Origin of the sequence: Rhodococcus sp. H-CA8f, from assembly GCF_002501585.1 — a bacterium.
Lineage (GTDB): Bacteria > Actinomycetota > Actinomycetes > Mycobacteriales > Mycobacteriaceae > Rhodococcus_F > Rhodococcus_F erythropolis.
On sequence record NZ_CP023720.1, the window covers coordinates 5,895,686 to 5,953,356 of the forward strand.

Genomic DNA, 57,671 nt, shown 5'->3' on the forward strand with positions numbered 1-57,671 from the left:
CCCCCTGAGCATCGCACGACTATCGCTAACCCTCGATTGGACAGGACGAACGTCCCGAGGTCAACCCACTGGTTGGGATTTATTACTCGCGGGTATCCGATGGAGTTGGACAGTTTTCCACCGATGCACACACAGGTGTGGATAACTTCATTCACATTCACTTCCCAGTTGTGCATAACCTGTGGACTAAAGAATGAATTACACCGAAGTCATTCCTTCTACCTGCATCTTTTCGTTTCCCCACAGTGTGCATAACTTTCACGAACATGCCGGGCACGACAGCGGTTTCCGGGCGTGTCCATGCAGTTCACTCCACCGCGCCACTCTTTGTTCACAGGGACGACACCACCGACCGAGAACGCTCCCCACCCCAGCTTCATACTTGGTGCATGCTGACCGCTCTCCTCGCCGCCACAGCTGTGCTCGCCCTACTGACCCTGGTCCCGGGGCCCGACATGGCCGTCGTGACACAGGCTGCTCTCGGCGCCGGCAGATCCGCCGGATTCCGGGTAGCGGCCGGCATCGTCTCGGGCCTTCTGGTGTGGGGCCTGCTGACCGTCCTCGGGCTGTCGGCGATCCTGGCCGCGTCGGCGGAGGCGTACACCGTCGTCAAGCTCGCCGGTGCTGCTTACCTGATCTATCTCGGTGTGCGAGCACTGTGGGAGAGCCGGACGTCGCGGATGCAACACAATGCCGACGCTCCACGGTCGCAGAAGGCCGGAACGTGGAAGACGGGCTTCACCACCAACCTGCTCAACCCCAAGATCGCCGTCTTCTACACCGGACTGCTGCCGCAGCTGGTTCCGGCCGGGTGGCCGACGGGACCATCGCTTGCGCTGCTGGTGCTCATCCACGCAGCGATCACCATCGTGTGGCTCAGTGGCTACGTGGTCCTTCTCTCGCGAGCGCGTAGCACCTTCGAGAAGCCCCGAGTGCGACAGGCACTCGAGCGCATAACCGGAACAGTTCTTCTAGGATTCGGAGCGAAGATCGCGCTCGAAGCGCGCTGACACGGCAATCGGAAAAGAGTAGACAGTGGGCGCGTGGGGATCGGGACCGTTCGATAACGACGGTGCAGGGGATTTGATCGCGTCCATCGGACACGGTGACTTCACCTTCGAATCGGTGGAGTGGGCATTCGAGGACGACTACCTCGAGGTGGACGGCGGCCAAATCGCCGTCGCCTTGCTCGAATTGGTGTTGATCGTGCGCGCCGATCGCAAACGCGACCCCGCCGCCCAGGACCTCGATCTCGATTCCTTCACCTCGGCCCTGACCAGCGAACGGCTCACCTGGCTGATCGAGATGGTGGAGCGCACCATCTCCTCGACCGATTCGGAACTGTTCGAACTGTGGGACGAGCAGGGACCGGAAGAGCTTGCGTCGTGGCGAGTTCCCGTCGTGGACGGTCTCGAGGATTTGCGCGTTCTGTCGGTTCAGTAGCCCGCCGACGGATCGATTACCGCAGCAAGGTCCTCACCCGCAGCGAATCGAGCGACGTTGGCGGCCACGTGATCTGCCAGCACACGCGTGAGCGTCGTAGCCGGGTTGGCGACGTGCGGCGTGATGATCGCGTTGGGCAGCTTCCACAACCGGTGCCCGTCCGGCAGCGGCTCGGGGTCGGTGACGTCCAGTGCCGCCCCGCCGATCGAACCAGCTTCGAGAGCATCGACCAGCGCGTCCGTGTCGACCAGGTTGCCGCGTGCGATGTTCACGATCCAGCTCGACTCCGACATCTGGTCCAATTCAGCCTTGCCGACCAGATGCCGCGTCGCGGACGTCGACGGTGCTGCGATCACGAAGTGATCCGCCTGGGACCAGATTTCACCGGTTCGATCGGCCGAGAGCGTTTCGGAGGCACCTTCGACGGGGGTTCCCGAGCGGGTGACGGCGATGATTCTGACCTTGGACGCGGCGAGGTACGGGATCAGCGCACGGCCGATTCCGCCGCAACCGATGATCGCCACTGTCGAGCCCTGCAAGGTGCCCACCCGTGGATCGAACTCTTCTTTTCGCCACGACTGCGCCGCCAATTGTTCGGGGAGAGAACGCACTCCGGCGAGGAGGAGCATCATCGTATGTTCGGCCACATTGCCCGCGTAAGCCCCGGCAGCGGACGTCCAGACCCGCTTGTCGTCGATCACGTCGGCATCGAACCATGGCTCGATCCCGGCGAAGGGCAACTGCACCCAACGAACCGAGTCAGGTAGCGACGACGGGAACGTGTCCGGACCATGTACCCAGACCACGCCCTCTGCCTCGGCGAGTGGAACGAGAACCCCACCGACTCCGCGAATTCCGTCGGCAATGTGCGGATCCTCGACGGGGCCGAGATGGATGCGAGGGGCGCTGGAGTCTGTCATTTAGGTGCGTTCCTTCGAGAGTGGCGGGGCGATCGGATCAACTCATCGGTGTGCCCCAGCGTACGGGCGCCTCGCCAATTCGGCCCGTCTAGCCGTTCGCCTTTGCGATCGAATCCTTGCCTTCGGCCGCTCCGCCCTCGATGGTGTCGTGCTGGATGGGAACGAACTTCTTCTTCGGCAGCAGGAACAGCCACGTCGCGAAGACGAACGGGCCCGTTCCGGCCGGCAGGCTGATCGGAGCGAACGCAGACACCAGCGTGCCGTGGATGACAACAGTGACCAACACTCCGAAGACGGTGTAGACGAACACACGCCACGACGGGTTGTAGAACACCGATCCGAGAGCAATTGCCGTCAGCACCGAACTGAGCCCGTAGAGACCATTCCCGATGTCGACGGTGTTGGCGCCCAGCGCCAGTACCGAACCCATCGCTATCGCGGAACCGATGAGCGCGAACAACGCCGCCCAACGCGACGCGACCAGCAGCGCGATCACGAAGATAATGCCGGTGACAGTGTTGTTGATCAGAAAGATCTGGGAGACGTTGCGAAACAGCGTGTCCCACAGGAAGTTGAAAGTGATGTCGGCATGAACCGACGCGTCCCCGATGTGCTGGGGAAACTGGCCGGCGCTGAGGTCCGACGTTTCGATCCGCAGGAACTGGAACGCCGCGAGGAGGAAAAACCAGTTGACGAGGTTGAACGGAAAGGTGAGCGCCGGTACGCCCCACGTCTTGAAGACATTGGCGACAGCCAGGAACGCGATGGTCGACGCGGCAGCTCCCACCACGAGGTAGATCCACAGCATCACGCCACCGGCAAGGAACGTCGGAAATGCAGCTCCCACAAGAATTCCGTTGTATCCGTACAGGCCGATACGCATCGAATCGTCGTCGGAGTGCAGCATCATGCCGGTGACGGTGGATACCACCAGACCCACCAGGGCACCGATCGCGACGGTGAGCGTGTCCGCGGCTATCGCTCCCCAGAAGATACCGACCAGAAACAGCAGGCCCGTCAGCGCATTGCCCTGGAACATCACCTGCCCGGAGCCTTTGAGATTGGTGTCGATGAATCTGAGCACGACGTTCTTGTCCGCGACGTCGTCCCAGGGTTTGGTGATGGTGGTCATCGCACGTCCCTCGATCCTTCTCCGACGATCCGCGTCATCCCCAGAGCGGGACGGGCGGAATGGTGGTGTCCAGAACTGCCTTTCGCACCAGAGCCCAGAAATCACGAACCTTCGCCTTGACGGGTTCGCTCTCGGGACCGAGGACTTTGAAGATGAGACCGGCGTCGTTCGGTAGCCGGCTCGCTCCGGAAACGACCTTGCCGTCACGGCCCGGAACTACCTCTTCGAGAATCGCGTCGGCATGCTCTTTCGGTGTCAACAAGATGACATTGCCGAACACGTCGTGATCACCCATGATTCCGCCGTATCGCACGGGAAAACGTGCCGGTTCGATCACCAGCTTCTCGGTGAAGAGGTTCTCCCCGTCCGGACGCTCCGCCTTGATCATTGTGGAGTACAGGTCGTAGACGAACATCTCTCCGCCGTCGTGGTACTTACGACCTGGCATGACGATCTCCGAGAACAACAGCGTTGCAGTCGGATCCACCGTGATGTCGGTGCGCGCGTAGTACCTCGCGTTGCGGTGCGGAATCGTCACCCCCGGCATCAGTTCGAGATACGAATTCTCCGCGAGCACCACTTTCTGGAGTTGCGACGCGTGATTGGCATCCATCCGGTGGACCTTCGTGGCCGACTGAGTGGTCACGTGCGCGAGGGAACCCGGCTCCATCTCGATGGTGAGGAACAGTCGATCGCCTTGCAACACACTGCCGGACGTGGAAATCATGTAGACGCACGGCATGGTCGGCAACGCTTCGTCCCAGTACAGCGCCTGCTGAACCAGCAGCGGTGTCTTGCGGTACATGTCCCGCAGAATCGTCTTGTCGCCACGGTCGACAAATCGCATCTCGAGAACGCCGGTCTTCCCGACCTTGCCGGCCGGGGCCTGCTTCGGTTGGTCCTGGTACTGGTCGAGTTCCGGGATGGTCGGGATCGGCCCCGGGAGCGCTCGCGATGCTCCCGGGACGGGCGGTGCGCTCACGGTGCGCTCGCTCCCACTTCCTCTTCGTCGAAGAGGACTCCGTGCACGATGAGGTCCACCACGTCCTTGATGCCTTCCCCTGTCATGCAATTGGTGAAGACGAACGGCTTGTCTCCCCGCATTCCCTTGGAGTCGCGATCCATGACTCCGAGATCTGCGTTGACGTACGGTGCGAGATCGGTCTTGTTGATGACCAGGATGTCGGACTGCGAGATTCCCGGACCGTTCTTGCGCGGAATCTTGTCGCCTGCGGCTACGTCGATGACGTAGATGAAGAAGTCGACCAAAGCAGGGCTGAACGTCAGTGTGAGGTTGTCGCCACCACTTTCGATGAAGACCACGTCGGTGTCCGGGAACGTCTTCTCCATGTCCTCGACGGCCGCGAGATTCATACTCGGGTCTTCGCGAACGGCGGTGTGTGGGCAGGCACCCGTCTCGACGCCGACAATGCGTTCCTCCACGAGAACACCTTTGAGAGCCTTACGCACGTGCTTGGCATCTTCGGTGGTGACCACGTCGTTGGTGATGATCAGAACGCTGGTGCCCCGCTTGATGAACTCCGGCGTGATCGCCTCGATGAGTGCGGTCTTACCCGAACCCACGGGTCCGCCGATTCCGATGCGCGTTGTCTTCTTCATCTTTCTCCTTCTAGTTCATGAACATTCGGACGTGCGCCTTGACGTGAACCGCAGCCAGAATGTCGATCATCGGGGCGAAATTGGACATGTCGTCGAGTCCGTAGTCACGCACTGCCGCGTACTCACGGCCGGCGCTCTGATTGACCTCGAACAGAATCTCCTGTGTCGCAAGGTGATCTACTCGGACGATGCGAAGGGCAGCGCCGAGCAACGTCATCGCGACACCGTACTGATTGACCGTGAAAGCGTCCTCCTCCGGAGAACCCATCTCCGCGAAAGCAATTCCGAGGCCGACGGGGTAGGTACCCGGCGTCTCCCCCGATGCGATCGCGGCCAACCACTTGTTGAACAGGGTCTCACCGGCCAAGCGCCCGCCGAGTTCGGCCAACTTCTTACCCATCCGGGTACTCATCGTGCGTGCTTCTTCGTTGAGCTTGCGTTCGATCACTGCATGATCGGCGGCGAGGATCGCCGAGAAGTCACCGGCTGTCGCGCCCCGGTGCGCTGCGAGTACGGCGATACCGTCGCACGTCGCCCCCTGATGCGCCGCCGAGAGTACGAACTCCCGCAGCGACGGACCGTCGGTGACAATTCCCTGCGCCACGGCCGATTCCAAACCGTTGGAGAACGAGAAGGAACCGACCGGGAACATGGAATCGGAAAACTGCATCATCCGCATCGCGCGGTTGATGCTGAGCCCGGATCCCTCAGACGAGAGGGTCATGGGTATGCCCCTCGCCCTCACGAGCGGCCGCACCGAACAAACGGCGTGCCTCGTGTGGAGCGATGTAGGGAATGACCTCGGCACCCGGGATGAAGGTGTACTCGATGCCCTCGAAAGCATGTGTCCGCATCACCGAGCCCATGACCGCCTTGTCGACCGTCAACGGAACGTAGACCTTCATTCCCTTCACCACGGCAGGCCAGTGCTGGTTGCCCACGGCATGTCCCAACTCCAGGCACGTCTGAATCATCTTCTCGGGCGTGACGTCGACCAGTGCGCTCAGGTCGATCTCCAACACGTCCTTGAGGTTGATCCTGGCCACGACGACGGTGTTCGCCGGCTCGTCCCACAGCAGAATGTCGCCGTCCTGCAACTGAATACCCCGATCGAGCGAGACGGCCAATTCACGGCCACCGATCGTGGTGCGTCGTAGCCGACTCTTCTGCGCTTCCCACTGATCGAGCGACAAGACGTCGACTACCGCATTGTCGAGTCGACCGACCCACTCCTCGTCGGTCTCCTTCCCGAGCAGCGCGTCGATTCGCGTCGGCTTTCCGCTCGGCGCGGTCATCTCGCCGTGCGTGTGTGGCGTCGCATCGGCGCCGTGCGTGTGTGTGATTGTTCCCGACACAGGAGACCCCTAACTGAAGAAGTAAAGTTGGTTCAAGCGAATGGATTCGGCAGGTTCGACGTATGCGTGGACGCCGTCCGCAGTCACCGCGAAGGTCTCCGGGTCCACCTTGATTTCCGGAGTGGCCGAGTTGCGAACCAGATCACGCTTGGTGACTGTTCTGGTTCCCTCGACAGCAACAACCTGACGTTCGAGTCCGAGTCGATCCTTGATGCCGTCGTCGAGCGCCGCTCGCGAGACGAACGAGACCGAACTCTGCGGCAACGCCTTGCCGAATCCACCGAACATCGGCCGGTAGATCACCGGTTGTGGTGTCGGGAGCGACGCATTCGGATCTCCCATGGCGTGCCAGCTGATCAGACCGTTCTTGATGATCGTCTTCGGCTTCGCACCGAAGAATGCGGGCTCCCAGAGAACAAGATCCGCCATCTTCCCGACACCGATCGACCCGACCACATGCGAAAGACCGAACGTCAACGCGGGATTGATCGTGACCTTCGCGACGTAACGCAACACGCGGAAGTTGTCGTGCGTCGGCGAATCCTCGGGCAGCTTCCCGCGGGACCGCTTCATGCAGTCCGCTGTTTGGATCGCGCGTAGCCAGTTTTCTCCGACGCGGCCCATCGCCTGTGAGTCACTCGAGAACATCGAGATGACGCCCATGTCCTGCAGTACGTTCTCGGCACCGATCGTCTCGGCGCGAACGCGGGACTCGGCAAAAGAAACATCCGAGGGCACTTTGGGATTGAGGTTGTGACAGACCATGATCATGTCGAAGAGTTCGGCCTGAGTGTTGATGCCGTACGGCAACGTCGGGTTGGTCGACGCCGGAAGTACGTTGTCCTCTCCCGTCACCCGCAGAATGTCGGGTGCGTGTCCGCCACCCGCGCCCTCGCTGTGATAGGTGTGAATCGTGCGTCCTTCGAAGGCCGCGATGGTGTCCTCGACGTAGCCGGCCTCGTTGAGCGTATCCGTGTGAATGGCGACCTGAACATCCATTTCGTCTGCCACCCGCAGAGACTCACGAATCGTGGCCGGGGTTGCGCCCCAGTCCTCGTGGACCTTCAGACCGGCCGCACCGGCCTTGATCTGTTCGACCAGGGACTGATGCCCGGACGAGTTGCCCTTGCCCAGCATGCAGACGTTGACCGGCAAACCCTCGTTGGCCTTGAGCATCATCTCCATGTTCCAGATGCCGGAAGTGATGGTGGTGCCGTTGGTTCCGTCGGTCGGGCCGATGCCGCCACCGATCAGCGTGGTCACTCCCCCACTGAGCGCGTGATACGCCTGCTGCGGTGACACGAGGTGCACGTGTGGATCGATGCCGGCAGCAGTGAGAATCATCTGCTCACCGGAGATCGCGTCGGTCGCCGGACCGGTCGTCAGCCCCGGAGTGACGCCTTCCATCGTGCTGGAGTTTCCCGCCTTGCCCCAGCCGACGATCTTCCCGTCCTTGATTCCCACGTCTGCCTTGACGACGCCGATGGTTGCATCGACGATGACCACGTTGGTGATCACGAGGTCGAGGGCACCGTCGATGCTGCACGACTCCGGATCCTGGCCCATGCCGTCGCGCAGCGTCTTGCCGCCGCCGTAGATCGACTCGTCTCCGATGGTTCGAAGATCTTCCTCGACCTCGATGTACAGGTCGGTATTGCCCAGTCTGATCTGGTCACCCGTGGTGACCCCGAACAGACCTGAATACTCTTGTCTCGAAATGCTTGTCATGGGTGTTGCTCTCCTTCGTCCGCCGTGAACGAGAATCAGTCGGTTTGAGGTTCGGACAGGAAGCCGAGTTCTTCGGCACGCTGGACGGCTCCGGGGAGCCTCGGCCGGTAGGCAGCGTGGGTCGGCGCCCAACCGTCGACAAGTCCGTTGAAGCCTTGAACCCGTTGCTTGCCGCCGAACGGCACCAACGTCACTTCCTTCTCGTCGCCCGGCTCGAATCTGACCGCAGTGCCCGCGGGAATATCGAGGCGCCAGCCGAAGGACTGTTCACGATCGAACGACAACGCGCGATTGACTTCCATGAAGTGATAGTGCGAACCCACCTGGATGGGACGGTCACCGGTATTTCGGACCCGCAGCTTCAAACGCGGACGACCCTCGTTCAGTTCGATCGGCTCGTCCCGCAACACATATCCGCCGACCGGCACTTTCTTCTCGCCGCCGGAATCCTTCTTCGTCGATTTGCTTGCCATCTTGGAGTGCTCCTGACATCTCGGTCGGGCTACTGGATCGGAGAGTGCACGGTGACGAGCCGGCTACCGTCGAGGAACACCGCCTCGACCTGCACACGCGGAATCATCTCCGCGACACCTTCCATCACGTCGTCGACCGTCAAGGCGTGCGATGCGTCGGCCATGACCTCCTCGAGTGTCTTGCCCTCCCGAGCTCCCTCCAGAGCGGCTGCAGTGATGACTGCGACGGACTCCGGATGATTGAGTTTGAGCCCCTTTGCCTTTCGCCTCAGTGCGACATCCGCCAACATGAGAATTGTCAGCTTGTCGAGTTCTCGCGGTGTCAGATGCATTCCGAACGCTCCTTGTCGATCATGCGGTAACTCCCTGTCGTCGAATACATGTCAGCTCCCCTGTTCCGTCGCTTCGGTGAGAGGTTCGGCCGCCTGCTGGACGAAACCGCTCCTCCTGCCGCCCGAGTACTCGTTGATCGCGTCCAGAACCGCCTGGGCATGTTCCGAGGCGACCAGCACCTCGACACGCAACCGCTCCGTGAACACGACGTCGTTGCGTTGCCCGCGAAACTTGAGAGAGGCCGAGTCGCTCGCGGAGACATGCGCTTCCGATACGACTATCGATTCCGCTCCGGCAGCCAGCAGCGCCTCCCGAAGCTTCTCGGACTCGATGGTCTGCAATACCGCCGTGATGAGTTCGTGCTTCGGGGCGCCGAGGTTCGGAACAAGTTTTGCCCCCTCGACCAGGACCCCCGAGTCGAACCCGCTGGTCTGCGGCGCACCACCGGCGTCGACGAATGCGGCGTTGTAGCGGTACGCGTCCATGCCTTGCTGACGACGGTCGATGTCCACCTGGTCTTTCGGAGCCAGCTTGAGACCGATGGTCTTCTCGATGCCCGTGGCGATCAGCCAGGTCACCACGAACGAGAAAGCGATGACGACGATCAACGCCAACGCCTGCTCGCCGAGTAGTCCTGCGCCGCCGCCGAAGAAGAGTCCGTCGCGGCCGATCGAATTGATCGCCTTTTCGCCGAACAAACCGAGAAGGAGTGAACCGAGGATGCCGCCGATGAAGTGGACCGCGATGACGTCGAGCGCGTCGTCGAACTTGAAGATCGACTTGAGCGCGAGCGCGAAGTGGCAGACCAGTCCGGCAAGCGCGCCGATCGCCAACGCGGAGAAGGTGCTGACGAAGCCGGCGCAGGGGGTGACGGTCGCGAGACCGGCTACCGCGCCGGTGATTCCACCGATCGCCGTGGCCTTGCCCTCGGTATACCTTTCGATGACGAGCCAGACGACCATGCCGCCCGCTGCGGCGATGTGAGTGTTCATCAAGGCTTGTGCCGCAACACCATCGGCGGCCAATCCGTCGCCTGCGTTGAATCCGAACCAGCCGAACCACAGGATGCCTGCGCCGATCAACGCCAGAGGCACCGAGTGCGGGACTGCCTCGGCGTTGGGCCATCCCGGACGTTTGCCGACCACCAGCAAGATTGCCAGGGCGGCGGCGCCGGCGGATGCGTGGACGACAATTCCGCCGGCCCAGTCCTGAGCTCCGCGGAGCGCCAACCAGCCTTCGGGATTGAAGAGCCAGTGCGCAATCGGGGGGTAGACGATGATCGACCACAGCACGAGCAGAACGGCCCAGCCCAAGGGCTTGAGCCGGTTTGCGGTCGCACCGGTGATCAGCGCGGGCGTGATGATCGCGAACATCATCTGATAGACCACGAACGCCAGAGTCGGTACCGCGACTGCACCTTCGATCAGGTGGAAGCCCGGGGCGGCGGCAGTGTGTATGTCCTGCAAGCCGAACAATTTGAGGTCACCGAGGAAGCCGGAACCCCAGTCTCCACTGAACGCGAAGCTGTATCCGAACACGACCCAGGTAATCGAGACGAGTCCGAGTGGGACGAGGTTCTGCTGCAACATGACGAGCGCACTGCTACCACGCACCAGACCGGCGTAGAAGAAGGCGAGTCCGGGAACCATGAAGAGAACCAGGCCAGCGGAGATCAGCACCCACGCCGTGTCCCCACTGTCTATCACTGCTTCGGCTAACACCATTTCCATCGACATCGACGACCTCCGAGCATTATTCGGACCTGAACAAAGTCATTGGTTAGAGCAGCAATTCGCGATGTTCCAATTCACTGCGACAGTTACGCTACGCCCCATAGTTGCACCTTCTCAGCAAAATCGGGGGAACATCCGGTTTTCACGTTTAGTAGAGCATTGTTCTGGGAAAAGATGGGACTTTGCCTAAACATTGCGGACGCTCCACAACCTACAATTGCGGGACCAATTCTCACCGAAAGTGGTTTAAGTCTTGCAAAATGGGGAACGTAGCCGCAGGTGAGCGACACTTTCGAAGCAGAAATGCCGTTTCCAGCTCGGGACTTAGCTCCCTAACCAAGACAGCCGCGAGCGCCCTGTTTGATTACCAACGTCGGTGACCCGCCTATCCAATCGGGTAGGTAATTTCACCGAACATCTTCTCACCTGTTCAGATGACTAACCTTCACTGCACTGAGGGCAATCCTGTCGTTAATATGTTCTTCATCCGTACTGGATATTTCGACCGGAAAGTCGAAGATCACCTTTCGATAACCTTTGAAGGTGAAAAAACTCTCGCTGTAACTCTTTTGTTATGCAGAACCTAGAAGGGAGGATTGATCCCACCAGGCGAGCACTCGGATGCCGGACACAGTCAGCCACTTCGACGGCTCTCCCGCCTTTGTGTCGACCTCGAACCACACCCGCCCCGGTTGGCGACCGGCCTGGAGCCACGTCCCATCCGAGGCTCGAGCGACCCGGATCATCTCGATCGCGTCCGCCATTCGCGGATCAGGCTCATTTCCATACGACAACGACGCTTCGCGGAAGTAGTCGGCTGCGTTGAGCACGTTGTAACGCCACCGGAACGGGTACGCAAACCGGCCGACCCAGGGCCCCACCGGTTCGCAGGTCGAGAGTCGCCGGAACAGACCGCGCTGCAACAAGTACTCCTCACCGGATCGCCGAGCCGCGCGCGTCTCATCCGTTCCCCCGGTCGCGATCTCGTACGCGAGAAGCCCTTTGAGTGAATTGAGCGTCGAATGAAACGACGATCGCGTCGAACCTTCGGTCCACTCGCAGTTCCACCCACCATCCGGAAGTTGATGCCGCACAAACCAATTAGCGAGTTCATCAACGCAAACATCGAGCCACACACCGTTTGCCACCGTCCAGGCGTTGATGCAGCAATCGACCTCACCGTCCCAGTACGGCCGGCCCTCGTACTCCCAGCGACAGTTTTCCGCGAGCAGTTCTGCGGTTCGACGCTCCCGCAGAACACCGGCGTCGAGGCCCCACTCACGCAAGGAGTTGAGCGTCCAGGTTGTTGCCGTCCAGGGTTGCGAACTTTGTTCTGCTGCTTCGGGTCCCGCGAAGTCGAATTCTGCCGGGAAGAACGCCCCACCCGCCCATTGGCCGTCTCGGTCCTGCAATGAAAGCAGGCGTGCACCAAATCCTTTGGTAGCGATCGACGCGCGCGTCGCCGCCCACACAGTGGGCGCTTCGTTCAACAGATCGCGCTCCACCTGCCACCGAATCGCTGGATCCGAGTCGAGGAGCCACGCGAGCAAGTCGGTTCGGGGTGCCATCTGGCAATACTATCGAAAGGCGAAGCAGGCCATCCGGTTAACGCATTTCTCGACGTCTGATGCAATGGTGAACTCCGGACCCATTGCGTGGCCTACACCGGGTAATCCAACGCCGCCCGCACCGCCACGATGTCGGCGGCAGCGACCTCCATTGGCTTGTCCCCCAACCGAATCAACGTGCCAGTGGACAACTCCTCTACCACCGCAGATTGGGGCAGCGCGCTGCGATCGAACCTAACTCCGGAATGGAAGTATGTTTCCCATCCCACCTCGACCTCACCTTTCGACCGATTCTGAAGATCTATGTAGTCGCCGATGCTCCACCGAGCTCGATCCGGTTTCCAATGCTTGACGATAACTTTCATGATCGCGTCTCCGATGTCAGGGCCGAGCAGCTGCCGGGTGCTGTCGGTGAGCTGCGTCTCCGTCGGCAACGACACCCGGACACTGTTGGGGGCGCTGGTTTCTAAGCCGCCGACCCTGGAGATGATCCGCCGCGCGGTCCCGTCCTCGGGCGACAAACCGATGCTGTACCCCGGTCCGGGGGTGTCCGAGTATCCCACCTCCTTCGAGCGGGAATGCTCGAAGATTTTCACCAACCCGTCCACACTGAGATCCGCGGGGCCTTTGTCCAGTTTTTTTGGTGTACACCCACGGCAACGCCAACTCCGGGTCGATCGTTTCCAGGTCGTCGAGGAAAGCGCGCATCGTCTGCGCCACCTCCTGACTCGACTGCACCCGCGTGCCCCAATATCCGGCTACCGTCGGCCATCGCCCGAAAAAGCTCATCGCCCCGTCCTTTCCAACCACTGCGTAATAGTCTCCGTCCGACTACGTGTCGCGACATGAGCAAGGGTCGGCGGTCACGCGGCGTCTTAGACCGGGTAACCCAGTGCTTCCCGCACCGCCAGGATGTCGTCGAAGTTGACGTCTAACGGTTTCTCGCCCAACCGAATCAGCGTTCCGTTGGGGAGTTCCTCCAGTACGGCGACGACGGGCAGTTTGCTGTGATCGAGATCGATCCCGGACTGGATGTATGTCTCCCACCCGACTTCGATTTCGCTGACCTCATTTCCCTGCGCATTGCGGTACTCCCGCGTCCCCCACCGCGCAGACTCCGGCGACCAATGCTCGATGATCGCTTTCATGATCGCGTCCCCGACGCGTGCAGTCAGCAACTGCGACGCCTCCCCGATTGCTTGTTTCTCCGGGGGGAGGGTGACGTTGACGAGATTCGGAACCCTCGGAACATTCCGGCCGAGAGAGAATTGGATTCTCAAGAACTGATATCTGTCCGGGTGCAACAAACTCACGATGTAGCCAAGGTCGAAGGCAACAACGGATTGCCCTTCGATATCCTTCGCTGCCCGGAAGATTTTCGCTAGGACTTCCACGCTTAGATCGGTCGACTCGAAGGCAGTCTCGGGCGAAAACACCCAAGCTTCTCCAAGTGCTCGATCAATGTTCCTCAGACTATGAAGAAACGAGAACACCTCCGCTGCAATGCCTTCTACCGGTTGCGTCCGAGGGCCCCAATACCCGATCACTGTCGCGCCACGATCCGAATTCATCGACCTTTCCTTTCCAGCCACTCTGCGATCGTCATAGTCGTTCTCGGCAAATCATTGTCATTGAACAGTTGTGGTCCGGGTTGCTGCGGAGCGCCGGGGGCATCCGGATTCACCGGCACCTGACCGACATCAGGCAGAGTCGGCACACTTGGTTCCTCGGTGCGACCTGGCGAGGGAGCCTCCAGGGTGGAGTTCTCGGGTCTCGGGTTCGACCCCGGATCGCCAATCCCACCGGGCGAGAGTGATTCCCACTCGCCACGATCGGGATCGCCGGGAAAGTGGGTTGCGAGGGTTCCGGAATCGCGGGATCCGGGCGTGCAGGTTCATTCACGGACGGAACAGAGGGTTGATCATGCTCGGCAGGTGGAACTGTGCCGTCGATGGCGGGTATGCCGCGCGGTGGCACTCCACCCGGAGCGTCGATCAGCTGGTGCGTAGCCGGATCGGGACCGCGGCGCGGTAATTGCGGGCAGGCTGGTCGGTCCGCGCCATCCCTACCTGCAGGCAGCCCCGAGTGCGCCCAACGTAGGGCTCACAGCCGTCTGAAACCTTTGGGTAGAGGAATCTCCGGTCGTTCGGTCGGCAGTCCTGCTGCTGCGCGGATGCTTCGGATGTCCTCGACTGTTAACGGCGTGGACAGATTCTTCTGGATGACGATTGTGCCGTCCTGGTAGGGAAATGCCTCCACGCTGGGCGGGAGCTGCGTTTCCTCGATCGGCAACTCAGGACCGAAGTAGGTGCAACTGCCCACGATCGCGTCACCCGGTACGTTGAACTGAGGCGATGATTCGGTTCGGCGGTAGAGCACGGTGACACGCGAGTCCCAGATATCGGCTAGCCCCTGAACGAGCTTCAATGCCAGCGAAATCAGTGATTCGTCGGCAAAGGCACATGCGAATGCGCCGGACCCTGAGGTGCCCCCGAAACTAACAACGACTTTGACGTCTCCAGCGGGTGAATACAGGGTCATATGTCGTCCCAATGAGAGGGGATACATACCGCCGGTGGCATCAGGGGATCGTCTGCGCTCGATCAATGCGGCTTCGATCGATTTTTCCGTCGGAGGTACAAGGATCTGACGGATATTCGACGCCAAGGCTTGCTCGAGTCCGGCACCGTCGGGGAGGGCATCGCCTACTGTTTGGTACAAGTCGACGTCGAAGACAGGATCGATGTCGCGAAGCAATCGTAGCGAACGTGCAACGAGCGCGGCCGTGACGGCCTCGCTTTCAGGCGCACCCTTTCGTGGAATGACCTTCACTGTCAAGCCCACCGTAGGATTGCGGCGCAGTGATGACGTAGGCACTTTCACTCCCCTCCAAATACGATGATGTTGATGTTCTCCATCCCGATGACCTCGTCGAACGCATCCTCCATTATCTGAGCAGCTTGTTCTTAAGAACACCATCACCTGCGGACGTGAGCTTGGCCGTAACTTCTGGTGTCACAGCCGGCGCGAGCCTTTCGGTAGGCGAACCTCCGGTCGTTCGGTCAGCAGGCCGACTGCTGCACGGATGCTTCGGATATCGTCGGCAACCAACGGGGCGCGTGGATCACGCTGGATGACGATCGCTCCTTCTCTTGTACGGAAAAGCTTCGACAGTGGGTGGGATCTGCGTTTCGTTGACCGGCATCTCAGGGCCGAAGTAGGTGCAACTGCCCACCGTTGCGTCGCCGGGCACGTTGTACTGAGGTGTGAGCTCCGCATCCCGGTAGAGCACGGCCGTGGGAGCGTCCCAGATATCGGCCATACCCTGGACGAGTTTCAATGACAGTGAGATCAGAGATTCATCGGCGAAGCCCCCTGGGTACGGCCAGATGAAGGTGCAAAGTAAGGAACCTGCTCCTGCCGTACTCCCGAATCCGATGAGAATTTCGATGTTTCCGTTGTCGGTGAACAACCTGAGTTGATGCCCGAATGAGAGTGGGTAAATCCCGCCTGCGGCATCAGGAGACTTTCTGCTCTCGATCATTGCGGCCTCGAGGAGGCCTTCTGCCTGAGGCGTGAGGATCCGCCCACCATTCAATGCCAGAGCCTGCTCGACCGTAACGCCGTCGGGAAGGTCATTCCTCACGGAGCGATACATGTCGACGTCAAAGACTGGGTCAAGCTTTCGAAGGAACTGCAGTGACCGCGCTGCCAGCACTGCGGTGACCGATTCGGCTTCCGGCGGCCCCTTCCGCGCCATGACTTTCACGGTCAACCCGGACGCCGGATCGCGACGTAAAGATGAAGCAGACAACGTCACTCCTGCTCGAAGACGATCGACCAATCGGAACAGTCTCTGGCGCTACACCGGGTAACCCAACGCCGCCCGCACCGCCACGATGTCGGCGGCATCGACCTCCATTGGCTTGTCCCCCAACCGAATCAACGTGCCAGTGGGCAGCTCCTCTACCGCCGCAGATTGGGGCAGCGCGCTGCGATCGAACGTAACTCCGGAATGGAAGTACGTTTCCCATCCCACCTGGATCTGACCTCTAACTCGCGGTTGCAGATCGAGGTAGTCGCCGATGCTCCACCGAGCCCGATCCGGTTCCCAATGCTTGACGATCACTTTCATGATCGCGTCCCCGACATCCGGTTCGAGCAACCGTCGCAATTCGGGGGGAACATCCTTCTCCGTCGGCAACGACACCCGGACACTGTTGGGGGCACTGGTTTCCAGCCCGCCGACCCTGGCGATGATCCGCCGCGCGGTCCCGTCTTCGGGTGACAAGTCGACGTCGTAGCCCGGTCCCGGGGTGTCCGAATACCCCATCTCCTTCGAGCGGGAATGCTCGAAGATTCGCACCAACCCGTCCACGCTGAGATCTGCTGGCACTTTGTCGAACTCGGCAGTCGAGACCCACGGCAACGCCAACCCCGGGTCGATCGCTTCCAGATCGTCGAGGAAGGCCCGCATCGTCTGCGCCACCTCCTGACTCGACTGCACCCGCGTGCCCCAATACCCGCCCACTGTCGGCCGCCGCCCGAAAAAGCTCATCGCCCCGTCCTTTCCAACCATTGCGCAATAGTTTCCACCGTGACACCGACGACGTTCTCGTCGTCGAAGCCTCTCAAGGCGAGTTCAGCATATTGTTCGTTGAGCATCACCCACACGAGCTCAGCGTCCATCCCGGCTTGTGCGAGGGCATCGAGCTGCGCCTGAGCGGTCTTGGGCCAATCTTTTTGCCAAACACGGCCCCGGAAGTCCGTTACGTAAGGTTCACCGTTCCGGTCGAAGATGAAGTCGTAGATGTGTTTCGCATCGACGATGACGTTCATGTCCGGGAACCAACCGTCGAACTTGAGCTCACCGTTCTTCCCGGCATCGAATGGCAAGATGAACGCGAACTGCCCGTCCACCAGCGTGACGAGTTCCTGAAATACCCGAGAAGGCCTCAACCTCCGAGCGGCGTCGTACCGGAGACCTTCGCCTGCATCACCCCATACCCCGACATCGGTGCCATCCCGATCACCGATGATCCGGGACTGCAACGTACGCAGATCCAACGGGCCGACTCCTTCGACCTCCACGATGTCCGGCGGTGTTTCGCCGGGTGCGAGTTGCGGTGGTTTTTCTCGTGCGAACGGCATCCACCACAACGGATCCTGTTCAACCCCTGGTCCCTCCGGGCTGTCAGGCTGTGTGGGAGGCATCGTGACCGCGGGTCGCTGCGTCGGATCCTCGATGACGCCAGGGCTGGGAATGGTGCTCGGATCGGTGGCGAAGGGGTCGAATTCCGGTAGTCCGGGTTGCTGCGGAGCGCCGGGAGCGTCCGGATTCACCGGCACCTGCCCGACATCGGGCAGAGTCGGCGCACTCGGTTCCTCGACCTGACCTGGCGAGGGAACATTCGGGGTAGAAATTCCTGGTGTCAGGTTCGGCCCTGGATCACCGATCTCCCCCGGCGTGGATGGTTCCCACTGGCCGCGGTCGGGATCGCCGGGCGAAGTGGGTTGCGAGGGTTCCGGAATCGTGGGATCCGGGCGTGCAGGTTCATTCACGGAAGGGATCGTGGGGTGGTCATGTTCGGCAGGTGGAACTGTGCCGTCGATGACGGGTATGCCGCGCGGTGGCAGTGTGCCCGGCCGGGGAATGTTTTGAGCAGGGGTCGATGGTGAAGTAACCGGGGGCCGGGTGGGTGTTGTCCGGTTCGAGACGATCAGGTCTTCAGCCCGGATCGCGCCGACGGCCAGACGGGCCCCGCGCAGCGGTGGGACGACGAAGCTCATGATCTCGTCGGTGTAGGGCTGATCGAAAGCGACACCGGGGTCCAGATGCTGCGCGTCGCCTATCCGAACTGGTTCGCCGGTGCTCCAATCGTACAAGGACAGTTCCGAGTTGGAATGGTCGAAAACCTGGTAGGGGCGTCCCTGCTCGTCGTAGGTGACCTGCAGGTCGTGCTCTTCTCCCTGCGCGTCGGTGTACGTCCAGCTCCACACGTTCGGCACCTTCGAAGGTGTGCCGGACCAGTTGGTTCCGTTTTCGTCCGTGAACGAGACGTCGCTGACAGCGGGTTCGGTGGTGTAGTCCTGCCCGCCGATGTTCGAAGTGATCGGCTCCTGGGTTTGATCGGCGAGTATCGCGTCGCCGACAGGGTTTCCGGTTCCTGTTTCGGTGATCGGCGGTTCGGAGACCTCGGAGTTAGGGTCACCGGACATGAGCTGGCCGAGGTCTGAATCTGCCGGGTCCGCAGGTTCGGTGGTGTAGTCCCGCCCGCCGATGTTCGAAGTGATCGGCTCCTGGGTTTGATCGGCGAGTATCGCGTCGCCGACAGGGTTTCCGGTTCCTGTTTCGGTGATCGGCGGTTCGGAGGCCTCGGAGTTAGGGTCACCGAGCATGAGCTGCTCGAGGCCTGAATCTGCCGGCTCCGGGGGGTTGGCGGCGAGGACGTTTTGTGCGTCCCTGCGTGCTTGTTCGCCCTCCGGGGTCATCGGGCCGATGAAGTTCGCCTGCGCTTCGAGCGCAGCACGTTCTTCCGGTGTCAGCTCCGGGTCGGCGAGGATCGGGTAGAGCAGGTTCTCGATACCGGCGGTGTCGACGACCTGAACGAGTTGCCCGTCCCGGATCTCGTAATGCGTCGGAACAGGAGTGCCGTTGGCGTCGTACGCCCACGGGGCATCGATTGTCGAGACCGGATTCCCGTCGGCGTCGAAGACGGTGACCGTGCCATCGGGGTTGACACTCATGTGACCGCCGGGCGGCACCGTCACCGGAATCACGGATTCGTGCGACGACGTTTCGTCGTGGATCAGGAAGAAGAACCGGCTTCCGCCGGTGATCGGATCGAACACCCGCAACGAGGACTGCCCGCCAGGTGCGTACGCAGTCAACGGCGACGCGACAGTCCCGACCGCCTGGGAGAGTACTGATTCGGGCGTGCGGGGGCTGAAAGGTCCCGGCCGCCCGCGCACTCCGATACCCGCAGCGGTGAACGCCGCGGCCCCGACGAGGACCAGTTCGAGATACCTGTCACGGCCCGAGTCCTCCCCGGTTGTGGAAACATCTGCTGCCGGATCCGGAACCGTTTGGGCCGGTGCGATATTCGAATCCGAATCCGAATCCGCGGGGATCGGTCCGGGACCACGATCGGTGGTGGTTCCCTCACCCGGGGTGGGTGTGGGTGAGGGAACCGCTGATGCCGATGCATTGGGGAATGCACCGACACCAGTTTCCGAGGCCGCGGACTCGGAAGCAATGGGCGGAACCTCGATCGTCGGAACCGGGACGATGGGGGTGCCGTTGTAGGTGGGAAAGTTCGTCGGAGCATTGGCCCCGACATTTGGGCCACCGCCTGGAGCCTGCGCGCCGGGGAGCCCGACAGTGGTCGTCGGCGCAGCTGTCGCCGTCGTGGACGGCGCACTCAGGCACGGGTTGATGATCTCCGGCGGGATGGGTGCACCAGGTGGCAGCGACGCAATGAGATTCAGGTAGATCTGATGATCACGTGCCCGCACCGCCGCGCAATCCTCTTCCGGTGTCGCATGCGCCGGTCCGGCAGTGAGCGCGAGGCCCGCACCGATCGCTCCGGCCGCTCCGGTCAACAGCGCCCCAGCGGCAAGCACTCCCGCGAGAGTCCGGCGAAGTCGTCTACCGGACTTCACCGGCGCGCACCACGATTGTCACTCTTCTTCGTTCGGAATAGCGCGATGAGTTTGTCTGCGCCCCACCAGAACAACCGTCCGGAGATCGACATCCACAAGAAGAACGCCAGGTAAACCAGGATCGTCCCGTAGTCGTTCGCCCAGCCGGCAAGCTTCCCGATCACCGCGAATGCCGCGATCAGCAACCCCAGTCCAACTGCCGTAGCGATCACAGCCTTGGAGAGTGGACTGAGTTCACTGTCCGGATCCCAGTCATCAACGTCTGCAACGTCTTTGCTGTCGACGGCAGCGGGTTCCGGTTGGACACTGCGACGTTCGGCGTTGTTGACGGTCATGGCTGAAACTCCAAATAGGAAGGGAGAGCGGGGACAACGAGTCGCCGGTACTGGGCGCGGTATCAGTTCCAGTACTGGTAGGCCAGGGTGACGTACCCGGCGTTGGCCGGGTTGTTCGGATCAGCCAGGTAGACATCGACGTAGCCACCAGCATGGGCAGCGGCTTCGCCGATCACTACGCGGTCGGGGGCGCTGAGCTTGCCATCGGGGCCGACGGTGAGCGCCGAGCCCGGTGCGAGCTCAATCCACCGCTGCGAGCCTGGAACGATGTCGGAGATGGCGTCCGGGATCGGGCTCGCCGCCAACGCCGCGGTTTCCGCATTCGAGAGCGACAGACCGATCCGACCCTGCTCAGGTTCGACGATCGGAGTTGCAGCAGATGCCACGCCGGCGCCGAGAACACCGAACAGGGCGATACCCGCGGTGAGGGTTCCGGCAGTGGCCAAGGTACGAATCTTCATGATTTCTCCTTTGTGGGCGTGATGAGTAACCACCCCTGGACTGGGCGGATCGGGAATAGTCGCCAGCAGCGCTGACGACGGCTGCGCGGGTCAGAGCCAGGTCGGATCGGAGTACACGAACAACGTGTTGTCGGACGTCGCCGTCGACACCGAGAGTTGTGCGTACGAGCGGATCGTCACCGGCCCCATGCACGCATCAACCTTCACGTGCACGTTCTCTGCCGTGATCGACGCCTTCGACGACTCGAGATCCTTCTTCCCCAACGGAATCGTCGTGATCGTGCCCGGCGCAATCGTCGACTGAATACTCGGATTCACCGACGCATTCACACCCACGTTCGCCGACGGGACACCCGAAATACTCACACCGACAGAAGGGCCGAGCGAAAAGCCAAGCCCCAAGCCAAGTCCGGAGGAGACATCGATCTGGCAGCCGATCTGCAATCCCTGCTCGACATAACCGGTCTTCACTGCCGAATCGCCCGCACCACCGATCGTGCCGGTCACCTTCGCCGACACGAACCCCTCACGGGTGAACGCCGTCGTCGCCAGATTCGGCACCGGGTTCGCCGACAGTTTCGTGGCGGCAAGATCCAACGACCAGCCGTCATCGGTGATCGTGCTCGCGAATTTGTCCGACAACGCCGTTGGCGTTGCCGATGCGCTCCCTGCGAAGACCACACCAGACGACAGCGCGGCAACCGCACACGCCGCGAGCCCTACCGCGGCCCTCGATCGACGATGGGATACGCCGTTTTGCGATTCGATCGACATGAACTGCTCCTCCACGTGACACAGCAACCAGAGCGGTAGCCGACAACTAACTGAATTAGTTACCGGACGGTACCAATCGTCCTGTTTGCCCGCCAGCGCGCCATCTCCCCCATCTTGGATTTAGGGTGAACTTTCGGTAACAGATATATATCGACAGGCTTATCAGCAGCGAAAAGGACCTAGGTCCCACTATGAGCAAGGTCACCGTTTACGGACGAGAAGATTACTCAGAAACAGTGCGGCAAATCGAATTGAATCCGCATTTCGCGGGCCTCAGAGCAGTTGAAGACCGAAAGTGCGGGCATCAAGCCAGTGCGCGTACTTGAATATGAAATTAACAGGCATTACTTGGCAATCAATCGTGAAGTACGGCGCCCGAGCGGGGCCTGGGAGCGCAACTCTGCACAGCTCACGCCGAGATACTCACTTCGTGGTCGGCGCGAACTCGTCGGACCCAACGGCATCGCATCGTTAGCTTGTCAATCACTGATTCGCGCAGGCGACGCACACAAGTAGTACGCAAGTACGAGAAAAGGCTCTGACCAAGACCGGAGTCCTTGATCAGAGCCTTACCAACTCGGGGTCGAAAGTTATGCCGGTTCTCTCATGATGCCGAGATGCCGTGCAGTCCCGGACACCCCAGGAACCTCTTGCACAGGAGACCAGGTGTTCAGCCCGTCCGCGCTGTCGGAGTAGAGATACTTTCCTTCGGTATAGGCGTCGAGATAGATCCGCCAGTCGCCGCTCGGCAACTGAACCACGGCCGGACCTTCGACAAGCGAACCCCAATTCCCGGGCGGGACAAACGAATAAGGTCCCGTCACCGAAGGAGCGACCGCATGCTCGACGACCTTCCTCGTCTCGTTCTTGGTGAACGCATGATAGGTCGATCCGACTTTGACCACGGTGGTGTCGATGTGGTCCGCACCGATCCCGGCGAGCGGAACAGGCGGGCTCCACAACCGGAGCGACGGTTCCAACGCCGTCATCAGATACGGCACAAATCCTCCACCGGTCGACATCGACAGGATGACGTTGACGCGATCGCCGTCCACAAACCATTCAGGCGCCCAGGCCTTGGTGACGAATGGTGACAGCGACGGTCCGTCGCTGAATCCGGCCGAACCCGAGAAGCCCGGGGGGCTCGCAGAACCGGTGCCATCTCCCGTACCAGGCATCAAGGCGCAGCAAAACGGAACCGGATAGTTCCCCAGCGGCGTCCAGTTGATGCGGTCGCTGCTGCGTGCAAACCCGATGTTCGCCCCACCACCCGTCGTGTAGGTGAGGTAATACAACCCGTCCGTGTTCCGGAAGATGCTCGGATCACGCACGAGCCCAGACGGCGGCCTGTACGCCGACTGCTGGACGAGCTGAAAGCCGGTGCCGTCGACCGACTCGTAGACATCCATGTCACGGTCGCTGGCATTGCTGAACGCCACCATTGTGTATTTCCAGCCAGGCGGCGGCGCGGCGCTGCTGGCAGGGGCTGCGACCAGCAACCCCGCGACGACGAGGATCACCAGCGATACAACAGAAAGGCCGGTCCGTTTTGTCGGAATCACCGATGAAGTATGTATGACAGCAGGCCCACCATGGGTAACTTCGGTCGGAGGCAGAGCAGGATCGTTACCTAAGGCGATTCGTCTTGTAGTGACGGCGGGACGCCGGCAAGGTCGGCCGTTAGCATCACGCCATGGAACTTGGGGTGCATTTCGCGCTGTCAGACAGCGTGGCAGCGGAACTTCTGGACGCGCGCGGCGACGACGACAAACTCGGCGCTGTGGTCGAGGACATCGAGGAGACGGGCCGATCCGAGTTCTCGTGCGACACGGACAAGGCGTGGGATCCGATCCTGTGCGCCCTCTCCAGCACGGGGTACGAGCGCGTGTCCGAGAACTGGCCGGCCTACGGCGTGATCTTGGGGGACGAAGACCTCAACACCGACACCGACGACCAACTCGTCACCTACCTGGCACCCGATCGGGTCGCCGAAGTCTCCTCGTACGTGGCGGAAGTCACCGAATCCGAGTTCGGCGTGCGCTACGACGCGATGCCACTCGACGACCGCAACCCGGAGTACGGTTCCGACGAGCGCGGGTACGCCTGGGGCTGGCTTCAGGAAGTGGCGGACTTTTTCCAGCGCGCGGCCCGAGAGAATCACCACGTGGTGTTCACCGTGCGGTTCTGACGCCCACTACCCAAGCAGTGTGACTCCGAAAACAGTAAAGGCTCTGACCTGGACCGAAGTCCGAGGTCAGAGCCTTTGCTTTGGCGGAAGCGGAGGGATTTGAACCCCCGGTGGGTTTAACGCCACGCTCGCTTTCAAGGCGAGTGCATTCGGCCGCTCTGCCACGCTTCCGTGGGCGATCCTATCGGGTGTTCCCACGGACCGCGAAAACGGCTCCGACGTCAGCGCTCGCCGATGGCTTTGTCGACCTTCTCGAAGACGTCTGCCAGCACGTCCAGTTCCTGGGGAGTCAGCAGATCGACCAGATTGTTCCGCACGCCTGCCACGTGAGTAGGCGCTGCCTCGGCGAGGCGGCGCCTACCCTCTTCCGTGATCCGAGCGAGCACGCCGCGACCATCCTCGACGCAAGTGTCTCGCACGACGATGCCCTGGGATTCCATCCGCCTGATCTGGTGTGTGAGGCGACTCCGCGAAGACAGCACGCCGTCTGCCAGGTCACTCATCCGCAACGACCCGTCAGCTGACTCCGAGAGCATGACCAAAATGCGGTAATCGGCCAACGACAGGTCGTGTGAATCCTGCAGTTCGCGGTTGAGAACCTCCATGAGGCGCTGATTACCGTCCATGTAACCGCGCCATGCACGCATCTCGCATGGCGTCAGCCACGGTGTCTCACCGTGCGCCGCCTGCGATGTCTCCTCGGTTGTCGCTTCAGCTGTCACAGGTTCCAAGTTTAGACCTGTGTCCGCCCGTCACAGTAAGACTCACCCTAAAGTCACGAATTGGACATCAGGATCGAACGGTCGATTTCGGCGACCGATGCCAACCCCGCCAGTCCCATGGTGAGATCCAGGTCGGCCATGAGACTGCGCAATGCATGACGCACTCCGTCCGCTCCGGCCAATCCCAACCCGTACACCCACGGCCGTCCATACAGCACTGCGTCGGCACCCAAAGCCAGAGCCTTGATTACGTCTGCGCCACAACGAATTCCGGAGTCCATCAGGATGTCCACCTCATGCCCCACCGCATCAGCGACAGGACCGAGAGCGTCGAGCGCCGAAATCGACCCGTCGACCTGACGCCCACCATGGTTGCTCACAACAATGCCGTTGGCGCCGGCCGCGACGGCCTCACGTGCGTCGTCGGGATGGACAATTCCCTTCACCGCGATCGGAAGTGTCGTCCACTGGCGAAGTTTCGCGATATCCGCGATCCGCACCGCGTGATTGCCGAACAACGACACCCACGTGAGAACCGCGATCTGCAGGGCTTCTGCACTCTCCTCGGGAGGCGTCGCCAATTTGGCGCGGAACACCGGATCCGACAGATAGTTGGCAATACCCTTCGCCTGCAGGAACGGCAGGTGACCGAGCTCGAGATCCCTTGGACGCCAACCCATACCGGGAGTGTCGGCAGTCAGGACGATAGCCTTCGCGCCCGCCGTCTCCGCCCGACGGACAAACGACTCGGCAAGCTCGTCGTCGGCCGGCCAGTACAGCTGGTACCACCAGTTATCGCCCGAGGCCGCCGCTACGTCTTCGATGGTCGAAGACGCCGCCGTCGAGAGAATCGATCCGATCCCCAACTCGGCAGTGACCGAACCGACCGCAACCTCGGCGTCGTCGTGGACCAAGCCGAGCACTCCCACCGGAGCCGTCAGAATCGGTGCGGCCAACCGCGTCCCCAACACCTCGACGCTCAGATCGCGCGCGTCGGGCGCCGCAGTCCCCCGCAACATCCGCGGCACGATCGCATGCTTGTCGAACGCCCGCAGATTCGACACCGCGGTCCGTTCGGTCGACGCGCTACCGGCGATGTACCCGAAAGCCTCTGGTGAGAGTTGCTCGCGCGCGGCATCTTCCAAGCCCGCCGCAGTCATCGGCAAAGCCGGCTTCGCGCCGCTCAGTCCCGTCAGATAGATCTCGTTCTGCATGTTCCCGAAGTAAGTCACGTCCGCGACGGTAGCGGCAAAACACCCGTCAGCGGGGAGATTCGCTAGCGTCGTATCCATGTACGCCATAACGATCGATCAGCCCGGCGGTCCCGAGGTCATGAAATGGGCGCAGCAGCCCGATCCTGAACTACCTCGCGGGCACGTACTCGTCGAGGTCGCCGCGACCGCAGTCAACCGCGCCGACCTGCTCCAACGTCAAGGCTTCTACCCGCCGCCGCCCGGCGCGAGTGACATTCTCGGCCTCGAATGCTCGGGTGTGATCACCGAACTCGGCGAAGACGTCACCGGTTGGTCCGTCGGCGACGAAGTCTGCGCATTGCTGGCCGGCGGTGGCTATGCCGAGAAGGTTGCGGTCCCGGCAACACAACTTCTCCCCGTTCCCGCGGGCGTCGATCTCCGTGTCGCAGCGTCTCTGCCGGAAGTTGCGTGCACGGTGTGGTCCAACGTCGTGATGCGCGGCGGCCTACGACGCGGACAGGTACTACTCGTCCATGGCGGTGGCGGCGGAATCGGCACCCACGCCATCCAGGTCGGCAAAGCCCTCGGCGCCCGCGTCGCAGTTACCGCGGGTTCGGAGGACAAATTGAACCGCTGCCGCGAATTGGGCGCGGATATTCTCATCAACTATCGCGACAGCGACTTCGTAGCATCACTCGCCGAAGCCACCGACAACCATGGCGCCGATGTGGTTCTGGACAACATGGGAGCGTCGTACCTCGGGCGCAACGTCGACGCACTCGCCATGGACGGCCACGTCGTGATCATCGGAATGCAGGGTGGTCGCACGGGCGAGGTCGACATCGCCAAGCTGATGGGAAAGCGCGGAAACATCACGTCGACGGGCCTGCGCGGGCGTCCGCTCACCGGCCCAGGCGGTAAAGCGGACATCGTCGCCGACGTCCGTGCGAAGTTGTGGCCGTTGATCGCCGATGGATCGGTTCAACCGATCGTGTCGACCGAACTTCCGATCACCGAGGCGCCATTAGCCCATCAGTTGCTGGATTCGCCGGAAACCGTAGGCAAGGTCATCCTCACCGTGAAGTGAGCCGAGCGGGATCGATCAGCCCAGGGCGCCGAGTTCGGCGACCAGCTGATTGATCTCGTACCGCGTCGTGTACGGCGCAAGGCCGACGGTGACCGCGCCGCCTTCGTCGTTGACACCGAGGGCGTCGAGCAGCCTGGAACCACCATGCGTACCGCTGACCGTTGCGATGCGCTTGTCGGCCAGGTGCGCGGCGACCTTGTCTGCCGCCATCCCCTCGAGCGTGAAGCTGAGCGTCGGCACCCGCGTGGGTGCGCCGCCGATCACCATCACGTTGGACAGGGCTGCGAGAGAACGCATGAGGTGATCGAACAGACCGTCCTGATAGTCCTGCAGCGAGCTGATCGAGGTTTCGAGGCGCTCACGCCTGGTTCCCGTTGCCGATTCGTCCAAGCCCGCCAGGAAATCGATCGACGACGTGAGACCGGACAGCAGCGCGAACTGATGACCGCCCACCTCGAGTCGCTCGGCGCCACGCGCGTACGGGTTGAGCGACACGGCCGGAATTCGGTCGAGCAGTCCGGGATCGCGGAAGACGAGTGCGCCCACCTGTGGACCGCCCCACGACGGCGCGCTGACGGCAACGATGTCCGCCCCGAGATCAGCCATGTCCACATGCGCATATGGCGCTGCACCGACGGCGTCGACCACCATCAGTCCGCCGAATTCGTGCAGACGATCAGCTGCGGCGCGGACGTTCGGAGCCGAACCGACGACCGGTGATGCGGCCGTCAAGGCCACCAAGCGAGTCGTCGAGGTGATGAGATCGTTGAACTGCCAACTCGGGAGCTCGCACGTTTCGATTTCGACCTCGGCCCATCGCACCTGGGCGCCGTAGCGACTGGCCACGCGGAGCCAGGGTGCGACGTTCGCCTCTTCGTCGAGGCGCGAGAGCACGAGACCGGTTCCGAGGCCCAACCGCGAACTCAGCGACTCGGCGAGCCAAGCCAACAGTACCGCTCGGTCTGATCCGAGAACGACTCCCGCAGGATCTCCGCCGACCAGATCGGCGACCGCGGTGCGCGCACTCTCGAGAATGGCAGCACTACGACGGTTCGAGACGTGGCGACCGGAGGAAGAAGATGCAGAGGCACGGAACGCGGTGGAGACCGTCCGCGAGACGGCGTCCGGGATCTGCATTCCGGCCTGCGGATCGAGGTGGATCCAGCCGTCACCGAGTGAGGGAATCAACCCCCGTACGCGGGCAACGTCGTAAGCCATGCTCGACACTCTAGGTGCAGACGCCCGCTTAGTCGAAGGCAGTCACCCAATTACCCGTCAGTACAGTTATTCGATAGCTAACTTTTTGGGGGTTACGCGGCGTTTGTCGCCCACACACGACAAGATGGAAGCATGACGAACCCCGACAAAGAGCAGGTACTCGTTATCGGACCCGACGGTCGACCCGTCGCGATGCCGGCGGCCGAGGCAGAAGCCGCCACCTCCGGCACCACCGAAGGCGCGGAAACAGAAGCCGAGTCCGTCGCCGAGATGGTCGAGCAGCCGGCGAAGGTCATGCGAATCGGCACGATGATCAAACAACTCTTGGAAGAAGTTCGCGCCGCGCCGCTCGACGACGCCAGCCGTAAGCGCCTCAAGGACATCCACACCTCGTCCATCCGAGAACTGGAACAAGGCCTGGCACCCGAACTCCGTGAAGAACTCGAGCGACTGAGCCTCCCGTTCACCGACGACTCCATTCCCTCCGACGCCGAACTGCGAATCGCGCAGGCCCAACTCGTCGGCTGGCTCGAAGGACTGTTCCACGGAATTCAAACCGCACTGTTCGCCCAGCAGATGGCAGCGCGCGCTCAGCTCGAACAAATGCGTCAAGGCGCACTGCCTCCCGGCATGAGCATCGGGGCTCCGCATTCGCCTGCACATCCGGACCAACAGAGCCCGGGAACCGGCCAGTATCTGTAACCCGGACCACCACTAGGTCCGAGGGAAATCCGGCGCCGACGCCAGGCCGGTAGGCTCGACCTCCGTGTCAGCATCCGCAATCGAATCCGAGACGCCGGACGCACCTGCGCCCGTGTCCGACTCCCAGACGTTCCGTCGTGCGTTCAAAGACCTTCGCGACGGTCTGAATCAGCGTGAGTTGTGGCTCAGCCTCGGCTGGCAGGACATCAAACAGCGCTACCGCCGGTCGGTGATCGGTCCGTTCTGGATCACGATCGCCACCGGCGTCCAGGCCACCGCCATCGGCATTCTGTACGCGGCCCTGTTGGACATGCCGCTCCAGGAGTTCCTGCCGTATGTGACGGTGGGCCTGATCGTCTGGAACCTCATCAATGCCTCGATCATCGAAGGCTCCGAAGTCTTTGTCGCCAACGAAGGCCTGATCAAACAGCTGCCATCAGCCTTGAGCGTGCACATCTATCGACTGGTGTGGCGGCAGATGTTGTTCTTCGCACACAACCTGCTGATCTACGTGATCATGGTGATCGCGTTCGGGGTCTGGCGGAACCTGAGTTGGGCGTCGTTGGCTGCGATCCCGGCGTTGGGACTGATCGTGCTCAACGCACTGTGGGTCTCGATCGTGTTCGGAATCTTCGCCACTCGATACCGTGACATCGCACCGATTCTGTCTTCGCTGACGCTGCTGCTTTTCGTGCTGACACCGATCATGTGGACAACACAAAGCCTCGAGGCTCAGGGCGGCGCGGTCCGAGATCGTGCAAAGATCGCCGAACTCAATCCGCTGTTCCACTACCTGGACATCGTCCGCGCGCCGATGATCGGGCAGCCGCAAGAGCTTTACCACTGGTACATCGTCATCACGATCACGGTGGTCGGCTGGGCCGTCGCATTGCTGGCGCTTCGCAAATACCGGGCCCGCGTGCCCTACTGGGTTTAGGGACATCGCAATGACCGAACATGTGAACATCTCAACGCACAACGCCTGCGTCGACTTCCCGATCTTCGACGCGAAGTCCCGGTCGATGAAGAAGGCATTCCTCGGTAAAGCGGGTGGCGCTATCGGCCGCAACAGTTCCGACGTTGTGGTCGTGGAAGCCCTGAAAGACATCACGATGACGCTCAAAGAGGGCGACCGTGTAGGGCTGGTCGGCCACAACGGCGCCGGAAAGTCCACCCTGCTGCGCTTGCTCTCCGGGATCTACGAACCCACCCGGGGATCCGCCACCATTCGCGGGCGCGTCGCACCTGTTTTCGACCTCGGAGTCGGCATGGATCCCGAGATCTCCGGCTACGAGAACATCATCATCCGCGGCCTGTTCCTCGGTCAGACCCGCAAGCAGATGCTCGCGAAGATGGATGAAATCGCCGACTTCACCGAACTCGGCGACTATCTCGACATGCCATTGCGCACGTACTCCACCGGCATGCGCGTGCGCATCGCTATGGGCGTGGTCACCAGTATCGATCCCGAGATCCTGCTACTCGACGAAGGCATCGGTGCCGTCGACGCCGAATTCATGAAGAAGGCCAGAGTTCGGCTGCAAAAGCTGGTGGAACGCTCCGGCATCCTGGTATTCGCCAGCCACTCCAACGAATTCCTCGCTCAGCTGTGCAACAGCGCGATGTGGATCGACCACGGCCAGATCCGCATGCAGGGTGACATCGAGGATGTCGTGCGCGCCTACGAAGGCGACGACGCCGCCGAACACGTGCGCCACGTCATCAAGGAGATGGAACGGGAGAACACCCTGTGAGCGCACCCGAGAAAATCATCGGGGTTGTCGTCACGCACAAGCGTCGTGAACTGCTGGCCGAATCCTTGAAGGTCCTCAGCACCCAGTCGCGGCCGCTCGATCACCTGGTTGTCGTCGACAACGCCGACGAAGCCGATGTGAAAGAGCTCGTCGACAACGCTCCACTGCCGACGAGTTACATCGGTTCTCAGCACAACCTCGGCGGTGCCGGAGGATTTGCTCTGGGCATTCTCTACGCACTTTCGCTCGGCGCCGACCGCGTCTGGCTCGCCGACGACGACGGGCGTCCGGAGGGCCCCGAGGTCCTGGAAACCCTGCTCGACTGTGCAATTCGGAACGACCTGGCCGAGGTCTCCCCCGTCGTCTGCGACATCGACAACCCAGACCGCCTCGCGTTCCCCTTGCGCCGCGGCACGTCGTGGCGCCGGTTGCGTTCCGAACTCGGCGACGAGGATCTCCTGCCAGGCATCGCGTCCCTCTTCAACGGTGCACTGTTCACCGCCGATGCGATCGATGCTGTCGGAGTTCCGGATCTACGCCTGTTCGTCCGCGGCGACGAGGTCGAGGTACATCGTCGCCTCGTGCGCTCCGGCCTGAAGTTCGGTACCTGCCTGCAAACTGCTTACGTCCACCCCAACGGCGCGGACGAGTTCAAGCCGATTCTCGGCGGACGTATGCACACGCAGTACCCCGACAACGACACGAAGCGCTACTTCACGTACCGCAACCGTGGATACATCCTCGCCCAACCGGGAATGCGGAAACTGCTTCCGCAGGAATGGGTTCGGTTCGGCTGGTACTTCCTGATCACCCGCCGCGATCCGGCAGGACTGCGCGAGTGGATGCGACTGCGCAAACTCGGCCGGGAAGAGAAGTTCGAACGCCCGAGTTAAATCAGTTGCACAGTCGCGCCCGCGGCTGAGACTATTCTGATCCGACGCATGGTGCGTCCTGAGATTTACGAGGAGTGAGTATTGATGACTGTCGTGTTCCGCAGTTTCAGCGCCGTCAACGTTCACACTTCTTCGTACTCGAGGACACAATCACCATGCCGGAAAACAACACGCTCCTGACCGAATATGGTTGGAACGCAACACTCTCGAACACATTCACTACCCTGGCCCCACCGGACTCCGCACCCGGGCGCGTTCTTCGCGTCGACCGCGGCCGGTGCGACGTGGCCGTCGCCGAAGGCACAGTTCGCGCACTCACCGGCAGTGATCCGCTCGCTACCAGCCAACTGTGCACGGGTGACTGGGTGGCCGTCGCCGAGGTACTGAACTCACGCGAACCCGAGATGCACACGGTCACTTCAATACTCCCCCGATCGAGCAGCATCGTTCGATCCTCGGCGTCCGGAAAATCGGAAGGCCAGATTCTGGCTGCGAACGTCGACACCGTCGTCATCGCCACGGCTTCGGACGGCGACGTCGATCTCGGGCGCATCGAGCGACTACTCGCACTCGCCTGGGAAAGTGGCGCAACACCTGTCGTCGCACTCACCAAATCGGATGCAGCTCAATATATCTCCGACACTCTAGCTGAGGTCTCTGCCATTGCGCCCGGCGCAACAGTGCTGGCCGTCAGTGCCGAGACCAACGAAGGAATGGATGTACTCGATGCAGTTCTGGACGGCACCGTGGCGATATTCGGTCCATCCGGCGCCGGTAAGTCGACGCTCGCGAACGCACTCCTCGCGGACACCACAGGCGCCGATCGACTCGAGACCGGCCGCGTTCGAACCGGCGACGGAAAGGGACGCCACACCACAGTCACGAGAGAACTGATCCCCTTCTCCGGCGCCCGGACGTTGATCGACACACCCGGCCTGCGAGGGGTTGGCATGTGGAATGCGGCGGAGGGAATCGACAAGACGTTCCCCGAGATCGAGGACCTGATTGCAGAGTGCCGGTTCTCGGATTGCGCACACAACTCCGAGCCGGGATGCGCAGTCCTGACCGCACTCGGGCGCGGCGATCTGGACGAGCGGAGACTTGCGAGCTACCGGAAACTACAGCGAGAGAACGCGTGGAACGCCGCCCGAAGCAATGCTCGGCTGCAGGCAGAGAGGACGCGGGAGATCAAGGTGATCTCCCGCCATCTCAAGAGTCACTACCGTGGTCGGAACCGGTAGCGAACAAAGCCTGGCAGCATGGGGGGTGATCCCGACGAGAGGTTGTCATGTTCGAGCGGTTCCGTTCCAGCGCCAGGACCAAGCTTCAGCGTGCGGTATCCGAGGTGGTCGAGACCGCCGACCGTCGCAACGCCGATCGCACGCAGCAGATCCTCGACGCGCTGGCACTCTCACGTGACGAACTGGCCGAGGCCCGCGGTGACATCGCGGGCCTCCGGTCCAGGATCGACGAGCTGGAATTTCGCCAGCGGCGGGATCTGGCCTACGCCGTGGATCTGGAAGCGACAGCGTCGACTGCCGAGTTCATCCTCGAACACCTTCGAGTCGCGGAGACATTCGGCCACCCGCACGACACGCTGCGCCACGCATTGGGCTTGATCGAAATACCCGGCATGGCACTCGAATTCGGCGTCGCCAGCGGAACCACACTCAGGATCGTCGCGGAGGCTTTCACCGAACGCGAGGGGACCGTCGCAGGTTTCGACGTGTTCTCCGGCCTTCCGGAGACCTGGCGCACCGGGTTCCCGGTCGGCGAGTTCGCACAGGAATCCATCCCCGAAGTGCCTGGAGCGCAACTTGTTCCGGGCCTCTTCGAGAACACCTTGCCCTCGTTCCTGAACGACGAATCCGGCCCCGTTGCGTTCCTGCACCTCGACGCCGACCTCTACTCGTCCACCAAGACCGTGCTCGATCTCCTCGGCGACCGACTGGTCTCCGGGTCGATCGTCGTCTTCGACGAGTTCTTCAACTATCCCGGATGGCAGCAGCACGAATACCGGGCGTGGACGGAGTTCGTCACACGCACCGGCATCTCGTTCGAATACCTCGGGTACACCGTCGACAACGAGCAGGTCATCGTCGAGATCACCAGCTGAGAATCACTTCTCGTACAGACGTGCCCAGTTCTCTCGACTCGTGAGTTCCGGCATCGCAGCACGGTACTTCGCCGACACGGCAGGTGCTTCCTTCTGGAATCGACGCAGTAGCTTCACCGTTCGGATCAAGAGAGCACGCGCCGTAGCCTTGTCTCGCTGCCGGATACGTACCCCCGACTGCGAAGCATCGGTGACGACTACATGGTCGAACTGCGAGATGTGCCACCAGTGCGCATCCTCGCGCGGAATATTGACCAAACCGCCACGGGTGCGCCCCAGCCACTGATTCAACCCACGTTTGGCCAGAATCACTCGCATCAGGCTCGGTTCACCACCGGCACGCTCGGTGTGGAGTTCGTTCGAGGCGATCGGGGCGGTAGCCGCATCGTGTTTGATCGTCTCGGCATACTGCGCTCGGCCGGCACGGATGCTTGCCATGGCCTCGATGCCGCCGTCCCGCAACGCTTCCGGACCGTCGAGATAATCCTCGATGCCCTTCAACGTCGTGAAGGCAAGGCCGTATTGCATTCCGACGAGGAATTCGGAAATCTGGCGGAAGAACTGACGTGAAAGTCCCTTGGTGTCGAGATCGCTGTGCAAAGACCCGACGACGAGGGAGTTACGCGTACTGAAGTAGCGGGCCCAGTCGTCGAAGTCCTTCCAATAGAAATCGGCATGCCACACAGCGGCGTTGGGCAACGTGACGGTGACAAACCCTGCTTTCCGGGCCCTGATTCCGTACTCCACGTCATCCCACTGAAAGAAGATCGGAACGGGTAACCCGATGGCTTCGACAACTTCGGCGGGGATCAGGCACGTCCACCAGGCGTTGTATCCCGCATCGACTCGACGCTCTTGACGCTTCTTGAGCATGCTCGTGTTGATGAGAGCCTTGGGCACTCGTTGCCCGTGATGGAGAGTCTTCAGATCTACGTCTTCGGCACCGACATTGAGGAAATCGGGATTGAGCAGATACATCATCTGCGCACCCACCAATGTCGGTTCCACCGTCATATTCGCAAAAGCGTTGAGGCGCAACACTGTTTCTGGTTCACAGAGAATATCGTCGTCCATCAGGATGACGTCGGCGAGATCTGCCCCCTCGGATGTAGCCTCGAAAAGCCCACGTGAAAAACCGCCCGCTCCGCCGAGATTCGGCTGCTGCAGATATTTCAGCTTCTCACCGAGCTTGTCTGCCGCCTCGACGAAGCGCGCCCGATCTTTCACCAGGTCGTTACCTTGATCGACGACGTACACGGAGCTGACGAGGTCACGCACAGTGGCATCGGAAGCCAGTGCAGCAACAGTCTCGGCACAATCGTCGGCCCGATTGAAGGTGCAGATCGCCACCGAGACCGGGCGAACCGTCTCCGGAGCGGCCACGGTCCATTCCAAGTGGTCGATCGTCATCGGAGCGTCGACAGAATCCACCTCGAGCCAGAGGGCGCCGCCGTCGACGAACTTGTCCAACGATGTGGTCAACGTGACCTCTGAGGACCCCGATCCGTCGCGGGTCTCGAGAATACGGCGATGCCCGGCGATATCCGAAGCAACCATCCGGACGCGGAACCGACCCTCGCTCTCGATCCGCAGCGAAGCCTCGACCTCTGTGACAGTCGTCCACCGCTGCCAGTAGCTGGCAGCGAAACGCCCGAAATAGGTGTTGGTGCTGATACGTGCGCCCTTGTCCAGAGCGACTCGGTGCCGGGTCCGCTCACCGGAGCCCTTCCGGAACTCGACGTACAGGTCGTCGTTGACTATCGGCGACATTCCGACGAACACGCCGCGCTGGACCACCAAACGGCGAGCCATGACCTGCCCGTTCTCCGGCACCCCCACCTTTACCTGCTCGGGCATATGACTCCTACGTGAATCTTGAAAAAGCTGTACCTGTCACTCGCAGGGTATCCGAGGTGGAATTACCCCCGAAACTCGAAAACACAGCCTCGGCTACTGTCTCTGGTGCATCCACCCGTGCGACCTGGAGATCCCTTGACACTCGAACTACCCGCTCCCACCCGTCGGGAACGCTGGAGCTGGGGCGCTGTGATCCCAGCAGTCGTGTGCCTCGCATTCTTCGCGATCGTCACGGTGGACCCTCGCTACTTCTATGTCGACGACACCGAATCCGGTGCGGTCGGCAACTGGGTTCAGCTGGGCCATCTGATGCGAGAGGGACAATTCCCCTCGCTGGTTCTGGATCAGTGGATGGCTGGAAACTATCCGGTCGAGGGTCAGGGTGGGCTGTGGAACCCGGTCCAGATCTTCATCAACTACATCGCACCGTCCGTCGACAATCTCGCTTTGCTGGCCACGCTGGTGAAGTTGGCATTCGCGATCATCCTCGGATGGGGCGTCTATCGAGTCTGCCTCGAATACGGCGCGCGCCCCTACTGGGCGGCCGTCGCCGGAAGCGCAGTGCCCTTTGCCGGGTTCACCCTGTACTTCGAGTACCCGTCGTGGGTTACGTCGGTGATCGGAATGGCCTGGGTGGTGCAGGCGTGGGCCAGCGGAATTCGCTATGCCCGCGGCCGGTCGGGGCCGATACCCGTCTTCGTCTTCCTCTATCTCGCGATCAGCGTCGGATACGTCCATGCGGCATTGATGGCCGGAGTGACCGTCGGGGCACTGATGGTGGGCGAATACGTCCGCAGTCCGCAGTGGCGGACAACAGTGAAGCTCGGACTGGTCGGCGTCTCGGCCGCAGCCTGCGGCGCGATCACCTTTCTTCCAGGTCTGCTCTCCTCGGCCGTCACATGGCGCACCGGCGAAGAAGGTACGTTCAACGACAATTTCCTGACGGCACCGTGGTCGGAAACACTGACGGCGAGTATTCCGTCGTCCGTCTCGAGCATCGAGTCCTGGACGGGCGAAACCACCTACGCACCGATCACCTACATCGCCTGGTTCGCGATACCGGCACTGGCATTCATCGGCTGGCGGAAAGCACAGGGTTCGCTGCGAGAGTTGGTGACCCCGCTGCTGCTGTTGGCCTTCATTCTGCTGTTCACCGCGGGCCCCAGCGACATCGGCCAGATTCGGTGGCCGGCACGACTACTTCCCTTCGTCGCGGTGTTCTCCCTGGTACTACTCGGTGTGCTGCTGAGCCGATTCGGGACTTTGGACAAACTGCGATCACGCGTCATCGCTGCATCGTTGATCGTGTTCGTCTTGATGATTCGTGCCAGTTCTTCGGGTCCGCAGTACTTCATCCGGCATCTCACCTGGGCTGTCGTGATCATCGCCGTCGGAGCACTCGCCATCTACCTCGGTCGTAGATACGGCGCCCCGGCGATCGCAGGTCTACTGATTCTCACCATCGCTCCGGTGACTCTGTATCAAGTGATCGCGTATCCCCAGGCGCTGAACAAGTGGTACCTGCCGACCAGCCAATCCGAAGCCAAGGCGAACTTTCCGGATTTCCCGGGCACGACCCTTCAGCTCGGCAATCGCGCGCTGATCCGAATCGACGCCGAAACAACAGAACTCCCGTGGACTTCGCAGGTGTACGGAAACTACGCCAAGGTGCTCGATCTCGACTACGTCAACGCGTACACCCCGGTCGGCCACGCGGACTTCGCTTCGCTTCTGTGTATGGGATTCGACGGGTCGACGTGCGACGACGCCTACCGAAACGTGTTCAGGCCGGATGAATACACCGGTCGAACCAGCGCAGACCTGATGCTGCTCGACCGCGTCGTCCTTCAACGGAAGCAGTACCCGGGCGCTGACAACGAACCCGCCCCACCCGGGTGGCACTGGGCAGAAGTGCCCGAGGTCGCCCAGGACCAGATCTACGTCCTCGAACGCGACGCCGGCCCGATCTCCGGTCAACCGGGCCGTGTGTCGGCAACTGTCAATGCCGACGCACAGTCCGAGTACATGAGCGTCAAGAACGAGCGTGTGCGAGTCAGCTCACCGGGCGGTGGCAGCGTGGTATTCGCACGGTTGGCATGGCCGGGCTACACCGCGACCCTCGACGGCGAACCCATCCCGACCAAGGGCCTCGGCGGAACGTACCTCTACGTCGATCTGCCGCCTGGCACCGACAACGCGGAACTGGTGATCAACTTCCGTTCCCCAGGACAGAGGATCGGCTATGTCGGTATGGGCTTCGGGCTCGTTATCCTTGCCGGCCTCTCCGTGATCTACTACCGCGACAGGCGTCAGAGCCGGGACGGGACCTCCGCGATCACCACAGACTCGTTGTAGATGAACGGCTTTCCCATCCACCGCGGAAACGGGAACGACAGCGAGCGCCTGACTACAAGACCGTTGTCCGCACAGATCTTTTCGAGGTCGACGCCGTCGAGGAAGACGGTATGCGTGGGATCGCTGGCGAAGCCACGTTCCTGAGGGCAGATCAGCATGACGGTCGCACCCGGTTCCAGGAATGGAAGGTACTCGGCGACGATGCCGGAAGCTTCTCCCGCCGGCAGGTGCTCGAGGAGATGCGCCATCAGCATTCCGTCGAAGGTTCGCTGATCGCTTTCGGAGTGAAATTCCGCAGAAGAGTACGCCTCGAACCCGAGCGATCGACAGAACTCCACCGAATGTTCGTTGTGGTCCACCCCGACACTGCCAGGGGGAAGATTTCGCAGATTTCGGCCGATCCCGCAGCCGACGTCGAGCACCTTCCGGCCGCCGAGGAAACGTCGGATATTCCACTGATACGGCGCTTGCACGTTCAGAACGCGCTTCCATTTGGCGCCTTGAAGCTCACGCAACCGAGCCGTGTACTCGGTGTCGGTGGTATCACCGCTACCCGTATCGGCTCTCCCAGGAAGGCCTGTGTTCTCGCGATTGTTCTCGCGTCGATCGTTGGTGTGATCTTCGAACTCGGCCACTGGAGACTCACTTTCGTCGAGTGATCCGGATCATAACTTCACGATTCTCCGACATGTACGCCCCCACGCCGAGAAGCCGACCCTCGGCGACGTATACACTCCCCGCCTGTGAAGACCGATGGCACACCCAAGTCGGTGCAACCGCACCGAATTTCCGTCGTCGTGCCGGTTTACCAGGGCGAACACACTCTCAATGCACTCATCGACGAGATACTTCCCCTGACGAAAACCCAGACCACTCCCGGCGGGCGGCCGTTGGTCGTCGAAGAAGTCCTTCTCGTCTTCGACCACGGTCCGGACGGATCAGCTGCGGTCATCCGTGAACTCGCGAGACAACATGACTTCATCCGACCCATCTGGCTCTCGCGCAACTTCGGCCAACATCCGGCAACACTGGCGGGAATGGCGTCGAGTGGTGGCGAATGGGTTGTCACCATGGATGAAGACGGCCAGCACGACCCGGCCGACATCGGTGGACTCCTCGACACTGCACTGGATCAACAGGCCACCCTCGTCTACGCGCAGCCCGTGAACGCGGCACCCCACGGTGCGCTACGCAACGCGGCGTCGAAGTCGTCGAAATGGTTGACCACCAAAATTCTCTCGTCCGAGAACTCCGTGAAGTATCAGAGCTTCCGACTGGTCCTCGGAGAGGTCGGACGGTCGGTCGCCGCATACGCCGGATCCGAGGCTTACCTCGACGTGGCTCTGGGCTGGATCGCGGGAGAGGTCACCACCAGCCCGGTTCAACTGCGTGAGGAACGCGGACGCGCATCCGGATATCACCTCAGAAGCTTGCTGTCGCATTTCTGGCGAATGGTTCTCTCCAGCGGCACCAAGGGCCTGCGAATGGTCAGCTTGATCGGCTTCCTGTTCGCTGTCGGCGGTCTCGTCATCGTCCTCTACGTGTTGGCGTCGTACGTGTTCTTCGACGCCGGCGTCGAGGTACGAGGATGGGCGTCGACGATGATCGTGATGCTGTTCGGTTTCGGGGCAGTGCTCTTCTCGTTGGGTGTGATCGCCGAATACATCGGTGTCGCAGTCAAGACGGCAATGGGAAAGCCGCCGTACCTCATCGTCAGCGACCCCGCGTCAGGCCCGTTGGGGCGCCGGAACGCCACCGAGCCACCCGCGTAACAATGAATGTCCCCACGTGGGTAGTCGGCAGCGGCGGCCTCCTCGGCAGCTCCGTGGCCCGCGAACTCGAGCGCCGTGGGGCCGACATCCGCACCAGCCGCGTCCCGTGGGGCGAACCCGCTCTGGCCAGAGAAATCCTGTTCGCCGATGCCAGGAAACTGGTTACTGACGCCGCCGGCGGCCCGTGGCGAATGGCGTGGTGCGCCGGTGCAGGTGTGAACGGTACGAGCAGTGACGAATTCGCTCGCGAGAACCAACTCATGAAGGACGTTCTCGACGAGCTGGGGACGGCGGACGCAGGCGTCGGGACCGTCTTCCACGCTTCGTCTGCCGGCGGCGTCTACGCCGGAGCTCCCGGAGCACCGCACACCGAAACAAGCGCGACCAATCCACTGGCCGACTACGGGCGAGCAAAGCTCGATGCCGAATCGATTGTTCGCGAATTCGGCTCCAGAAGCGGAACCCGGACTGTCATAGGAAGATTCGCAAATCTCTACGGCCCGGGTCAGAATCTGGCGAAACCCCAAGGCCTGATTTCGCACCTCTGCCGAGGCTATCTGCTGTCGATGCCCATTTCGATCTACGTTCCCATGGACACGCTTCGGGACTACGTTTACGTCTCCGACGCGGCCGAAATGGTGGTCGACAGCTTCACCCGAGCGGAAGCGTCGCAGGAACCGACGGTCACCAAGATCTACGCGTCCGGACGCAGCGTCACCATCGGGGCGATCCTCGGCGCGTGCCACACCGTCTTCAGAAAACGCCCCAACGTTGTGCTCGCCAGTTCTCCACTCGCTTCGGCGCAAGCCCGAGACCTACGGCTGCGATCGATCGTGTGGACTGATCTGGACCAGCGCACACATCGCCCGTTGCCTGCCGGGATAGCGTCGACCCTCGACTCCATCCGCCGCAATCTGGCTGCACGCTAGGAAGTGGTCTTCTCGCCGGCTGCCACGTATGCCTGCTCGGTCGCGTCCTTCTGCGGACGCCACCACTGTTCGTTGTCGCGGTACCAGTCGATCGTCGCTTCCAGACCACTGCGGAAGTCCTCGTAGCGCGGGGACCAGCCAAGTTCTTTCCGGAGCAGACTCGAGTCGATCGCGTACCTCACGTCGTGCCCCGGGCGGTCGGTGACAAAATCGAACTCGTCGGCGCCACGGCCCAATATCTGCAGAATCGACTCCATGACAGTTCGGTTGTTCACCTCACCGTCAGCGCCGATCAAGTAGGTCTGACCGATCCGGCCACCGTCGATGATCGCCCAGACCGCGCTGTTGTGATCGTCGACATGGATCCAGTCACGGACGTTCAAACCGTCGCCGTACAACTTGGGACGCAATCCGGCGAGAACATTGGTGATCTGCCGCGGGATGAACTTCTCGACATGTTGATAAGGGCCGTAATTGTTCGAGCAGTTCGACAGGGTGGCCCGGACGCCGAACGAACGGGTCCACGCGCGCACCAACATGTCGCTCGATGCCTTCGTCGACGAGTAGGGGCTCGACGGGTTGTACGCGGTCGACTCCGTGAAACGGTCCGGATCGCCCAGTTCGAGGTCTCCGTACACCTCGTCGGTGGAAATGTGGTGATACCTGACGTCGTGCTTGCGCACAGCCTGCAGGAGCGTGAAGGTTCCCACGATGTTGGTCTGCACGAACGGCCACGGATCAGCGAGCGAATTGTCGTTGTGGGACTCGGCAGCAAAATGAACGACGACGTCGGCAGCGCCCACCAGTTCGTCGACGAGAACTGCGTCGGTGATGTCGCCGTGAACAAACGTGATGCGGTCGGCTATCGAATCGAGCGAAGACTTGTTGCCCGCGTAGGTCAGCGCATCGAGCACCGTGACCTCGGCGTCGGGGCGCTCTGCCACCGTCTGATGGACGAAATTGGCGCCGATGAAGCCTGCACCGCCAGTCACGAGAACTCTCACGTTTGCGCCTCCACGATCACCGAATCGAACCGATCTATCTACCGGCCACGCACGATACCGTGCGCCCGAGATTTGTTTCTCCAGCGAACACTGGAACACTTCGAGGCATGCGCGGAATCATTCTGGCGGGCGGCACGGGGTCGAGGTTGCACCCCATCACGCTCGGCGTGAGCAAACAGCTGGTCCCCGTCTACGACAAACCGATGATCTATTACCCACTCAGCACCCTGATGCTGGCCGGGATTCGCGACATCATGATCATCACCACAGAAGACGACGCACCGCAGTTCCAGCGGTTGCTCGGCGACGGCTCGCAGTTCGGCGTCGACCTGACCTACCAGATCCAGCACGAGCCGAATGGTCTCGCACAAGCATTCGTACTCGGAGCCGGCCACATCGGTTCGGAATCCGCGGCCCTCGTCCTCGGCGACAACATCTTCTACGGCCCAGGTCTGGGCAGTAAGCTCACGCGTTTCGAGAACATCGACGGTGGCGCCGTATTCGCGTACTGGGTTTCGGACCCCACGGCTTACGGAGTCATCGAGTTCGACCGCGAAGGCAAAGCCGTCTCGCTCGAGGAGAAGCCGGCGAATCCGCGCTCCAACTATTCGGTGCCTGGCCTGTATTTCTACGACAACGACGTTGTCGCCATCGCCAAGGACCTCGAACCATCGGCACGCGGCGAGTACGAGATCACCGACGTCAACCGTGCGTACCTCGAAGCTGGTCGCCTCCAGGTCGAAGTACTTCCTCGCGGCACCGCGTGGCTCGACACCGGAACTTTCGATTCGCTTCTCGACGCATCGAACTACGTGCGCACGATCGAGGAGCGTCAGGGACTCAAGATCGGCGCGCCCGAAGAAGTTGCGTGGCGGCACGGATTCATCACCGACGACGAGCTACGCATTCGTGCTGAGAAGCTCCTCAAATCCGGATACGGAAAATACCTTCTCGAACTTCTCGACCGCGGCAAGGACTGGTGACATGGCAGATACTCACGTGATGAGCCAGTATCGCGAACTGAAAGTGCCAGGGGCCTGGGAATTCACACCCAAACAGTTCGGCGACGACCGTGGAGTCTTCCTCGAGTGGTTCCGTGAACCCGGATTCTCCGAGATCACCGGCCGCACCCTCGACCTTCAGCAGGCCAATTGCTCGGTCTCGGCTGCCGGCGTCCTACGAGGCATCCATTTTGCCGACGTCCCTCCCGGACAGGCCAAGTACGTCACGTGTGTCAAAGGCGCGATACTCGACATCGCCGTCGACCTCCGCGTGGGATCGCCGACCTTCGGCCAGTGGGATTCGGTCCTTCTCGACGACGTCGACCGCCGAGCGATCTTTCTGTCCGAAGGGCTCGGGCACGCCTTCCTGTCCCTCGAGGACAACTCGACAGTGGTTTACCTGTGCTCGACGGGATACGCCCCCGAACGTGAGCACGAAGTTCACCCCCTCGATCCCGACATAGCGATCGACTGGCCCACCGTGGGTCGCAGCGGTGAGCCCCTGAACATCACGCTCTCCGCGAAGGACACAGCGGCGCCGTCGCTTCAAGATGCCGTGTCGGCGGGGCTGCTGCCCACGTTCGGCGAAGGCTGATGGCTTCACCGGATTCGACTGCAACACCCCCCGCTGGAATGACCGGCAGGCCGGGTCCGTTGATGCGCGTCGTCAAGAATCAGGCCCTTGCCTTTCTGCTCGTCGGTGGCGTCAACACGGCGCTCGGAACCGCCTGGTTCATTGCCTGGCAGATCGCGCTCGGCGATCAATTCGGCTACCACTTCGCGATCGTTGCCGGGTACGTCTGCAACCTGCTGTGCGCTTTTGCGATGTACCGCTACCTGGTGTTCGAAGTTCGCGGTCACTTCCTCCGTGACTTCTGGCGATTCGTCGTCGTCAATTTCGGCGCCTTCGTGATCAACCTCGCGCTGATGACCGTCGCGGTCTCGGTCCTGCACTTTCCTCCCATCCCGTCACAACTCGTCATCACTGCGGTAACCGCAACAGCAAGCTTCTTCGGTTACCGCGATTTCTCGTTCAGTCGAAACAAGAGAACAGGCAACTCATGACTCCGCGTGTTTCCGTCGTCGTCCCGGCTTACAACAATGCCGACTACATTGCCGAGACGATCGACTCGATCCTGAATCAGACCTACCAGGACTTCGAACTGATCATCTCGGATCATTCGTCGACCGACGACACCGTCAAGGTCCTGGCGCGATACGCCGACGATCCGCGGATCGAGATCCTGTCGACCGAGGCCGGCGGCGGAGCGAAGCGAAATTGGGACCGGGTCAGCGAAGCCGCGAACGGAGAGCTCCTGAAACTGGTGTGCGGTGACGACACCATCTACCCCGAGTGCCTGGCGGAACAGGTCGCGGCTTTCGACGAGCACCCCTCGGTGGTACTCGTGGCCTCGCAACGCAAACTGGTCGATGCAAACGGAAAGACCATCCTCTCCGCGCGCGGACTTGCAGGGCTGAAGGGACTGGTCACCGGGCGCGACGCGGCCCGAAAGACGGTAACGGCGGGAGCGAACATCTTCGGCGAGCCCGGATGTGTACTCATGAAGCGATCCGCCTTGAAGGCCATCGGATGGTGGGACGACACCAACCCGTACGTCATCGACGAAGCCACGTACACCGCCGTCGCACTCCAAGGCGACGTCTATGCGATCGCCAAGCCCCTCGCGTCCTTCCGCGTCAACGCCGGACAGTGGAGTGTGCGTCTGGCCAAGGATCAGGCACGCCAGGCAGCGGCATTCCACAAAGATCTCCGGGAATCGGATCCGACTCTCGTCTCCGCAATGGACGTCCGAATCGGCGACGCACGCGCACTCGCCACCTCGTTCATGCGTCGCGGCGTCTACATGCTGTTGCGCCATCGCATGTCTTGATCGTTGCCGGTTGGGTAATCTTCACCTTTCACACTCGATGGGATGACGACCGGCGGGACGGACGGCTGGATGACCAAACGTGCGGGCAGACGCGGTCTGTGGACGGCCGCCGTTCTCGCAGCCGGACTCGGCGCCCTCGCACTGGTCGCACCGCCTCTGACGCCTGGCACGATCGAGTCCGCCCCCGTCACCGTCATCACGACCACCCCACCGGCGCCGGTTGTTCCACTCACTCCGGAGGAGCTCTCGGCCCGGGTGGTCCCCACCATCGTCACCATCACGGCGCCGGCCGGATTCACCACCACTGCCGGGACCGGGATCGTGCTCTCCCCTGACGGGGTGGTGCTCACGAATCACCACGTCATCAGCGGGGCCTCGGACGTCACTGCCGTCAGCATGTCCAACGGACTGATCTACGACGCCGAGATCCTCGGGTACGACAGCGTCAGCGACCTTGCCGTCCTTCGACTCGCGGGCGCCACGGATCTGCCGGTGGCTGTGGTCGGCAAATCAGCAGAAGCCACTCGTGGGGATGCCGTCACCGCAATCGGAAATGCGGAAGGCGGCGGAGTACCCGTCCCAGCTCCCGGCGTCATCACCAACCTCGGTGTCACCGTCAACACCCGCAACGTGTCCGACGGATCGCGAAACCAGTTGAAGGGCCTCATCGAGGTCGACGCGGACATCCGGCCAGGCGATTCCGGTGGCCCGCTGGTCAACGCCGTGGGCGAACTGATCGGCGTCAGCAGCGCGGGCAACGCCGTCACCGACCGCACCGAAACCTCGCCGGCGCCTCAGTCCTACGCGATACCGATCGACACGGCACTACCGATCGTCGATCAGGTACTCGGTGGCCGCTCCTCCGAAACCGTGCGCGTGGGACCGACTCCCGTGCTCGGTGTCGCGGTGAAGGACCACGCAGACATGCCGGCCGGCGCCGAAGTTGTTGCCGTGAGCTTCGATTCGCCGGCCGAGCGGGTGGGGCTCACCAAAGGTGCGGTCATCACGGAGTTCGGGGGTAGCCGGATCGCGTCGTCGGCCGATCTCAATGCGGCGATGAGCTCGCACCGCCCCGGCGACACCGTCGCAGTGACGTGGGTGGACGCAACGGGACAACCCGGGACCGGTTCCCTCGTCCTCGACGAGGGGCCACCTCGCTAGTCGGACAATGCGCCAGCCGTGAAAGCATCGTGGCATGACCACGGTTCTCCTGCTCACCTGTGACGGCGCCGCCCGCGAGGCGGATGTCGAAAGCAAACTCGTCATGGAAGCTCTCACCACCTACGGCATTGCGTCGACAATGGCGCCGTGGTCGAGTCCGTCCCTCCACGACATCGACGCCGACCTGGTTCTGATCCGTTCGACCTGGGACTACACCCAGCGCCTCGACGAATTTCTTGCCGTTCTCGCTCAGCTGACCGCCCCGATCGCCAATCCGCTCTCGATCGTGAAGTGGAACGCCCACAAGGGATACCTGACCGAACTTGCCGCGGCCGGCGTCCCCATCGTCCCCACTGCGGTGATCACCCCCGGAAGGAGCGAAACACTCACCCTCCCTTCGTTCGAGAGTGCCGACGTCATCGTCAAGCCTGCGGTGTCAGCCGGCGCTGTCGGAGTGGGAAAGTTTGCCGCGGGGTCCGCGCAGGCCCGCACTCACCTCAGCTCGATCCTCGACGGCGGTAACGACGCATTGGTTCAGCCCTTCATCTCGGACGTCGTCGACGGTGAGCGCTCGATCATCCACCTCGGTGGGCGCTACTCCCATGCCGTCCGGAAGATCCCGGCCACCAACGACTTCCGTGTGCAGGAGTTCCACGGCGGAACCAACCACGTCCACGAACCGTCCACCGCCGAACTCGCGGTGGCCGACGCGGCGCTGGCCGCAGCCCCCTGCGGTCCCGGCGAATTGCTTTATGCGCGTGTGGACGTCGTGGGGCCGGTGGATCAACCACTGCTCATGGAAGTGGAATTGATCGAGCCCGAACTCTTTCTGCCCTTCGCCCCCGGATCTGCCGACGCCCTCGCACGTGCAGTTGTCGCGTCTCTAGGTCTGTGAAGCGCCTCGGAGTGCCTTCTTGTCGACCTTCCCCAAGGCAGTGAGCGGCAACGCTTCCAGAATTGAAATCTCCTTGGGCGCCCAGATCGGGCCCTTGTGTGATCTCACGTGTGCGATGAGTTGCTCGGGCGTGACCGACCATCCCGTCTTCAGTACGACTGCCGCGGTAACCGCTTCTCCCCATTGAGGATCGGGGACACCGAATACTGCACAGGCGGCCACTGCGGGATGACGTCCGAGTGAGTCCTCGACTTCGCGCGGGTAGACGTTGAATCCACCGCTGATGATCGTGTCCTTGATGCGGTCGACGATCGAGATGAGCCCAGTTTCGTCGATCCGAGCAACGTCGCCGGTGTGCAACCACCCATTCGCGAGCGCTGCAGCGGTGTGTTCAGGTTTGTTCCAATAGCCGTCCATCACGAGCGGACCTCGCACACAAAGCTCGCCGGGTACGCCCGTCGCGGTCTCGTTTCCCTGCTCGTCGAACAACACCACTTCGACACCTGGCATTGCGCGCCCACAACTCTCCAGAACTGCGGGATCGTCCGTGTGCTCACGTGTATCGAGCACCGTCAACGCATTCGGGGCTTCGGCCTGACCGTAGTGCTGGCTCAGGATCGGCCCGAACACCGCCCCTGCCTGCGCGAGCCTGGTGGGGTCGATGGGTGCAGCACCGTAAAGCATCCAGTTCAGCCCGGACAGATTCGCATTCGACAGACGTGGATGGTCGAGCAAGGCGTAGAGCATCGTAGGAACGACGAATGTAGCTGTGACTCCGTCATTTTCGATTGCGTCGACAACCCTGTCCGGGTCGAACGACCTGTGCAACTCGAAGCTTGCACCTCGCTGCAGACCGGGTGCGACGAGCAGACCGGCAGCATGAGACATCGGCGTGGTGAGCAGCATGGTGGTATCAGCCGGCCACTCCCACGTGGTGCAGGCCCAGGCATTGGCGACCAAAGATCGGTCCCTGAGCATGACGCCCTTCGGCTCACCGGTAGTTCCACCGGTGTAGAAGAGATACAAAGCTCGACCCTGACCGCCGAAGCCTGAACCTGTTCCCGCCGTAGCCAATTCACACGCTGATTCGAGGGCTGACAGTGACATCACTCGAGTCTGCGCCGCTTCGGCGCGCGCCTGGAACTGTCCGTCGGCAACCAACAGGAGATCGGTACCACTGTCTTTCAGCACCATCCTGTCGTTCTCTTCGGTCGCGAGCGGATGGAGGGCCGTGTAGCGCACGCCTGCCAGACACGCCGCGGCCATGACCGTGAATGCTTCAGGACACGGACCCGCAAGCAGGGCTACCCCGCCTCCGTCCGGCAGAGCGAGGCTACTGAGGACACCTGCAATCCGCTCTATCTGTTCAGCGGTCTGCCGATACGTCAGCTCGGCCCGATCACCGTTCCGATCCGTGAATCGAAACGCGATGTGGTCTGGTCGGCGTCGCAGCGCCGACAGAATCAGATCCGCATATCCCGCTTGCTCGTGCAAGCCTGGCGCCGTCGGTTCATCGTTCATCATGTCCGCGTTCATCGTGGCCCTCCCAAGATCGTGACCGCGGCGACGGCTTCCTCGATGCCGTAGAGACCTCCGCCGTTCTCTGCGACCGCGATTCGAGCCCCGGGAACCTGTCGCCGCGCTGCTTGTCCACGCAACTGCGTGACAAGTTCGAAGACCTGCGCTAGTCCCGTTGCCGAGACCGGATGACCACGGGATTCGAGCCCACCTGACGGATTGACCGGACGCACGCCTCCCAATGAACTCGCACCGGACGCCGACCATGCGCCGCCCTCACCGATCGGGCAGAACCCCAAATTCTCGACCTGCTGTACTTCACCGAAGGCCGTGGCGTCGTGGACCTCTGCCACATCCACATCGCCTGGCCCGACTCCGGCTTCCTCGTATGCGCTCATTGCCGCTCGGCGACCGATGTGACTCTCCACGTCATCTGCGGCCCGATCCGTGCCTGACACCAAGCTGCAACCGAGTACCCGCGCCGCCCGCCGAGAGGAATCGTGCCTTCGCGCAAAGTCTGCAGTGGTCACAACGACCGCCGCTGCACCGTCACTGACGGGCGAGCACATCGGAACGGTCAGAGGCCACGCGACTCGCCTCGCGGCAAGCACCTCGTCGACAGTGAAGGGTTTGCGAAAGTGCGACCGCGGATTGTGCACGGAATGCGCATGATTTTTGGCTGCTACGGACGCGAGTTCGAACTCGGTCGTTCCGAATCTCTCCATGTGCGCCCGGGCAAGAGAAGCGTAGATCTCCATGAACACCGAACGCTCACCCTGCGATCCGAGTTCACCCGGCACCGGAGCGGACAGCGAAGCAAGGCCGGCGAGCGTATCGTCGCGATGCGCAACGTCGAGCGCACCGTCGAACACCTCCAGACTTCGAGCCGGATCCGAGCACACCAGCTTGTCCACCCCGACCGCCAATGCGACCTCGGACAGACCGGCGCGAACGTGGGCGATCGCCAGCCAGAGTGCCGTTGCCCCGCCGGCGCAGGCATTTTCGACATTGACGACCGGGACTCCACCGAAACCGTAAGGCCTCAAGGCAATCTGGCCTGGGATCATGTGCTGCCGGTCGATCGCCTTCTGACTGACGGTCGCGTAGAAGACTGCACCGACGTCACCGCGGGTCAGGCCCGCGTCTTCGACGGCATCGATCGCCGCACGCCCCGCCAATTCCGAGGCCGAGGTATCCGCGTGCCGCCCGAAGGGAGTCGCGCCGACACCGAGAACCATGACTTCGCCGCTCACGCCACCACTCGATTCCTCAATACACCGAGGCCGGCGACCTCGAGTTCGACTACGTCTCCCGGTTCGAGGAACCGCCCGTGTTCCAAGCCGCATCCACTCGGCACGGTGCCGGAACAGAAGACTTCACCCGGGTACAGCCGCGTGGAAGTCGAGGCGAACGAAATCACGTCCTCGAAACGATGGTCCATGTCGGCGCTGGTTCCTCGGCTCACCTCGTCTCCGTTGATTCTCGCGGTCATCTCGAGTTGGTAGGGGTCACCGACTTCGTCGGCCGTCACGATCCAGGGGCCGAGGACATTCGCGTTCGAAAAGTCCTTGCTCTTACTGAGACCGAGTCCGGTGGAGATCTCCTCGAGCTGAGTATCGCGGGCGCTGAAATCGTTGAAGATGGTGTAACCGAAGATATGCGCAGAGGCATCCGCGCGTGAGATGTCGGTTCCACCGCGCCCCAGCACACAGGCGAATTCGAGTTCGTAATCGCGCAGGCTCGAGTACTCGGGCCACACGACGTCAGATTCGTGTCCGGTCACCGCCAATCGGTTCGCTATGTAATACAGCGGGCGCTCCAACTGGATCTTCGGCAGTTCGACGTCCTCGAGTGCGACCCCTTGAATTCGGGCGCGAGCGTTGCGGAAGTGATCCATGAAGCAGCCGAAGTCTCGGATCTGGACCGGCTGAGGAAGCGGCGACATCCAGCGCACATCACCCGCGTCGACGATTGCACTTGCCGGCTGCTCGTCTGCAAGCCGATCCAGGATCTCCCGTGCCGCCGGACCACCTTCGATGATGGTTTGCATGGTTTCCAGTTCTGGAGCCGGTTTTCCCGTCACATCATGATGAGCTCGCTCGAGTAACAACAGTTGCTCGCCGCTGCCCGTCACCAGAGCCGTCTGCTGGGTCTTTTCGTATTCGACGGTCGCAAGTTTCACTGTGAATCAATACCTTTCACTGAATTGTTCGTTAGTTGAGGCGGGAATTCTGCTCAGACGAACGCGACCACACGAGCCGGGGCAGCGCTGGCTCGCGCAAGCTTGATCGGGAAGAACGCCACGTGAAATCCCGAGGGCGGAAGCGCGGCGAGGTTCGACAACTGCTGAACGATGAATACTTCACGTTCGCGTCCGGCCCGGTGCCCGTCCCAGAGAACCGAGTTGTCGCCGGTGTCACGAAATTTCTGCGCCATGACTGCAAAGCTCAAGTCCCAGCCGGCAGCGTCGGTGCCCAGCACCTTCGCGCCTTGCTCGGCGAGAAACAGCGTGCCTTCGCGACTCATCCCTGGATACTGAAAGAACCCTGGATCGGCCAAGGTGAAGCTCTCTTGTCCGGTACGGAGCAACACGGCACCACCCTGGGAAACGGACGCACCGTTTTCCGCCAGGGCAGCTTTCAGCGCGTCCACCGAGATCGGCTGATTCGCCTCGCACCGGCCGCGCAGGTCGAGCACCACTGTCTCGCAGAATAATTCATCCAACGCGATGTCTGTGATCGTGCGAGAAGGCTTACCCTCTGAGGTTGATCCGTAGTGCAACGGCGCGTCGACGTGTGTGCCCAGATGGCTGTTGAACTCACTCAACATCTCCGATCCCCACCCCTCACCGTCCGGAAGATCATGAACTCCGCACTGCAGTGCTGCCGCGAACTCGTCGCGTCCGGCACCTGCGGGGTGCGAGTAGGCCACCGAGGGGGCAACGACGGAAGCCAGTGCCTTCAAACCCTCGGGGAGCAGTTCCCGATCGGCCGGATCGAGAGTTCTAGTCAGATCGATGAGTTCCATGTCCGCCCATTTCCGTTAAGTTATTGGACGCTCAGCATAGAACTGGACGATCAACATAGGCAAGAGGGTGTCGCGAGAGGAATACGGCCGTCCGATGACCGGCCTCGTAGCATGAGTGCCGGTGCGCAGGTCTCGGCCCCGACGGGCACGTCGACGTCACCGCGTGCCGGAATTGGCTGCACTCGAGAACGAAAGAAGGCAGGAACACCGAATGGCGTCGACACGCAAGCAGGAGATTTCCGAGGAAACCAGACGGCGACTGGTGAAGGCCGCGGCCGAACTGGCTGCGGAAGGCGGGTCGGCCGCCATGTCCGTACAAGCCGTGGCGGAAAGATCCGGCATCAGCCGAGGGTCTGTGGCCTGGCACTTCGGATCGAAAGACGGGCTTCTACGAGCCGTCGTCGAAGACGCATTCCGGTGGGGCATGGAGAAGTTGCGCGCAGAGTTGGCATCATCCTCGGCGACCGGAATCGAAGCATTGATCGAAGCCAACTTCGTGTTGATGTCGTACCCCGAGGCACGAATTTTCTCGACCATCCTGATCGAAGCCGTGATTCCCGGGTCCACCATCCGCGAGACCTACGCAGAGCAGTACGTCGCAATGCGAACGCTGTACGCGGACTACCTGCGTTCGATCGACACACCGGTCGCCAATCCGGAGTTGGTTGCCGTCACCCTTCTGGCCGGCACTCTCGGAATCAACCTCCAACACCGCCTCGATCCCGACAACGTCGATCGACGTTCAGCGGTAACCGAACTCGAATCGATCTATGCCCGAGCACACGATAATCCATAGGTGGAACGGAAGTTCAACTTCCCGAACAACTTTCGCCCGCGGCCTGGGGTGGGACCGCATCGAGCCTGGTGCGAATGAACCTGGCAACGTCGCGTAACGCAGCCCGGCTCTCCGGCAAGCCAGGCCACACGGCGGGAAACGCGTGAACCTGACCGTTCCAGATCTGCAGCGAGCACGGCACCCCCGCGGCGGCGAGCCGCTGCGCCATCACCTCCGAATCAACTCTGAGAACCTCGGATTCGGCGGCGATCAGCAACGACGGCGGCAAAGCTGCAAGATCGCCGTCGACGGGCGAGTTCGTCTGTCCGCCAAGCTTTCCGATCGCTATCAATGCCGACACCGGGGCGATCACGTCGCGTCGAGCGTTGGCATGGACCGATTTGGTGGTGCAATCGAGATCGAGGAGCGGTGAGAGGCCGACAAGACCGGCCGGAACCTCGAGCCCCACGGAAACTGCTGCAAGCGCCGTCGCGAAGACCAGGAAACCTCCGGCCGAATCACCAACGAAGACAACCTTTTCCGGCAAGGCTCCCTGTTCGAGGAGCCACCGGTACGCATCCAGACAGTCGTCGACGGACCCGCTGATGCTCGTGCTCGGCAACTGCCGATACGCGATGTGCAGGACCGGAAGGCCGGTTCGCTTGGCGATGCTGGCAACGACCGGCCGATGCGTGTTGAGCCCGCAGCACATGAACCCGCCGCCGTGCAGGTAGAGAACTACACCCTCGCGCAGATCAGCCGTCGATCCTGCCGTGCGCACGAGTTCGCCGTCGAAATCTGGAAAACGCATCGCTTCCCGATCGATCCCGGACGGAATGCGTACACCCGCGGCCGAGTCCAGAACTGCGGCGCGGCGCATTGCGCCAGGCGTCAGCGGCGCGATCCCGACCACGGGCCGAAGCATCCATCGACACGCGTTGTAGAGGACCTGCGATTCGATACTCGGCCTGCCGTATCGAGTTCCGGTCCTACGACTGACTGTCGGCAACAGAGACATCTGTCCAGATTAGAAGCGATCAGGCACCGAAGAGGTCGACTTCGTCGAGATCGTCGACGATCGTGACCTTTCGTTTCCGCCCGCCGATGACCTTGCCCAGACCACGCAGTCCACCGGACTGAGCTTTCGGGGCGGGCTCGATGCGCTGCGGCGCAACTCTCGTCCGCGCTGCACGCTGTACGGGCTTGGGCGCGGGAGGTGATGCCGGTGCCTCCGGAACGACGGGCGCCGCCGGAACCTCGGGTTCGGGAATCTCTGTTGGAACGACCGCTTCCGGCTCCACGAAGCCCTGAGCAACCGGGGCCTCGGGCGCGACCTCAGCGACCTCAGTCACCTGCTCCACCTGCACCGGTCCGTCGATCACCGGGATGTCCGACGCCCAGCGGACCCGATACTCGAGGCCGCGCGATGCCAGTTCACGCGCGAGATCCGCGTGCCAGACCCCGTCTTCGCCTTCGCCGTATGCCCGTGCGTCGGAACTGACCCAGATGACGTCGACCTCCGGGTTGCGGTCGGCGAGATCGAGCACGGTCAGCCAGTTCAGCGTCGCCGGGTAGCCGTCTCGCTTCTTCTTGTCGGTATAGGGCCGACGCAGCGAGATCGCCCTCTCGGCCACCTCGAGATGCGACACGTCGACTGGATCGACCACTTCGACGCCGATCGCCACGAGGTCTTCGATCACGTCGTCGACATAGCCGTCGGCCTTGTCGTGAGCTGCGTCGACGAATCTGGTGAGGTCGCGCCGCAATCCCAGTCGGTCGTACATGCGCGCCTGGACGCTCAGGGCCGCGATCATCTCCGCCGATTCCTCGCGATAGCGACTCGCAACTTCGAGAACGACCAATCGCGGCACGACGACGCGGTGTCCGAGTGCGCGAGCGTCGGCGATGGCGGCGTCGAACCGTGCACCCCTGGTCAGGGCCGAAGAATCGAGAACGATGATCATGGGGTCGATTCTCTCTCGAGAAACCGGACGAATGCGCTAATCCACCCCGAACCGTTACTTGATCTTGAAGATCACTGCCCGCTGAACGATGAAGTTGATAACCGTCGCGGTGCCCTGCGCGATGACGAAGGCCAGCGGCATGCGCCACCACTCGTCGGCGAGCACATGCACCATCAGCGCGTTGAGCCCGACCTGAACCGCAAAAGTGACCGCGTACAGCATGACAACAGCGATGAAGCGGGCGCGAGAAGGCTCGGCCTTGAACGTCCACCGCCGGTTGATCAGATACGCCGTCGTAGTGCCGGCGATAAAGCTGATCGACTTGGCCACGCTCAGATCGAGGCCGACGACCTTGAACAGGAATGCGTACAGCCCGTAGTCCACGACCGCCGACAGCCCACCCGTCGCGACGAACCGGACGATCTGCGTTTTCAGGTCCAACGCGTCGTCGGCGATGTCCGTCGTGACAGGAATCTCGACGGGCAGCGGGACGTGGGGTTCGTGCTGGTGACTTGCAGGTGTTTCGGGCACGACGACGAGAGTAACCACTCGAGTCGGAGCCGTCGGCACTACTCCCAGGTAACCTCTACCTTGATGTCCACGACAGCAGAAGAGACGCCGCAGCCGGCTCTCCACACCCAAGCCCGCACCCTCACCGGTTGGGGACGCACCGCCGCCACCACCGCACAGGTGCTGTCCACCCCCGACGTGGAAGTGATCGCCAACGCGGTCGCCCAGGTTGCGGAACAGAACGATTCCAAGCCATCGCATCTGCGACGCGGTGTCATCGCGCGCGGCCTCGGCCGCTCGTACGGCGACCCGGCGCAGAATGCCGGTGGGCTGGTCATCGACATGAATGCACTCAGCCGCATTCATCGCATCGATCGCGACACCGCCCTGGTGGACGTCGACGCCGGTGTGAATCTGGATCAGCTGATGAAGGCTGCTCTGCCGTTCGGCCTGTGGGTTCCGGTCCTGCCGGGTACTCGCCAGGTCACGATCGGCGGCGCCATCGGCTCGGACATCCACGGCAAGAACCACCACAGCGCAGGTAGCTTCGGCAACCACGTCGTGTCGTTGGATCTACTGACGGCCGACGGCAAGGTTCGCACGCTCACCCCCAAGGGCGGGCGTAACGACCCGAAGGCCGCACTGTTCTGGGCCACGATCGGCGGCATGGGCCTGACGGGCATCATCTTGCGGGCAACCATCAAGATGACACCGACCGAGACGGCGTACTTCATCGCCGACGGCGACGTCACCAACAGCCTCGACGAGACCATCGCGCTGCACAGCGACGGCAGCGAGGCCAACTACGAGTACTCGAGCGCCTGGTTCGACGCGATTTCCGCGCCCCCGAAGCTCGGCCGTGCGGCAGTCTCGCGCGGATCTCTGGCGAAGCTCGACCAGCTTCCGGCCAAGCTGCAGAAGAACCCGCTCGCCTTCGATGCGCCGCAGTTGCTGACGTTCCCCGACGTCTTCCCCAACGGGCTGGCCAACAAGTTCAACTTCACCGCGATCGGTGAGGTCTGGTTCCGCAAGTCCGGCAAGTACCGCGGCAAGGTCCAAAATCTGACGCAGTTCTACCACCCGCTCGACATGTTCGGTGAGTGGAACCGGGCGTACGGATCCAACGGATTCCTGCAGTACCAGTTCGTGGTTCCGCCGGAGGCCGTCGACGAATTCAAGAAGATCATCGTCGACATCCAGCGCAGCGGGCACTACTCGTTCCTCAACGTGTTCAAGCTGTTCGGCGAGGGCAACCAGGCGCCGCTGAGCTTCCCGATCCCGGGCTGGAACATCTGCGTCGACTTCCGCATCAAGCCGGGCCTGAACGAGTTCGTCACCGAACTCGACAAGCGTGTCCTCGAATTCGGTGGGCGCCTGTACACGGCCAAGGATTCGCGGACGTCCGCGGAAACCTTCCACGCCATGTACCCGCGCATCGACGAGTGGATCGCGACGCGCCGCAAGTACGACCCCACAGGCGTTTTCGCCTCCGATATGTCCAGAAGGCTGGAACTGTGATCAACGCTGTAGGTAACCCGCAAACCGTTTTGCTTCTCGGTGGAACCTCCGAGATCGGCCTCGCCATCTGTGAGGAATACCTGAAGAAGGCGCCGCTCCGCGTCATTCTTGCGGCACTTCCCGGCGATCCGGGACGCGAAGCTGCGGTCAAGCAGCTCGAAGCGAAGGGTGCCACCTCGGTGGAGCTCATCGACTTCGACGCCGTTGATTTCGAATCGCACCCGAAGGTGATCGACCAGGCGTTCTCGAACGGGGACGTCGACGTCGCGATCGTCGCCTTCGCATTGGACGGTGACTCCGAAGAGCTGTGGCAGAACCAGCGCAAGGCGGTTCTGGTCGCAAACGTGAACTACACAGCGTCCGTCTCGGTCGGTGTTCTTCTCGGCGAGAAGATGAAGGCTCAGGGCTTCGGCAAGATCATCGCGATGTCGTCGGTTGCCGGCGAGCGCGTCAAGCGTGCCAACTTCGTCTACGGCTCCACCAAGGCAGGCCTCGACGGTTTCTACCTCGGACTCGGCGAGGCTCTCGCGGAATTCGGACCGCAGGTCACCGTCGTTCGCCCCGGCATGGTGCGCACGCAGTTCAGTGCCCACGTCAAGGAAGCTCCGCTGACGGTCAACAAGGACATCGTCGCGAAGCTCGCTGTTGCCGCCTCGGACAAGGGCAAGGAAATCGTCTGGACTCCCGGCCCGTGGCGTTTCGTCATGATGGGTCTGCGCCACGTGCCGCGCCCGATCTTCCGGAAGTTGCCGGTTTAAGCTCCTCCCGTGCCAGAAACAACAACTGCTCCGAGTACAGACCTTTCGACCCCGTCGCCGTGGCGTAATGCCGCGGCGACGGTGGTGGAAATGGTCCTCGGAGCGCTGGTCGCCGCTGTTGTAGCCGCTGTCGGGCTCTTTGCTTTCGGCCGAGTGCAGTGGCCGGCGTTCACGTCTTCCAACGTCACGCAGGCCGTCACGACGGTGCTGCAGGTGCTCTGCATCGCAGTGGTCGGTGTTGCGGTTCTGATGTTCCGCGCCCGCAAGGCCGAGCGGGTCGCAAAACTCCTCTCGTGGGCCGGGCTCTCCGGTTTCGTCACCACGACGCTCGGACTTCCCCTGGCCGCGACGAGTCTGTATCTGCACGGCGTCTCGGTCGATCAGCAGTTCCGGACCGAGTACCTGACCCGGCTGACGGATTCGGCTGCGCTGCAGGACATGACGTACGTGGATCTGCCGCCGTTCTACCCGGCCGGCTGGTTCTGGATCGGTGGACGCGTCGCGAACCTGCTGGGCATGGACGGTTGGGAAGCCTTCAAGCCCTACGCGATCGGCTCGCTGGCCGTCGTCGCCGTCGTTGCACTCGTGTTGTGGACCAAGCTGATTCGACGCGATTGGGCCGTCGTTGCAGCGTTGGCCGTCACTGCCGTCGTGTTGGCGTACAACTCCCCCGAGGCGTACGGCGCCGTCATCAACCTCCTGATCCCGCCGGTGCTGATCCTGGCGTGGGGGGCTCTCGATCGCCCGGGTGCCTCTCGATTTGCCGGAGCCGGCGCAATTCTCGGGACGGGCCTGTTCCTCGGTTTCGCCGCAACCGTCTACACGCTGTACCTCGGATTCGCCGCATTCGCCGTGACTCTGATGGCCGTCGTTGCCGCAGTACTTGCCGCCCGCGCCCAGAACACATGGAAAGCCGCGCTGGGCCCCCTCGTCAGGCTCGCTGTCATCGCCGTGATCTCCGGACTGGTCGCTCTGACGGTCTGGGCGCCCTACCTGTTGAAGGCACTCTCGGGTGCCACTGCAGAATCCGGCACGGCAATGCACTACCTCCCCGATTCCGGTGCGGTACTGCCCTTCCCGATGCTGAGCTTCACCCTCGTCGGCGGACTGTGCCTACTCGGCACGGTCTGGCTGATTTCTCGTTTCCTCTTCTCCCGCCGCGCCCGGGCACTCGGTATCGGTGTCATTGCCGTGTATCTGTGGGCACTGCTGTCCATGACGTTCACCGTCGCCGGCAGTACGCTCCTCGGCTTCCGACTGGAGCCGGTCCTGATCGGACTCCTTGCGGCCGCCGGCGTGTTCGGATTCTTCGAGTTCGCCGGTTG

General features: G+C 62.0%; 57 protein-coding genes and 1 tRNA gene (1 of these 58 cut by a window edge). 23 read left to right on the forward strand and 35 right to left on the reverse strand.

Annotation, left to right across the window (positions count from 1 at the left end; translation table 11 throughout):
• The first annotated feature begins 389 nt into the window (after positions 1-389).
• On the forward strand, positions 390-1,010 hold the full coding sequence (locus tag CPI83_RS27445) for a LysE family translocator (RefSeq protein WP_007731691.1): 621 nt from the start codon (positions 390-392) through the stop codon (positions 1,008-1,010).
• Between the two features lie 25 nt (positions 1,011-1,035).
• Entirely contained in the window at positions 1,036-1,443 is a 408-nt protein-coding gene (locus CPI83_RS27450) for a DUF4259 domain-containing protein (protein WP_020968164.1), read from the forward strand.
• On the opposite strand, the gene CPI83_RS27455 is transcribed toward CPI83_RS27450, so the two are convergent.
• From CPI83_RS27455 to CPI83_RS27555, 21 genes are all read right to left on the reverse strand, one after another.
• Positions 1,437-2,363 (reverse strand): D-isomer specific 2-hydroxyacid dehydrogenase family protein, encoded by a 927-nt coding sequence (locus tag CPI83_RS27455; RefSeq protein ID WP_097388019.1) that lies wholly within the window; start codon positions 2,361-2,363, stop codon positions 1,437-1,439. The two genes, CPI83_RS27450 and CPI83_RS27455, sit on opposite strands and share 7 nt — an antisense overlap.
• An 88-nt stretch (positions 2,364-2,451) precedes the next feature.
• The gene (gene yut, locus CPI83_RS27460; protein ID WP_097388020.1) at positions 2,452-3,495 is read right to left on the reverse strand and encodes an urea transporter; all 1,044 of its coding nucleotides are present in this window, start codon (positions 3,493-3,495) and stop codon (positions 2,452-2,454) included.
• 34 nt (positions 3,496-3,529) lie between these two features.
• Complete coding sequence (locus CPI83_RS27465) at positions 3,530-4,477, reverse strand: urease accessory protein UreD (protein WP_047888769.1); 948 nt, start codon at positions 4,475-4,477, stop codon at positions 3,530-3,532.
• Positions 4,474-5,115: an urease accessory protein UreG gene (gene ureG / locus CPI83_RS27470; RefSeq protein WP_019746463.1), complete on the reverse strand. Its 642-nt coding sequence runs from the start codon at positions 5,113-5,115 to the stop codon at positions 4,474-4,476. The genes CPI83_RS27465 and ureG overlap by 4 nt, the downstream gene beginning before the upstream one ends.
• A 10-nt stretch (positions 5,116-5,125) precedes the next feature.
• Positions 5,126-5,839 (reverse strand): urease accessory protein UreF, encoded by a 714-nt coding sequence (locus CPI83_RS27475; RefSeq protein WP_019746462.1) that lies wholly within the window; start codon positions 5,837-5,839, stop codon positions 5,126-5,128.
• Positions 5,823-6,470 carry an urease accessory protein UreE gene (gene ureE / locus CPI83_RS27480; protein ID WP_019746461.1) on the reverse strand — a complete coding sequence of 216 codons (648 nt, stop codon included), beginning with the start codon at positions 6,468-6,470 and terminating at the stop codon, positions 5,823-5,825. The genes CPI83_RS27475 and ureE overlap by 17 nt, the downstream gene beginning before the upstream one ends.
• 9 nt (positions 6,471-6,479) lie before the next feature.
• On the reverse strand, positions 6,480-8,198 hold the full coding sequence (locus CPI83_RS27485) for an urease subunit alpha (RefSeq protein WP_003943847.1): 1,719 nt from the start codon (positions 8,196-8,198) through the stop codon (positions 6,480-6,482).
• A gap of 35 nt (positions 8,199-8,233) precedes the next feature.
• Positions 8,234-8,671, reverse strand: a complete 438-nt coding sequence (locus CPI83_RS27490; RefSeq protein ID WP_003943812.1) for an urease subunit beta — start codon at positions 8,669-8,671, stop codon at positions 8,234-8,236.
• Positions 8,672-8,700: 29 nt separating this feature from the next.
• On the reverse strand, positions 8,701-9,003 hold the full coding sequence (locus CPI83_RS27495; RefSeq protein WP_003943837.1) for an urease subunit gamma: 303 nt from the start codon (positions 9,001-9,003) through the stop codon (positions 8,701-8,703).
• 51 nt (positions 9,004-9,054) lie between these two features.
• Positions 9,055-10,734, reverse strand: coding sequence for an ammonium transporter (locus CPI83_RS27500; RefSeq protein ID WP_228117877.1), 1,680 nt, complete (start codon positions 10,732-10,734; stop codon positions 9,055-9,057).
• Positions 10,735-11,309: 575 nt separating this feature from the next.
• Positions 11,310-12,305: a squalene cyclase gene (locus CPI83_RS27505; protein ID WP_047888768.1), complete on the reverse strand. Its 996-nt coding sequence runs from the start codon at positions 12,303-12,305 to the stop codon at positions 11,310-11,312.
• A 92-nt stretch (positions 12,306-12,397) separates the two neighbouring features.
• Positions 12,398-12,901, reverse strand: coding sequence for a hypothetical protein (locus CPI83_RS27510; RefSeq protein ID WP_223257877.1), 504 nt, complete (start codon positions 12,899-12,901; stop codon positions 12,398-12,400).
• A gap of 279 nt (positions 12,902-13,180) precedes the next feature.
• On the reverse strand, positions 13,181-13,876 hold the full coding sequence (locus tag CPI83_RS31435) for an Imm52 family immunity protein (protein ID WP_343229955.1): 696 nt from the start codon (positions 13,874-13,876) through the stop codon (positions 13,181-13,183).
• Between the two features lie 532 nt (positions 13,877-14,408).
• Positions 14,409-15,182 (reverse strand): hypothetical protein, encoded by a 774-nt coding sequence (locus tag CPI83_RS27520; protein WP_225989407.1) that lies wholly within the window; start codon positions 15,180-15,182, stop codon positions 14,409-14,411.
• 247 nt (positions 15,183-15,429) lie between these two features.
• A complete protein-coding gene (locus CPI83_RS27525; protein WP_232816941.1) occupies positions 15,430-16,125 on the reverse strand; it encodes a hypothetical protein in 696 nt (231 codons plus the stop codon).
• 42 nt (positions 16,126-16,167) lie between these two features.
• The gene (locus tag CPI83_RS27530; RefSeq protein ID WP_223257874.1) at positions 16,168-16,884 is read right to left on the reverse strand and encodes an Imm52 family immunity protein; all 717 of its coding nucleotides are present in this window, start codon (positions 16,882-16,884) and stop codon (positions 16,168-16,170) included.
• Entirely contained in the window at positions 16,860-19,967 is a 3,108-nt protein-coding gene (locus CPI83_RS27535) for a hypothetical protein (protein WP_097388022.1), read from the reverse strand. Before CPI83_RS27535 ends, CPI83_RS27530 begins: the two co-directional genes overlap by 25 nt.
• The gene (locus CPI83_RS27540; RefSeq protein WP_097388023.1) at positions 19,964-20,302 is read right to left on the reverse strand and encodes a hypothetical protein; all 339 of its coding nucleotides are present in this window, start codon (positions 20,300-20,302) and stop codon (positions 19,964-19,966) included. Before CPI83_RS27540 ends, CPI83_RS27535 begins: the two co-directional genes overlap by 4 nt.
• A 62-nt stretch (positions 20,303-20,364) precedes the next feature.
• A complete protein-coding gene (locus CPI83_RS27545; RefSeq protein ID WP_069146651.1) occupies positions 20,365-20,763 on the reverse strand; it encodes a hypothetical protein in 399 nt (132 codons plus the stop codon).
• 90 nt (positions 20,764-20,853) lie between these two features.
• On the reverse strand, positions 20,854-21,537 hold the full coding sequence (locus CPI83_RS27550; RefSeq protein ID WP_059016389.1) for an MspA family porin: 684 nt from the start codon (positions 21,535-21,537) through the stop codon (positions 20,854-20,856).
• 590 nt (positions 21,538-22,127) lie between these two features.
• Entirely contained in the window at positions 22,128-22,979 is an 852-nt protein-coding gene (locus tag CPI83_RS27555; RefSeq protein ID WP_232816942.1) for an arabinofuranosidase, read from the reverse strand.
• Between the two features lie 251 nt (positions 22,980-23,230).
• Here CPI83_RS27555 and CPI83_RS27560 point away from each other — a divergent pair, with 251 nt between their 5' ends.
• Entirely contained in the window at positions 23,231-23,725 is a 495-nt protein-coding gene (locus CPI83_RS27560; protein ID WP_097388024.1) for a DUF1877 family protein, read from the forward strand.
• An 81-nt stretch (positions 23,726-23,806) separates the two neighbouring features.
• Here the strand turns inward: CPI83_RS27560 and CPI83_RS27565 are convergent.
• The 3 genes from CPI83_RS27565 to CPI83_RS27575 all read right to left on the reverse strand — a co-directional run bounded on the left by CPI83_RS27565 (position 23,807) and on the right by CPI83_RS27575 (position 25,739).
• A tRNA-Ser gene (locus tag CPI83_RS27565) sits at positions 23,807-23,896 on the reverse strand.
• Positions 23,897-23,946: 50 nt separating this feature from the next.
• On the reverse strand, positions 23,947-24,372 hold the full coding sequence (locus tag CPI83_RS27570; RefSeq protein WP_020968140.1) for a MarR family transcriptional regulator: 426 nt from the start codon (positions 24,370-24,372) through the stop codon (positions 23,947-23,949).
• A 128-nt stretch (positions 24,373-24,500) separates the two neighbouring features.
• Positions 24,501-25,739 (reverse strand): lactate 2-monooxygenase, encoded by a 1,239-nt coding sequence (locus CPI83_RS27575; RefSeq protein WP_069146653.1) that lies wholly within the window; start codon positions 25,737-25,739, stop codon positions 24,501-24,503.
• Here CPI83_RS27575 and CPI83_RS27580 point away from each other — a divergent pair.
• A complete protein-coding gene (locus tag CPI83_RS27580) occupies positions 25,738-26,727 on the forward strand; it encodes an NAD(P)H-quinone oxidoreductase (protein WP_021342496.1) in 990 nt (329 codons plus the stop codon). The two genes, CPI83_RS27575 and CPI83_RS27580, sit on opposite strands and share 2 nt — an antisense overlap.
• Before the next feature lie 15 nt (positions 26,728-26,742).
• Here CPI83_RS27580 and CPI83_RS27585 read toward each other — a convergent pair whose 3' ends face one another.
• Complete coding sequence (locus CPI83_RS27585) at positions 26,743-27,945, reverse strand: cysteine desulfurase-like protein (RefSeq protein WP_097388025.1); 1,203 nt, start codon at positions 27,943-27,945, stop codon at positions 26,743-26,745.
• Between the two features lie 132 nt (positions 27,946-28,077).
• Between CPI83_RS27585 and CPI83_RS27590 the strand changes: the two genes are divergently transcribed.
• The 6 genes from CPI83_RS27590 (at position 28,078) to CPI83_RS27615 (ending at position 33,410) form a co-directional block, all read left to right on the forward strand.
• Positions 28,078-28,647, forward strand: coding sequence for a bacterial proteasome activator family protein (locus tag CPI83_RS27590; RefSeq protein ID WP_021342495.1), 570 nt, complete (start codon positions 28,078-28,080; stop codon positions 28,645-28,647).
• A 64-nt stretch (positions 28,648-28,711) separates the two neighbouring features.
• Positions 28,712-29,584 (forward strand): ABC transporter permease, encoded by an 873-nt coding sequence (locus tag CPI83_RS27595; RefSeq protein WP_020905804.1) that lies wholly within the window; start codon positions 28,712-28,714, stop codon positions 29,582-29,584.
• 10 nt (positions 29,585-29,594) lie between these two features.
• Complete coding sequence (locus tag CPI83_RS27600; RefSeq protein WP_020905803.1) at positions 29,595-30,401, forward strand: ABC transporter ATP-binding protein; 807 nt, start codon at positions 29,595-29,597, stop codon at positions 30,399-30,401.
• On the forward strand, positions 30,398-31,294 hold the full coding sequence (locus tag CPI83_RS27605) for a glycosyltransferase family 2 protein (protein WP_019746444.1): 897 nt from the start codon (positions 30,398-30,400) through the stop codon (positions 31,292-31,294). The genes CPI83_RS27600 and CPI83_RS27605 overlap by 4 nt, the downstream gene beginning before the upstream one ends.
• 155 nt (positions 31,295-31,449) lie before the next feature.
• The gene (rsgA, locus tag CPI83_RS27610) at positions 31,450-32,535 is read left to right on the forward strand and encodes a ribosome small subunit-dependent GTPase A (protein ID WP_097388262.1); all 1,086 of its coding nucleotides are present in this window, start codon (positions 31,450-31,452) and stop codon (positions 32,533-32,535) included.
• A 47-nt stretch (positions 32,536-32,582) separates the two neighbouring features.
• Positions 32,583-33,410 (forward strand): TylF/MycF/NovP-related O-methyltransferase, encoded by an 828-nt coding sequence (locus tag CPI83_RS27615; protein ID WP_097388026.1) that lies wholly within the window; start codon positions 32,583-32,585, stop codon positions 33,408-33,410.
• 3 nt (positions 33,411-33,413) lie between these two features.
• Here the strand turns inward: CPI83_RS27615 and CPI83_RS27620 are convergent, their stop codons facing one another.
• The gene (locus tag CPI83_RS27620) at positions 33,414-35,267 is read right to left on the reverse strand and encodes a glycosyltransferase (RefSeq protein ID WP_047888763.1); all 1,854 of its coding nucleotides are present in this window, start codon (positions 35,265-35,267) and stop codon (positions 33,414-33,416) included.
• Between the two features lie 135 nt (positions 35,268-35,402).
• Between CPI83_RS27620 and CPI83_RS27625 the strand changes: the two genes are divergently transcribed.
• Positions 35,403-37,622 carry a hypothetical protein gene (locus tag CPI83_RS27625; RefSeq protein WP_054188737.1) on the forward strand — a complete coding sequence of 740 codons (2,220 nt, stop codon included), beginning with the start codon at positions 35,403-35,405 and terminating at the stop codon, positions 37,620-37,622.
• Here CPI83_RS27625 and CPI83_RS27630 read toward each other — a convergent pair.
• On the reverse strand, positions 37,577-38,257 hold the full coding sequence (locus tag CPI83_RS27630; protein WP_078377455.1) for a class I SAM-dependent methyltransferase: 681 nt from the start codon (positions 38,255-38,257) through the stop codon (positions 37,577-37,579). The genes CPI83_RS27625 and CPI83_RS27630 overlap by 46 nt on opposite strands.
• A gap of 108 nt (positions 38,258-38,365) precedes the next feature.
• Between CPI83_RS27630 and CPI83_RS27635 the strand changes: the two genes are divergently transcribed.
• Both CPI83_RS27635 and CPI83_RS27640 read left to right on the forward strand, forming a co-directional pair.
• Complete coding sequence (locus CPI83_RS27635) at positions 38,366-39,394, forward strand: glycosyltransferase (RefSeq protein WP_232816816.1); 1,029 nt, start codon at positions 38,366-38,368, stop codon at positions 39,392-39,394.
• A 2-nt stretch (positions 39,395-39,396) separates the two neighbouring features.
• The gene (locus CPI83_RS27640; RefSeq protein ID WP_020905795.1) at positions 39,397-40,323 is read left to right on the forward strand and encodes an NAD-dependent epimerase/dehydratase family protein; all 927 of its coding nucleotides are present in this window, start codon (positions 39,397-39,399) and stop codon (positions 40,321-40,323) included.
• Here CPI83_RS27640 and rfbB read toward each other — a convergent pair.
• Positions 40,320-41,327, reverse strand: coding sequence for a dTDP-glucose 4,6-dehydratase (gene rfbB, locus CPI83_RS27645; RefSeq protein ID WP_024488303.1), 1,008 nt, complete (start codon positions 41,325-41,327; stop codon positions 40,320-40,322). The genes CPI83_RS27640 and rfbB overlap by 4 nt on opposite strands.
• A 107-nt stretch (positions 41,328-41,434) precedes the next feature.
• On the opposite strand from rfbB, the gene rfbA reads away from it, so the two are divergent.
• The 6 genes from rfbA to CPI83_RS27675 all read left to right on the forward strand — a co-directional run bounded on the left by rfbA (position 41,435) and on the right by CPI83_RS27675 (position 46,276).
• Positions 41,435-42,310: a glucose-1-phosphate thymidylyltransferase RfbA gene (rfbA, locus tag CPI83_RS27650; protein WP_020905793.1), complete on the forward strand. Its 876-nt coding sequence runs from the start codon at positions 41,435-41,437 to the stop codon at positions 42,308-42,310.
• A gap of 1 nt (position 42,311) precedes the next feature.
• Positions 42,312-42,923 (forward strand): dTDP-4-dehydrorhamnose 3,5-epimerase, encoded by a 612-nt coding sequence (rfbC, locus tag CPI83_RS27655; protein ID WP_223257871.1) that lies wholly within the window; start codon positions 42,312-42,314, stop codon positions 42,921-42,923.
• Positions 42,923-43,393, forward strand: a complete 471-nt coding sequence (locus tag CPI83_RS27660) for a GtrA family protein (RefSeq protein ID WP_020905791.1) — start codon at positions 42,923-42,925, stop codon at positions 43,391-43,393. The genes rfbC and CPI83_RS27660 overlap by 1 nt, the downstream gene beginning before the upstream one ends.
• The gene (locus CPI83_RS27665; RefSeq protein WP_046377751.1) at positions 43,390-44,220 is read left to right on the forward strand and encodes a glycosyltransferase; all 831 of its coding nucleotides are present in this window, start codon (positions 43,390-43,392) and stop codon (positions 44,218-44,220) included. The genes CPI83_RS27660 and CPI83_RS27665 overlap by 4 nt, the downstream gene beginning before the upstream one ends.
• A gap of 69 nt (positions 44,221-44,289) precedes the next feature.
• Positions 44,290-45,381 (forward strand): trypsin-like peptidase domain-containing protein, encoded by a 1,092-nt coding sequence (locus CPI83_RS27670; protein WP_097388263.1) that lies wholly within the window; start codon positions 44,290-44,292, stop codon positions 45,379-45,381.
• 34 nt (positions 45,382-45,415) lie between these two features.
• Entirely contained in the window at positions 45,416-46,276 is an 861-nt protein-coding gene (locus CPI83_RS27675) for a hypothetical protein (protein ID WP_097388027.1), read from the forward strand.
• On the opposite strand, the gene CPI83_RS27680 is transcribed toward CPI83_RS27675, so the two are convergent.
• Genes CPI83_RS27680 through CPI83_RS27695 form a run of 4 tightly spaced genes read right to left on the reverse strand, consistent with a single transcriptional unit; the run spans position 46,265 to position 50,821 of the window.
• Positions 46,265-47,800 carry an AMP-binding protein gene (locus CPI83_RS27680; RefSeq protein ID WP_232816818.1) on the reverse strand — a complete coding sequence of 512 codons (1,536 nt, stop codon included), beginning with the start codon at positions 47,798-47,800 and terminating at the stop codon, positions 46,265-46,267. The genes CPI83_RS27675 and CPI83_RS27680 overlap by 12 nt on opposite strands.
• Before the next feature lie 8 nt (positions 47,801-47,808).
• A complete protein-coding gene (locus CPI83_RS27685) occupies positions 47,809-49,047 on the reverse strand; it encodes a thiolase family protein (protein WP_097388029.1) in 1,239 nt (412 codons plus the stop codon).
• Positions 49,044-49,976 carry a fumarylacetoacetate hydrolase family protein gene (locus CPI83_RS27690; protein WP_097388030.1) on the reverse strand — a complete coding sequence of 311 codons (933 nt, stop codon included), beginning with the start codon at positions 49,974-49,976 and terminating at the stop codon, positions 49,044-49,046. The genes CPI83_RS27685 and CPI83_RS27690 overlap by 4 nt, the downstream gene beginning before the upstream one ends.
• A 53-nt stretch (positions 49,977-50,029) precedes the next feature.
• On the reverse strand, positions 50,030-50,821 hold the full coding sequence (locus tag CPI83_RS27695) for a cyclase family protein (RefSeq protein ID WP_097388031.1): 792 nt from the start codon (positions 50,819-50,821) through the stop codon (positions 50,030-50,032).
• A 211-nt stretch (positions 50,822-51,032) separates the two neighbouring features.
• Here CPI83_RS27695 and CPI83_RS27700 point away from each other — a divergent pair, with 211 nt between their 5' ends.
• Positions 51,033-51,617, forward strand: a complete 585-nt coding sequence (locus CPI83_RS27700) for a TetR/AcrR family transcriptional regulator (RefSeq protein WP_139047399.1) — start codon at positions 51,033-51,035, stop codon at positions 51,615-51,617.
• Positions 51,618-51,630: 13 nt separating this feature from the next.
• On the opposite strand, the gene CPI83_RS27705 is transcribed toward CPI83_RS27700, so the two are convergent.
• Genes CPI83_RS27705 through CPI83_RS27715 form a run of 3 tightly spaced genes read right to left on the reverse strand, consistent with a single transcriptional unit; the run spans position 51,631 to position 54,091 of the window.
• Positions 51,631-52,614 carry an alpha/beta hydrolase gene (locus CPI83_RS27705; protein ID WP_097388032.1) on the reverse strand — a complete coding sequence of 328 codons (984 nt, stop codon included), beginning with the start codon at positions 52,612-52,614 and terminating at the stop codon, positions 51,631-51,633.
• A gap of 19 nt (positions 52,615-52,633) precedes the next feature.
• Positions 52,634-53,560, reverse strand: coding sequence for a PIN domain-containing protein (locus CPI83_RS27710; RefSeq protein WP_097388033.1), 927 nt, complete (start codon positions 53,558-53,560; stop codon positions 52,634-52,636).
• A 54-nt stretch (positions 53,561-53,614) separates the two neighbouring features.
• Complete coding sequence (locus CPI83_RS27715) at positions 53,615-54,091, reverse strand: GtrA family protein (protein ID WP_097388264.1); 477 nt, start codon at positions 54,089-54,091, stop codon at positions 53,615-53,617.
• A gap of 63 nt (positions 54,092-54,154) precedes the next feature.
• On the opposite strand from CPI83_RS27715, the gene CPI83_RS27720 reads away from it, so the two are divergent.
• The 3 genes from CPI83_RS27720 to CPI83_RS27730 form a co-directional block, all read left to right on the forward strand.
• Positions 54,155-55,588 carry an FAD-binding oxidoreductase gene (locus CPI83_RS27720; RefSeq protein WP_003943934.1) on the forward strand — a complete coding sequence of 478 codons (1,434 nt, stop codon included), beginning with the start codon at positions 54,155-54,157 and terminating at the stop codon, positions 55,586-55,588.
• On the forward strand, positions 55,585-56,346 hold the full coding sequence (locus tag CPI83_RS27725; protein ID WP_019746424.1) for a decaprenylphospho-beta-D-erythro-pentofuranosid-2-ulose 2-reductase: 762 nt from the start codon (positions 55,585-55,587) through the stop codon (positions 56,344-56,346). The genes CPI83_RS27720 and CPI83_RS27725 overlap by 4 nt, the downstream gene beginning before the upstream one ends.
• A gap of 90 nt (positions 56,347-56,436) precedes the next feature.
• Positions 56,437-57,671, forward strand: the 5' portion of a protein-coding gene (locus CPI83_RS27730) for a galactan 5-O-arabinofuranosyltransferase (protein ID WP_097388265.1). 619 nt of this gene lie beyond the right edge of the window; only the first 1,235 of its 1,854 coding nucleotides appear in the window; its start codon is at positions 56,437-56,439; its stop codon lies off the right edge, out of view.

Coding starts and splice junctions, on each gene's coding strand:
- CPI83_RS27445 (WP_007731691.1), top strand. CDS start 390: ATGCTGACCGCTCTCCTCGCCGCCACAGCTGTGCTCGCCCTACTGACC.
- CPI83_RS27455 (WP_097388019.1), bottom strand. CDS start 2,363: ATGACAGACTCCAGCGCCCCTCGCATCCATCTCGGCCCCGTCGAGGAT.
- yut (WP_097388020.1), bottom strand. CDS start 3,495: ATGACCACCATCACCAAACCCTGGGACGACGTCGCGGACAAGAACGTC.
- ureG (WP_019746463.1), bottom strand. CDS start 5,115: ATGAAGAAGACAACGCGCATCGGAATCGGCGGACCCGTGGGTTCGGGT.
- CPI83_RS27475 (WP_019746462.1), bottom strand. CDS start 5,839: ATGACCCTCTCGTCTGAGGGATCCGGGCTCAGCATCAACCGCGCGATG.
- CPI83_RS27485 (WP_003943847.1), bottom strand. CDS start 8,198: ATGACAAGCATTTCGAGACAAGAGTATTCAGGTCTGTTCGGGGTCACC.
- CPI83_RS27490 (WP_003943812.1), bottom strand. CDS start 8,671: ATGGCAAGCAAATCGACGAAGAAGGATTCCGGCGGCGAGAAGAAAGTG.
- CPI83_RS27495 (WP_003943837.1), bottom strand. CDS start 9,003: ATGCATCTGACACCGCGAGAACTCGACAAGCTGACAATTCTCATGTTG.
- CPI83_RS27500 (WP_228117877.1), bottom strand. CDS start 10,734: ATGGAAATGGTGTTAGCCGAAGCAGTGATAGACAGTGGGGACACGGCG.
- CPI83_RS27505 (WP_047888768.1), bottom strand. CDS start 12,305: ATGGCACCCCGAACCGACTTGCTCGCGTGGCTCCTCGACTCGGATCCA.
- CPI83_RS31435 (WP_343229955.1), bottom strand. CDS start 13,876: ATGAATTCGGATCGTGGCGCGACAGTGATCGGGTATTGGGGCCCTCGG.
- CPI83_RS27530 (WP_223257874.1), bottom strand. CDS start 16,884: ATGGTTGGAAAGGACGGGGCGATGAGCTTTTTCGGGCGGCGGCCGACA.
- CPI83_RS27540 (WP_097388023.1), bottom strand. CDS start 20,302: ATGACCGTCAACAACGCCGAACGTCGCAGTGTCCAACCGGAACCCGCT.
- CPI83_RS27545 (WP_069146651.1), bottom strand. CDS start 20,763: ATGAAGATTCGTACCTTGGCCACTGCCGGAACCCTCACCGCGGGTATC.
- CPI83_RS27550 (WP_059016389.1), bottom strand. CDS start 21,537: ATGTCGATCGAATCGCAAAACGGCGTATCCCATCGTCGATCGAGGGCC.
- CPI83_RS27555 (WP_232816942.1), bottom strand. CDS start 22,979: ATGGTGGCGTTCAGCAATGCCAGCGACCGTGACATGGATGTCTACGAG.
- CPI83_RS27560 (WP_097388024.1), top strand. CDS start 23,231: ATGGAACTTGGGGTGCATTTCGCGCTGTCAGACAGCGTGGCAGCGGAA.
- CPI83_RS27570 (WP_020968140.1), bottom strand. CDS start 24,372: ATGCGTGCATGGCGCGGTTACATGGACGGTAATCAGCGCCTCATGGAG.
- CPI83_RS27580 (WP_021342496.1), top strand. CDS start 25,738: ATGTACGCCATAACGATCGATCAGCCCGGCGGTCCCGAGGTCATGAAA.
- CPI83_RS27575 (WP_069146653.1), bottom strand. CDS start 25,739: ATGGATACGACGCTAGCGAATCTCCCCGCTGACGGGTGTTTTGCCGCT.
- CPI83_RS27585 (WP_097388025.1), bottom strand. CDS start 27,945: ATGGCTTACGACGTTGCCCGCGTACGGGGGTTGATTCCCTCACTCGGT.
- CPI83_RS27590 (WP_021342495.1), top strand. CDS start 28,078: ATGACGAACCCCGACAAAGAGCAGGTACTCGTTATCGGACCCGACGGT.
- CPI83_RS27600 (WP_020905803.1), top strand. CDS start 29,595: ATGACCGAACATGTGAACATCTCAACGCACAACGCCTGCGTCGACTTC.
- rsgA (WP_097388262.1), top strand. CDS start 31,450: ATGCCGGAAAACAACACGCTCCTGACCGAATATGGTTGGAACGCAACA.
- CPI83_RS27615 (WP_097388026.1), top strand. CDS start 32,583: ATGTTCGAGCGGTTCCGTTCCAGCGCCAGGACCAAGCTTCAGCGTGCG.
- CPI83_RS27620 (WP_047888763.1), bottom strand. CDS start 35,267: ATGCCCGAGCAGGTAAAGGTGGGGGTGCCGGAGAACGGGCAGGTCATG.
- CPI83_RS27640 (WP_020905795.1), top strand. CDS start 39,397: ATGAATGTCCCCACGTGGGTAGTCGGCAGCGGCGGCCTCCTCGGCAGC.
- rfbA (WP_020905793.1), top strand. CDS start 41,435: ATGCGCGGAATCATTCTGGCGGGCGGCACGGGGTCGAGGTTGCACCCC.
- rfbC (WP_223257871.1), top strand. CDS start 42,312: ATGGCAGATACTCACGTGATGAGCCAGTATCGCGAACTGAAAGTGCCA.
- CPI83_RS27660 (WP_020905791.1), top strand. CDS start 42,923: ATGGCTTCACCGGATTCGACTGCAACACCCCCCGCTGGAATGACCGGC.
- CPI83_RS27665 (WP_046377751.1), top strand. CDS start 43,390: ATGACTCCGCGTGTTTCCGTCGTCGTCCCGGCTTACAACAATGCCGAC.
- CPI83_RS27670 (WP_097388263.1), top strand. CDS start 44,290: ATGACCAAACGTGCGGGCAGACGCGGTCTGTGGACGGCCGCCGTTCTC.
- CPI83_RS27675 (WP_097388027.1), top strand. CDS start 45,416: ATGACCACGGTTCTCCTGCTCACCTGTGACGGCGCCGCCCGCGAGGCG.
- CPI83_RS27680 (WP_232816818.1), bottom strand. CDS start 47,800: ATGATGAACGATGAACCGACGGCGCCAGGCTTGCACGAGCAAGCGGGA.
- CPI83_RS27695 (WP_097388031.1), bottom strand. CDS start 50,821: ATGGAACTCATCGATCTGACTAGAACTCTCGATCCGGCCGATCGGGAA.
- CPI83_RS27700 (WP_139047399.1), top strand. CDS start 51,033: ATGGCGTCGACACGCAAGCAGGAGATTTCCGAGGAAACCAGACGGCGA.
- CPI83_RS27705 (WP_097388032.1), bottom strand. CDS start 52,614: ATGTCTCTGTTGCCGACAGTCAGTCGTAGGACCGGAACTCGATACGGC.
- CPI83_RS27710 (WP_097388033.1), bottom strand. CDS start 53,560: ATGATCATCGTTCTCGATTCTTCGGCCCTGACCAGGGGTGCACGGTTC.
- CPI83_RS27720 (WP_003943934.1), top strand. CDS start 54,155: ATGTCCACGACAGCAGAAGAGACGCCGCAGCCGGCTCTCCACACCCAA.